43 protein-coding genes and 4 pseudogenes (1 of these 47 running past the window's edge) are annotated in these 45,578 nt (G+C 69.0%); 23 read left to right on the forward strand and 24 right to left on the reverse strand.

Annotation, left to right across the window (positions count from 1 at the left end; all coding sequences use genetic code 11):
* From ACFV6V_RS16280 to ACFV6V_RS16305, 6 genes are all read right to left on the reverse strand, one after another.
* On the reverse strand, positions 1–462 hold the beginning of the coding sequence (locus ACFV6V_RS16280; RefSeq protein ID WP_385564923.1) for an NAD(P)/FAD-dependent oxidoreductase. It extends 786 nt beyond the left edge of the window; 462 of the gene's 1,248 nt are visible here — the first part of the coding sequence; the start codon lies at positions 460–462; its stop codon lies off the left edge, out of view.
* Between the two features lie 403 nt (positions 463–865).
* Positions 866–1,249 carry an integration host factor, actinobacterial type gene (gene mihF, locus ACFV6V_RS16285; protein ID WP_385565037.1) on the reverse strand — a complete coding sequence of 128 codons (384 nt, stop codon included), beginning with the start codon at positions 1,247–1,249 and terminating at the stop codon, positions 866–868.
* A gap of 590 nt (positions 1,250–1,839) precedes the next feature.
* Entirely contained in the window at positions 1,840–2,154 is a 315-nt protein-coding gene (locus tag ACFV6V_RS16290; protein WP_385565040.1) for a SpoIIE family protein phosphatase, read from the reverse strand.
* A gap of 811 nt (positions 2,155–2,965) precedes the next feature.
* Positions 2,966–3,352 carry a hypothetical protein gene (locus ACFV6V_RS16295; RefSeq protein ID WP_385564925.1) on the reverse strand — a complete coding sequence of 129 codons (387 nt, stop codon included), beginning with the start codon at positions 3,350–3,352 and terminating at the stop codon, positions 2,966–2,968.
* Entirely contained in the window at positions 3,349–4,041 is a 693-nt protein-coding gene (locus ACFV6V_RS16300) for a hypothetical protein (RefSeq protein WP_385564928.1), read from the reverse strand. The genes ACFV6V_RS16295 and ACFV6V_RS16300 overlap by 4 nt, the downstream gene beginning before the upstream one ends.
* A complete protein-coding gene (locus tag ACFV6V_RS16305) occupies positions 4,032–4,625 on the reverse strand; it encodes an RNA polymerase sigma factor (protein WP_385564931.1) in 594 nt (197 codons plus the stop codon). The genes ACFV6V_RS16300 and ACFV6V_RS16305 overlap by 10 nt, the downstream gene beginning before the upstream one ends.
* Before the next feature lie 205 nt (positions 4,626–4,830).
* On the opposite strand from ACFV6V_RS16305, the gene ACFV6V_RS16310 reads away from it, so the two are divergent.
* From ACFV6V_RS16310 to ACFV6V_RS16340, 7 genes and pseudogenes are all read left to right on the forward strand, one after another.
* On the forward strand, positions 4,831–5,316 hold the full coding sequence (locus ACFV6V_RS16310) for an Asp23/Gls24 family envelope stress response protein (RefSeq protein ID WP_385564933.1): 486 nt from the start codon (positions 4,831–4,833) through the stop codon (positions 5,314–5,316).
* A 70-nt stretch (positions 5,317–5,386) separates the two neighbouring features.
* Positions 5,387–5,575 (forward strand): annotated as a pseudogene (locus ACFV6V_RS16315) (hypothetical protein); the annotation flags it as partial.
* Between the two features lie 89 nt (positions 5,576–5,664).
* Entirely contained in the window at positions 5,665–6,078 is a 414-nt protein-coding gene (locus ACFV6V_RS16320) for an Asp23/Gls24 family envelope stress response protein (protein WP_385564936.1), read from the forward strand.
* A 206-nt stretch (positions 6,079–6,284) separates the two neighbouring features.
* Positions 6,285–6,773 (forward strand): DUF6286 domain-containing protein, encoded by a 489-nt coding sequence (locus ACFV6V_RS16325; RefSeq protein WP_385564939.1) that lies wholly within the window; start codon positions 6,285–6,287, stop codon positions 6,771–6,773.
* 47 nt (positions 6,774–6,820) lie between these two features.
* Positions 6,821–7,429, forward strand: coding sequence for an alkaline shock response membrane anchor protein AmaP (locus ACFV6V_RS16330; protein WP_385564941.1), 609 nt, complete (start codon positions 6,821–6,823; stop codon positions 7,427–7,429).
* Positions 7,430–7,550: 121 nt separating this feature from the next.
* A pseudogene (locus ACFV6V_RS16335) lies at positions 7,551–7,787 on the forward strand (IS110 family transposase); the annotation flags it as partial.
* A gap of 28 nt (positions 7,788–7,815) precedes the next feature.
* Entirely contained in the window at positions 7,816–8,460 is a 645-nt protein-coding gene (locus ACFV6V_RS16340) for a hypothetical protein (protein ID WP_385564944.1), read from the forward strand.
* A gap of 258 nt (positions 8,461–8,718) precedes the next feature.
* Here ACFV6V_RS16340 and ACFV6V_RS16345 read toward each other — a convergent pair whose 3' ends face one another.
* From ACFV6V_RS16345 to ACFV6V_RS16355, 3 genes are all read right to left on the reverse strand, one after another.
* Positions 8,719–10,842, reverse strand: a complete 2,124-nt coding sequence (locus ACFV6V_RS16345; protein ID WP_385564946.1) for an MMPL family transporter — start codon at positions 10,840–10,842, stop codon at positions 8,719–8,721.
* A gap of 223 nt (positions 10,843–11,065) precedes the next feature.
* On the reverse strand, positions 11,066–11,545 hold the full coding sequence (locus ACFV6V_RS16350) for a MarR family winged helix-turn-helix transcriptional regulator (RefSeq protein WP_385564949.1): 480 nt from the start codon (positions 11,543–11,545) through the stop codon (positions 11,066–11,068).
* Between the two features lie 9 nt (positions 11,546–11,554).
* Positions 11,555–11,734 carry a hypothetical protein gene (locus ACFV6V_RS16355; RefSeq protein WP_385564951.1) on the reverse strand — a complete coding sequence of 60 codons (180 nt, stop codon included), beginning with the start codon at positions 11,732–11,734 and terminating at the stop codon, positions 11,555–11,557.
* 170 nt (positions 11,735–11,904) lie between these two features.
* Between ACFV6V_RS16355 and ACFV6V_RS16360 the strand changes: the two genes are divergently transcribed.
* From ACFV6V_RS16360 to ACFV6V_RS16370, 3 genes and pseudogenes are all read left to right on the forward strand, one after another.
* Positions 11,905–12,066: a hypothetical protein gene (locus ACFV6V_RS16360; RefSeq protein ID WP_385565052.1), complete on the forward strand. Its 162-nt coding sequence runs from the start codon at positions 11,905–11,907 to the stop codon at positions 12,064–12,066.
* Positions 12,042–12,164 (forward strand): annotated as a pseudogene (locus tag ACFV6V_RS16365) (IS5/IS1182 family transposase); the annotation flags it as partial. The gene ACFV6V_RS16360 and the pseudogene ACFV6V_RS16365, both read left to right, overlap by 25 nt.
* Before the next feature lie 71 nt (positions 12,165–12,235).
* Entirely contained in the window at positions 12,236–13,354 is a 1,119-nt protein-coding gene (locus tag ACFV6V_RS16370; RefSeq protein WP_385564954.1) for an AI-2E family transporter, read from the forward strand.
* 367 nt (positions 13,355–13,721) lie between these two features.
* Here the strand turns inward: ACFV6V_RS16370 and ACFV6V_RS16375 are convergent.
* Together ACFV6V_RS16375 and ACFV6V_RS16380 are read right to left on the reverse strand one after the other, a co-directional pair.
* Positions 13,722–13,988 (reverse strand): annotated as a pseudogene (locus tag ACFV6V_RS16375) (S1 RNA-binding domain-containing protein); the annotation flags it as partial.
* 120 nt (positions 13,989–14,108) lie between these two features.
* Complete coding sequence (locus ACFV6V_RS16380; protein WP_385564957.1) at positions 14,109–14,666, reverse strand: DUF3291 domain-containing protein; 558 nt, start codon at positions 14,664–14,666, stop codon at positions 14,109–14,111.
* A gap of 435 nt (positions 14,667–15,101) precedes the next feature.
* Here ACFV6V_RS16380 and ACFV6V_RS16385 point away from each other — a divergent pair, with 435 nt between their 5' ends.
* A complete protein-coding gene (locus ACFV6V_RS16385; protein ID WP_385564960.1) occupies positions 15,102–15,383 on the forward strand; it encodes a hypothetical protein in 282 nt (93 codons plus the stop codon).
* A gap of 32 nt (positions 15,384–15,415) precedes the next feature.
* Here the strand turns inward: ACFV6V_RS16385 and ACFV6V_RS16390 are convergent, their stop codons facing one another.
* The 8 genes from ACFV6V_RS16390 to ACFV6V_RS16425 form a co-directional block, all read right to left on the reverse strand.
* The gene (locus ACFV6V_RS16390) at positions 15,416–15,814 is read right to left on the reverse strand and encodes a hypothetical protein (RefSeq protein WP_385564962.1); all 399 of its coding nucleotides are present in this window, start codon (positions 15,812–15,814) and stop codon (positions 15,416–15,418) included.
* Positions 15,815–16,111: 297 nt separating this feature from the next.
* Positions 16,112–17,140 (reverse strand): aromatic acid exporter family protein, encoded by a 1,029-nt coding sequence (locus ACFV6V_RS16395; protein ID WP_385564965.1) that lies wholly within the window; start codon positions 17,138–17,140, stop codon positions 16,112–16,114.
* A gap of 1,086 nt (positions 17,141–18,226) precedes the next feature.
* On the reverse strand, positions 18,227–19,612 hold the full coding sequence (locus tag ACFV6V_RS16400; protein ID WP_385564968.1) for an FAD-binding oxidoreductase: 1,386 nt from the start codon (positions 19,610–19,612) through the stop codon (positions 18,227–18,229).
* 224 nt (positions 19,613–19,836) lie between these two features.
* Complete coding sequence (locus tag ACFV6V_RS16405) at positions 19,837–21,108, reverse strand: SWIM zinc finger family protein (protein WP_385564971.1); 1,272 nt, start codon at positions 21,106–21,108, stop codon at positions 19,837–19,839.
* A complete protein-coding gene (locus ACFV6V_RS16410; protein ID WP_385565043.1) occupies positions 21,105–24,071 on the reverse strand; it encodes a DEAD/DEAH box helicase in 2,967 nt (988 codons plus the stop codon). The genes ACFV6V_RS16405 and ACFV6V_RS16410 overlap by 4 nt, the downstream gene beginning before the upstream one ends.
* Before the next feature lie 29 nt (positions 24,072–24,100).
* Positions 24,101–24,769: a PadR family transcriptional regulator gene (locus ACFV6V_RS16415; protein WP_385564974.1), complete on the reverse strand. Its 669-nt coding sequence runs from the start codon at positions 24,767–24,769 to the stop codon at positions 24,101–24,103.
* Between the two features lie 243 nt (positions 24,770–25,012).
* The gene (locus ACFV6V_RS16420) at positions 25,013–25,225 is read right to left on the reverse strand and encodes a transposase family protein (protein ID WP_385564976.1); all 213 of its coding nucleotides are present in this window, start codon (positions 25,223–25,225) and stop codon (positions 25,013–25,015) included.
* A gap of 42 nt (positions 25,226–25,267) precedes the next feature.
* Positions 25,268–25,753: a hypothetical protein gene (locus ACFV6V_RS16425; protein WP_385564979.1), complete on the reverse strand. Its 486-nt coding sequence runs from the start codon at positions 25,751–25,753 to the stop codon at positions 25,268–25,270.
* A gap of 839 nt (positions 25,754–26,592) precedes the next feature.
* Here ACFV6V_RS16425 and ACFV6V_RS16430 point away from each other — a divergent pair.
* The 4 genes from ACFV6V_RS16430 (at position 26,593) to ACFV6V_RS16445 (ending at position 31,431) form a co-directional block, all read left to right on the forward strand.
* On the forward strand, positions 26,593–28,668 hold the full coding sequence (locus ACFV6V_RS16430) for a hypothetical protein (protein ID WP_385564982.1): 2,076 nt from the start codon (positions 26,593–26,595) through the stop codon (positions 28,666–28,668).
* Positions 28,665–29,144 (forward strand): hypothetical protein, encoded by a 480-nt coding sequence (locus ACFV6V_RS16435; protein WP_385564985.1) that lies wholly within the window; start codon positions 28,665–28,667, stop codon positions 29,142–29,144. The genes ACFV6V_RS16430 and ACFV6V_RS16435 overlap by 4 nt, the downstream gene beginning before the upstream one ends.
* 73 nt (positions 29,145–29,217) lie before the next feature.
* Positions 29,218–30,534 (forward strand): hypothetical protein, encoded by a 1,317-nt coding sequence (locus ACFV6V_RS16440; protein ID WP_385564986.1) that lies wholly within the window; start codon positions 29,218–29,220, stop codon positions 30,532–30,534.
* Between the two features lie 357 nt (positions 30,535–30,891).
* On the forward strand, positions 30,892–31,431 hold the full coding sequence (locus tag ACFV6V_RS16445; protein WP_385564989.1) for a hypothetical protein: 540 nt from the start codon (positions 30,892–30,894) through the stop codon (positions 31,429–31,431).
* A gap of 191 nt (positions 31,432–31,622) precedes the next feature.
* On the opposite strand, the gene ACFV6V_RS16450 is transcribed toward ACFV6V_RS16445, so the two are convergent.
* Positions 31,623–31,925: a hypothetical protein gene (locus tag ACFV6V_RS16450; protein ID WP_385564991.1), complete on the reverse strand. Its 303-nt coding sequence runs from the start codon at positions 31,923–31,925 to the stop codon at positions 31,623–31,625.
* Between the two features lie 317 nt (positions 31,926–32,242).
* On the reverse strand, positions 32,243–33,166 hold the full coding sequence (locus ACFV6V_RS16455) for a helix-turn-helix domain-containing protein (RefSeq protein WP_385565046.1): 924 nt from the start codon (positions 33,164–33,166) through the stop codon (positions 32,243–32,245).
* A 257-nt stretch (positions 33,167–33,423) separates the two neighbouring features.
* Between ACFV6V_RS16455 and ACFV6V_RS16460 the strand changes: the two genes are divergently transcribed.
* The 3 genes from ACFV6V_RS16460 (at position 33,424) to ACFV6V_RS16470 (ending at position 37,000) form a co-directional block, all read left to right on the forward strand.
* On the forward strand, positions 33,424–34,185 hold the full coding sequence (locus ACFV6V_RS16460; protein ID WP_385564994.1) for a nuclear transport factor 2 family protein: 762 nt from the start codon (positions 33,424–33,426) through the stop codon (positions 34,183–34,185).
* A gap of 249 nt (positions 34,186–34,434) precedes the next feature.
* Positions 34,435–35,196 (forward strand): dioxygenase, encoded by a 762-nt coding sequence (locus ACFV6V_RS16465; RefSeq protein ID WP_385565049.1) that lies wholly within the window; start codon positions 34,435–34,437, stop codon positions 35,194–35,196.
* Between the two features lie 988 nt (positions 35,197–36,184).
* Complete coding sequence (locus tag ACFV6V_RS16470; protein ID WP_385564996.1) at positions 36,185–37,000, forward strand: S1 family peptidase; 816 nt, start codon at positions 36,185–36,187, stop codon at positions 36,998–37,000.
* Positions 37,001–37,331: 331 nt separating this feature from the next.
* Here the strand turns inward: ACFV6V_RS16470 and ACFV6V_RS16475 are convergent, their stop codons facing one another.
* The 3 genes from ACFV6V_RS16475 to ACFV6V_RS16485 are packed head-to-tail and all read right to left on the reverse strand — an operon-like array spanning position 37,332 to position 40,316.
* Positions 37,332–37,937: a TetR/AcrR family transcriptional regulator gene (locus ACFV6V_RS16475; protein WP_385564998.1), complete on the reverse strand. Its 606-nt coding sequence runs from the start codon at positions 37,935–37,937 to the stop codon at positions 37,332–37,334.
* Complete coding sequence (locus tag ACFV6V_RS16480; RefSeq protein WP_385565001.1) at positions 37,930–38,799, reverse strand: fatty acid desaturase family protein; 870 nt, start codon at positions 38,797–38,799, stop codon at positions 37,930–37,932. Before ACFV6V_RS16480 ends, ACFV6V_RS16475 begins: the two co-directional genes overlap by 8 nt.
* Positions 38,796–40,316 carry a phytoene desaturase family protein gene (locus tag ACFV6V_RS16485; RefSeq protein ID WP_385565004.1) on the reverse strand — a complete coding sequence of 507 codons (1,521 nt, stop codon included), beginning with the start codon at positions 40,314–40,316 and terminating at the stop codon, positions 38,796–38,798. The genes ACFV6V_RS16480 and ACFV6V_RS16485 overlap by 4 nt, the downstream gene beginning before the upstream one ends.
* Positions 40,317–40,973: 657 nt before the next feature.
* Here ACFV6V_RS16485 and ACFV6V_RS16490 point away from each other — a divergent pair.
* From ACFV6V_RS16490 to ACFV6V_RS16510, 5 genes are all read left to right on the forward strand, one after another.
* Positions 40,974–41,435: a hypothetical protein gene (locus ACFV6V_RS16490; protein ID WP_385565006.1), complete on the forward strand. Its 462-nt coding sequence runs from the start codon at positions 40,974–40,976 to the stop codon at positions 41,433–41,435.
* A 596-nt stretch (positions 41,436–42,031) separates the two neighbouring features.
* Complete coding sequence (locus ACFV6V_RS16495) at positions 42,032–43,063, forward strand: beta-ketoacyl-ACP synthase 3 (RefSeq protein WP_385565009.1); 1,032 nt, start codon at positions 42,032–42,034, stop codon at positions 43,061–43,063.
* Positions 43,064–43,083: 20 nt separating this feature from the next.
* Positions 43,084–43,314, forward strand: coding sequence for an acyl carrier protein (locus ACFV6V_RS16500; protein WP_361290952.1), 231 nt, complete (start codon positions 43,084–43,086; stop codon positions 43,312–43,314).
* Positions 43,311–44,369, forward strand: coding sequence for an alpha/beta fold hydrolase (locus ACFV6V_RS16505; RefSeq protein ID WP_385565012.1), 1,059 nt, complete (start codon positions 43,311–43,313; stop codon positions 44,367–44,369). Before ACFV6V_RS16500 ends, ACFV6V_RS16505 begins: the two co-directional genes overlap by 4 nt.
* Positions 44,370–44,887: 518 nt before the next feature.
* The gene (locus ACFV6V_RS16510) at positions 44,888–45,484 is read left to right on the forward strand and encodes a hypothetical protein (protein ID WP_385565015.1); all 597 of its coding nucleotides are present in this window, start codon (positions 44,888–44,890) and stop codon (positions 45,482–45,484) included.
* The last annotated feature ends 94 nt before the right edge of the window (positions 45,485–45,578 follow it).

Here is a 45,578-nt window from a genome sequence, read left to right on the forward strand (position 1 = left end):
CAGGGCAGCCGCGGTGGACCGGTCCGGGAGTCCCTTGAGTGATGCCGCGGGCAGCACGGCATCCCGTGCGGCGAGCCCCGACAGCGCAACCAAGTCGCGGGCCGTCAGGACCCGGCCGGGCAGCAGGGCCCCAGCGGCACCCGGTCGTCTGGTCGGGTCAGCGAGGAGGACCGGCCCGGTCGGGGTGTGCGTGACGATGCCCGGAGTGAACGGCCGCAGGCGAAGACTTCGCAGGTCGAGACGCCTCTTCACCTGAGGATAGGAGGTGTTGAAAACCTGGAAGCCGCGGTCCAGCAGGAACCCGTCCCGTCGATCCGTGCGCATCCGGCCACCAGGTCCGTCGGAGGCCTCCAGCAGAGCCACCCGCCGTCCGGCACGGCACAGATCAGAGACACAGGCGAGGCCGGCCAGACCGGCGCCGATGACGACGGTGTCAGGTACTGGTTGGTGCAGGTGGGGCATAGATCTCCTCTTTCGGCACCAGCACCTTCGCCATGAGAGCCGGCGCCATCCCCCGGCTCGCCCGCCCGTCCAGCGGACCACGTTCCCCCGGCCGATGCGGGATGCCACGGCCGAACGAACCGGGGCACGATGTGCCACTGCGACACTCCAGGAGCGCGACGGTCTCGGCAAGCCCCCTCGGCCACGGCAGGCCGGCTGCCGCCCGACCGGCCCAGCCGGGCCCCGGCGTCAGAACGACCGGCTTGCGGTGACACCCCCTCGATTACAGGGCGCAAACAGGGGTGAGCCCGGGGCAGCTTGGGATCAGGCAGGGCGCCCACGACAGCCTGGGACTTCAGACCCTGGTCTGCGCCATCCCCCCCATCCGGTCCTGCCGGGGACCGCGGCGGCGCCAGGCCCGCCTTCAGGCGTGACTGATTTCGAGTAGACGCGCTTTCTGCCGACTGCCCAGACCGCCGATACGGCGGCGCTCTGGGATACCCAGGTCAGTCAAGAGCTTTCCAGCTCGCACCCTGCCTATACCCGGCAGTGCCTGGAGCAGGCTGCGTACAGGGGTTCGAACAACCACCGGGTCCTCACGCTCGATCACCTCTTTCAACGTGAGCGAACCGTCCTTGAGTCGAGCGAGGAGACTGCTGCGCTCCTTACGACGAGCCGCGGCCTTCTGCAGAGCATCTGCACGCTGGGACTCCGTGAGCTGTGGCACAGTCATACCTGTCCTGGCCTTCCTCTTGAGTGACTCTTCGCGCTGCGCGTACCCACGCACTCTGCCCACCACCGGGCTCATGTCAGGTCTGGCCTGAACCTTCCGGTCCCAGGGAGCGGACACGCGTGCAGGAGGCACTCGCCGAGGCGGCTTTGGTGCGGCGAATCGACTGGACACGACACGGGGTGCCGCGTGTTCCGGCAGCACGACGTCCGCGGGTGGTTTTGAGTACCGGTGTCGTCATGAACTCCCCCGCTCCTCCGCGCCCGGCGGGACCCACCGACTGAAGCGTGCGTGCATGTTCAGTAGCGAGGCACGGATGCGGGGCAAGGAGAGCAGGGGCAGGGAGCGGAGCATCGTCACCGACATTCTCGGACTGCTGCTCGCGGTCCTGGCCAGAGCGGCGGAAGTCCAGGCTCCGTGGCCGACGACAAATCGGCGGCTCGCTGAAACCATTGCGGCGAGTCATGGTTGGGGCACTTCGCAACGCGTTCCAGCGTGGTGGGGCCATCGATTCGAGGACCGGGGTGAGACCGCCCTTTGCGGGGGCGACGCTGCCGAGACTTGAACGCCACCGTCACCGGCTCGCTCTTCGCCACGGTGCCATTCGGGGCGGTGGCGATGTCCTTGGTCAGCGCTGACGAGGGGTGCAGGTCCACTCACCATTCGCATCAACCGGCGCGGTGCACAGTGGATCTGGCGGGACTGATCACGCGGGCCAACAGAATGGCGATGTCGTCGTTGCGGTGCGGTGCCCTCTGCACCCCGGCGAGCAGGTCGTCGGCCAAGTCCTCGAGGTCGGCTGTCGCGGCTCCTGCCAACCCTGCCAGCGACGCTTTGATGCCCATGCCGATGTCCCCCTCCGTGGCCTCCAACAGACCGTCTGTGGCGATCGCCGACACGCTCCCGGGGCGGATGTCCGTCAGCTGGGTCGGGTACCGACCCTGCGGGTCCACGCCGAGCGGGGGGCCGCTGAGGAGGTCCAGAAGGCGGGGGGCTCATCCGGGGCAACCAGAGCAGGTGACGGATGGCCCGCCGTACAGGCTTCCACTGTCCCTGTCGCTCCGCCCTCTGCTCCTGGTTTGACGATCGCTGCGCGCTACCAGGCCGCCACATCGGGCATGCGTATCGGCGGCGATTGGTACGACGCCATTTGCCTTCCTGATGGCGCCGTGGCCCTCGTGGTCCCACCTGCTGTATTCCCGGAGGCCTCTTCGGCTAAGAAGTGCGTGCTCTTGGATCCACTGGTAATGATGAGCCGTTGCCGACTTTGCGCCTCAGCTCACGATGCCAACAGGAGCAGCGCAAAAGCCTTTCGGAACTGTCTGCACCGGGCCTGAGGGCCTGGGGATGCGTTCCCGATCTTGCGAGCAGAGGGATCTGGAGGCGCCGCCCGCTCGCTCGATGGTCCTGAGCGCGGTAGGTCGATATCGGGCTCGAGGCCGATACGGCGGGTCGCCGGCGTGGTTCGTACATGGACGCCGCTGCCACCCAGCTCTGCAACGAGTACCTCGCCCGCTTCTCCCCGTACTTCCAGCACCACACCCACATGCTCGACTGCTCCATCCACCTGTCCCGGCCCTTCCCGGTGGGCTGCGGCCGCTGCGTGCTCCGGACGCCAGGGGCGAGTAGTAGTGCTGTGGCGGGGGGTCAGGACGGGTTCCGGGCCGTTCAAGATCGTCGCAGAACGCAGATCGTGCTGCGCGCGCCGTCGGTCGTGTTGTCGCAAACGTTGCAGATGCCGTATGGATTCACATCCTGGTAGCCCAGCCCGTCACTGGATCTGGGAGGCGGTGGTTACGGCTCACTGTGCGACGGGGCGGGATTGGTGGTGTGGGTGATGGTCACCAGAACGGTGACGGCTTCCGGCGAGCCGTTGCGGACCAGGTGGGCGGCGACTGCGGAGCGCACCTGTTGGCGTACGTCCCGGGCGGTGTCCAGTGCGCGTCGGTCTTCGTCGAGGATGCAGCGCACTTCCAGGTGCCAGCCGCGTGCATGGGGTGCGTGTTCGGCTCGGATGCCGGCCTCGGCGGGCCGGGCCACGATCCCCATGTGCTGTGGGGCGCGGGCGGCGGCATGGGCCAGCCGGTGGCTGAGGCTGGGCGTGAGTCCTGCCACGCCGCGTACCGCGAGGGCCGCGCGGGCGGCTGTTTCGTGGAGGTCCCCCGCTGCGATGAGGGTCATGAGAGCTCGCCTTCCCGGGAATCGGCCTCTTCGAAGGCTGTGGGCCGGGTCGGGTCCAGGACATCAACGATCGTGACGTCGATACTGCTGATGACCAGTCCGAGCGCCTGGTGCGCGCTGCGAAGCACGGCCCGGCGCACGTGCTCTGCGCGGTCGGGAAGAGGGCGGTCTGGGGCAGCGGCCAAGGTGAGGGCGATGTATACGGCCTGGCCGTCTGCGGTGGGGGTCATGCGCAGGCTGGCGACTCTCGTGCCGGTGACTGCATCGGCTGCCCGGCGCAGGACTTTCGCGGCTGCGGTCTCTGCTATCTGCAGGTCTCGCGCAGGGTCGTCCAGGGGAAGCATCCGACCGAGCCGGACCTCGGCGCGGACCACGCGCATCACCCTGTCAGCGAGGGTCCGGGGGTCGGGCCGCTCCTGTGCGCGAAGGGCACCGATGGCCACGTCCAGGGCAGCGAGGCCCTCGATGGCTTCTCGGCAGTGCAAGCAGGCGACCGTGTGCGGGTCTGCGGCGGGGGCGGCGTCTCTTGCTCGTTCCCAGACGCGGCTGAGGGGGCGCCCGCAGGGCAACAGCTGATCGCCGGTGAGCAGGGCGGCACCGGTGAAGGAGCTCTGGTCGGCCTCGCCGCTGGCTGCACGTCCTGGCTGCTGGTGTCCGGGGGCTTGCGCGTGCTGGTCGTCTAGCGCCATGGGGCCATCTCCTTCGTCAGAGAGCGCCGGGCTCGAAAGAGCCTGCCGCGTACGGTCTGTTCACTGGCGCCCACGACGTGTGCGATCTCGTCGTAGTGCAGCCCGTGCAGTTCCCGCAGTACCCAGCAGACGCGCTGGTCCGGGTTCAGCTTGTTCAGCGCCCGGGCCAGGGCTGCGGTGGCGGCTCCACTCTCGGCGGCACGTTCGGGCCCGGACGCCACATTGCCGTTTGCGGGCTCTGGGACGGCGTCCAGGGGCACTGCCGCGGTGCGACGGCGCATGATCTTCAGGCAGCGGTTGGTGACGATGCGATACATCCAGGTTCGGAACGCAGCGTCACCACGGAACTCCGGCAGTCGGCGCCATGCGCTGAGAAAGGCTTCCTGTACGGCGTCCTCGGCATCCGCGGTGTTGCCCAGGAGGTGATGGGCCAGCGCAAGCAGTGGGACGCTGTGTCGGCGGACCAGGACGGCGAAGGCCTCGTCGTCGCCTTCACCCGCCCGTACGGCCAGCAGCCAGTCCGGCCCAGCCGCCTGACGGTTGGGTGCCCGCAGGGCTGACGAGGAGCCGTCCTGTTCGTGCATCGGCCGTCTCTGTTCCTTGGGATCGCCTGCGGCTCCCGGAGTGCAGACGGGTCAGCGCAGAGAACGTGAGCCTTCGCTTCCCGGAGCGCCGCTTCTTTCACCTTAAGGGAGCATTCGCACTATTCGTGACGATTTTTAGCGAGATGGGTCCAATCCATGACGGGCATTGCGTGAGTGTCCACACGGAACTGAGGAGATCCTTCTCATGACGGACATGACCAGCCGCCCCGCAGGCCCCGAGGATCAGCAGGGCGAGGACGGACAGGCGCTGCAGCGCGGTAGGGGCTCCGATGTCCCGGCCGGCAGCCGCGGAAGGACCACCATCGCCGACAGCGTGGTGGAGAAGATCGCGGGGATAGCCGCCCGGGAAGTGCCGGGCATTCACAGTCTCGGTGCCGGAATGGCCCGAGCCCTGGGAGCTGTCCGCGATCGGGTCCCGACCGGGCGCCCCGGTGTCAGCCGCGGGGTGAGCGTCGAGGTCGGCGAACGCCAGGCTGCCGTCGACCTTGACGTCGTCGTGGAGTACGGCGTCTCCATTGTGGACGTGGCCGCCGAGGTCCGTACCGACGTGATCACCGCAGTGGAGCGCATGACCGGCCTGGAAGTCGTCGAGGTGAACATCGCCGTCGACGACGTTCACCTCCCCGACGAACAGGACGAGGAGCAGGAGAGCGAAGGCCGCGTGGCATGAACGCGCCCGCGGCCCCGGCACAAGGCTCCTCGCGGCGTGAATCAAGCGTCAGGAACTGGGTGAGTAGAAGATGAGAGCAGCAACACTGGGACTGGCGACAGGCATGACCCTGGGCTTCGCCGGCTACTTCGGCGGATTCGGAGCGTTCCTCGTCGTGGCCGGCCTGGGAGCCCTGGGGCTGATCGTCGGCTGCTTCGTACAAGGCGACCTCGTCGTAGGCGACTTCGTGCGCCGCCGAGAAGACGGCCAGAGTCCCCGGGCTGAGGGCCTGCACCCTCAGAGTGACGCCGGTCGCCAGGACGTCCGGCGCCCCAGCGGGCAGCCAGGGCCTCACCGGAGCCGGGTGCTATGACCACCCGGCCAACTCCTGCTGCCGAGGCCGGCCCCTTCCAGCAAGCGGGGACGAAAACCCAACGACTGCCACCGCCAGCCGAGCGCGGCGTCACCGAGATTCCCGACAAGGTCGTGGCCCGCATCGCAGCCAGAGCTGCCCGCGAAGCCTTGACCCGGCACGTGGGGCCGCCGTCCGCCCGCCCGCTGACCCTCCCGAGCGCCTCGGCCACGGTGCATGAGGGATCGGCACGGCTGAGCCTGTCCCTGGACCTGCCCTACCCTCTCGATATCGCCAGCGCCGCAGGCCGGATGCGGCAGGCCATCTCCGAGCGGGTTGCACATTTGACCGGTATGAACGTCAGCGAAGTCACGCTGACCGTGCGGCGGCTTGTCCCCGCCGACGACTCGGGCCGCAGGAGAGTCCGATGACCAGGCGAAGCGCCCGAATGACGCACGCGAGGAGCGCCACGAACAGCCGACAGGAGCCCGGCACCGTGGTTCCCGGTCCCCCGGCACCAGAGCACGGCCCACGCCCTGCGCCCCGTTCGAACAGCCTCGAGTGGAGCGCTCACGGGCGGAAACCCTCGCGACGACCATGGTCGGCACGCCGTATTCCTGCTGCGCTCGTCGCGCTGGTGTTGCTGTTCTCCGCCGGGATGTCACTGTTCGGCATCTCGCGGGTACAGGCCGGATACCCTGCGGCCCCGTGGCACGAGCACCTCTTCGACGAGCTGGCGACCCGTCCGCTGGACGATGCTTGGATGCTCATCGGCGCAATGGTCGCCGCTGCGCTCGGCCTCTGGCTGCTCGTGCTGGCTCTCACCCCCGGCATGCGGCGCCAGCTGCCCCTGCAGGTTGCTGCCGAGGGCGAACATACGCGTGTCGTGCTGGACCGCGACGGAGCGGCTCAGTTGCTGCGCGATTCCGCCATGCGGGTTCCCGGAGTGAGCCAGGCGAAGGTCCGGGTGTACCGGCATCGTGTCAAGGTTCGGGCGGACGTGCGCTTCCGCGACCCACGTGACGTCAAAGACGAGCTCCTCACCGCCATCAGGGACGAGCAACGCGACAAGCTCGCCTTGGCCCGCCTCCCGAAACTGGCCGTCCGCACTCGACGCCCGGCCTGATTCGCCGCGCAATCCCCTACGGAACGTGACACGGACGGAGCCCGGTCATGGAGACGCAAGCGAAGGTCAACCGGATTCTGCTCGCAGCGGCCGGAGTGGTGCTGCTGGGCGGCGGCCTCCTCGTACTCGCCGCCGGTCTCGACGTCTACCGCAGATGGAACCTCGACCCACCCGACGGCTGGCCACTGACCACCCCGCATGAGGTCCTCGTCGCCGCCGCCGACCGCATCGCGTGGTCGGGCCGGGGATGGTGGTTCTGGGCCGCCATCATCGCCGCTCTGGCCCTGCTCGCTCTGCTCGCCCTCTGGTGGCTGTTGGCACAGCTACACCGACACCGCCCCCGCCGCATGGCAGTGGGTGGGAGACCCCCCGTCGACGGCGTCGAGCTGCGCGACCGGGCGCTGAGCGACGCACTCGCAACCGATGCCGGCCACCTGCCCGGCGTCCACAAAGCCAAGGCACGGATGGCAGGCAGTACCGCCCACCCAGAGGCACGCATCACCCTCACCCTCACCCCCAGCAGCGCCCCCGGCCAGGTCGTGGAGCAGCTGTACAGCGGCCCCGTGGAACGAGTCCGCCGATCCACCGGCTGGGAACACCTCTCCACCCGGACTCGTCTGCAGGTCGCCCACCGCCGACCGCACCGCGTGGAGTAGGACGCTGTTCACTGAGCTGACGACAAGTGTTCCTCGTACGGAACGGCAAGCTGCCTGACGCTGAGGAACAGCACACAGCCGCGCGTCTAGCCGCTGATCGGCATCGACAGCCAAGGCACGTCACTGGCTGGCCGCAGTCGAACGCACCGGAGAGGCGATCTGGAGCAAGAAGGCCCACAACGATGAGTGCGCGATTCCGTCCGTGCCCGGGGAGATCCGCGACGGTCGGAGCATGTGCACTGCGCTCTGCCATCGTCGGAACACGTTCGCTCTGCTCCTGTCGTTGCTCGCCGCCCACGGTCAACGAGCCGTCTACGTTCCTGGCCGCACGGTCAACCCAATCTCAGGCGCTCACCCAGATGAGGCCAAGCCCGCCGACGCCCTCCTTGGAGAGCAAGCCCTACCTCGATCAGCGCTGGCAGGAAGGCTGCACCAACGCCTGGAAACTGTGGGAGGAGATCAAGGAACAGGGCTATCCACGCGGTTACGGCAGCGTCCGCGACTACGTCAGCGGGACTCTTCGCGGCAAGACCCAACCGGTCGGCCCCAGGCCGACATCGGCCCGCGCCGTCACGCGCTGGGTCCTCACCCACCCCGAGGCCCTACCGGAAGGCGACCGGCTCCCACTCAAAGTCGCCTTGACCAACTGCCCCGAACTGGCAGCACTCGCCGAGCACGTGCGCTCCTTCGCCCGCATACTCACCCACCTGCAAGGCGACCGACTACCCGAATGGATCGAAGCGGCCAACGCCAACTCCGAACTGCCCAGCCTCCACCACTTCGCTCAGCACCTCATCCGCGACCTCGACGCCGTCACCGCCGGTCTTTCCCACCAGTGGAACTCCGGCGTCGTGGAGGCCACGTCAACCGGATCAAGATGCTGTAGCGCCAGATGTTCGGTCGCGCGGGATTCGAACTCCTCCGCAAACGAGTTCTATTGGCGTGACCGAGCGTCACCGGACCACAGGCAGTGGACCAGAGCCCGCAGTCACGCGCATAACCAGCGGCCCGCAGATCGGACAGTTCCATGAGGAACTGCAGGACCGACACGGTCGCCAATTGCGCCGGGAAGAGTCCCGGCTTGCCGTCCCGCGCGTACCACTCGGCGGAGTCCTCGTCCCGCCATATTCGTCGAGATGGTGGCGGATGGCCATGGCGATGGTGTCCCGAGGGGTGCTGGCGCGGGCTCACGGTCAGCTCCGGCACCTCCGAGCCGGTACGTGGCTGAATGCACAACTCGATCTTCTCGCGCGGGTTGCGCTGCCGCCCTGCCCGCCTCTGAGCGCCGGTCATCCTCCGAGCGGTGCGGCCTCCGTCTCCCGCTCCTTCACGGACGGGCGGCTGAGCGGTCCGGGCCACCAGGCGCGCCGCCCCAGGTCACGGACGAGGGCGGGCACCAGGAGGGACCGTACGACCAGGGTGTCGAGGAGGACGCCGAAGGCGACGATGAACGCGATCTGGACCATGAAGGCCAGGGGGATCACTCCGAGCGCCGCGAACGTTGCGGCGAGTACGACGCCGGCCGAGGTGATAACCCCACCGGTGGCGGTGAGTCCGACCCGCAGGCCCTCGCGCACCCCTTGCCGCATGGACTCCTCGCGCACCCGGGACATCAGGAAGATGTTGTAGTCCACGCCCAAGGCGACGAGGAACACGAACCCGTACAACGGCACCGACGCGTCCGTGCCGGTGAAGCCGAGGACGTGCCCGAAGACGAGCGAGGCGATGCCGAGGGTGGCCGCGAAGTTCAGCGCGACGGTCGCGACCAGCAGCACCGGCAGGACCAGGGAGCGCAGCAGTGCGACGAGGATGAGCAGGATGATCGCCAGTACCACGGGGACGATGAGCATCCGGTCGCGCTCGGCGGTGCGCTGGGTGTCGTACTGCTGTGCGGTGTAGCCGCCGACGAGCGCGTTCGCGTCCGGCACGGCGTGGACGGCTGTGCGCAGCCGGGCGACGGTGTTCTTGGCTGCGTCGCTGTCGGCGGCGGCGCTCAGTGTGGCGTCGATTCGTACGCGTCCGTCGACGACGAGCGTGGAGGCGGGTGCGGGGCGGCCAGCAGCGTCGACGGGCGCAGCGGCGTCGACACCGTCGACCCGGGCCGCCACTTCGGCCACCCGCGAGGCGGCCGGTGCGTCGGCGATGATCACGGCGGGGTTGCCGGAGCCTGCGGGGAAGTGGCGTCCGAGGTTGGCCTGCGCGGCCACAGAAGGCGCGTCGTTGACGAAGATCTCGTCGAGCGGCACCCCGCGGGAGTTCAGGCTCGGGGCGAACGCGGCGCAGGCGAGCAGAGCCGCCAGGGTGGCTGCCCACACCTTGCGCGGGGCCCGGTCCACCAGTGCGGCAACCCGGCGCCAGATGCCGTGCGAGCCGTCCGCCGAGCCCGGGGCTTGGGGTCCGGCGGGCCAGTAGGCGGCGCGGCCGGTCAGCAGCAGCACCGCAGGGAGGAAGGTCAGTGTGCTGAGCACGGCGCAGCCGATGCCGATGGCTCCTACCGGGCCCAGTGCCCGGTTGTTCGACAGGTCGCTCACCAGCAGCGCGATCAGGCCGAGCGCCACGGTGGCGGCGCTGGCGACGATCGGGCCGAAGGAGCGGCGCAGGGCCGCCCGCATCGCGCCGTAGCGCTCGGCCCCGGGCCGGCCCAGCTCCTCGCGGTAGCGGGCGGAGAGCAGCAGGGCGTAGTCGGTGGCGGCTCCGATGACCAGGATCGAGAGGATGCCCTGGACCTGCCCGTCCACGCGTACGACGCCTGCGTCCGCGAGCCAGTAGACGATGGCGCAGGCCAGCCCCAGGGCGAACACCGCCCCCAAGATGATCACCAGGGGCAGGAGCACGCTGCGGTAGACCGCCAGGAGGATCAGCAGGACCGTGACCAGGGCGACCCCGAGCAGCAGTCCGTCGATGCCGGCGAACGCGCCCGTGAGGTCGGCCTGGGTCGCGGCGGGCCCGGCGATCCATACGGTGGTGCCGGGCACCGCCTGGGCGCGGTCGCGGAGTGTGTCGAGGGTGCCGGTCAGCTCTTCGCCGAGGTCGGGGCGGAGCTGGACGATGGCACGCAAGGCCTCGCCATCCTTGGCGGGCAGCGCGGGCGAAGGGGTTCCGACGAGGTGCGGGTCGCCCGCGAGACCGGCCATCGCTCGGGTCGCCCGCTTCTGGGCGTCGGCGGCGAGGGGGCCTCCGTCGTGTGCCGTCCACACAACGATGGCAGGCAACGTCTCCGCCTGCCGGAATGCCTCTCGTTCCTCGATGACCCGGGTGGATTCCGCGCTCCGGGGCAGGAACGCGGCTTGGTCGTTGGTGGATACCTCACCCTGTTTGCCAGCGTATGGGCCGAGGCCGCCGCCGATCGCAAGCCACGCGACGAGCAGGGCGAGGGGAAGCAGGAAGCGCCAAAGGGACGTACGGCTGGTCATCTAGGCTCCGAGATCTATCACGACAGTTAAGAATCTCAATGATTGAAATAAATTATGGCATGCGCTGTCCCCATTCCGTACGCGGGTAGCCAGGCAGGTTCCACGCACTCTTCGCGCGCAAGCGTTGTCTTGGATGCACCGGAGCTGTCGCCCGTCGGGCAGGCGCGCACCCTTCGTCGACATGGCACGTGGGCGGTCGGCCGGCGGTGGCTGACGGGGAAGGTCAGCGACCTGGCACGCGCAGTGCCCCCAACTCCTCGTTGAGCGCAGTGAGGAACCTCAGCGCGGTGGCCAGCTCCTGCTCGTCGAAGCGCTCGGTGGCACGGGAGGCGGCCTCCGCCAGCGGCAGGAAGTGCCGACGCGCAGTGGCCCGGGCCCCGGTCTCATAGTGCACGTGGACCACACGGCGGTCCGCGGTGTCGCGGGTCCTGCGGATGTGGCCGGCCTTTTCCAGGCGGTCGAGGCAGGCGGTGACCGCGCCCGAGGTCAGGCCCAGATGGTCGCGCAGCCGCCCCGGGGTGAGGGGCTCTGGGCTGTCCAGCACGGCAGCAAGGGCCTGCACGTCGGTCGGGTGCAGTCCCTGCGCGAGCGCGAAACCGTGGACCAGCCTGCTGATCTCCCCGTGCGTGCGTCGCAGCGCGACGGCGAAAGCCTGGAGGCTGCCCGGAGAGCTGGTTGTGTCTTGGTCATCGCTGCTGGCCACACGATCAGCCTATAGAAGCCTTCCCTGGTTACCGCGCGCGGTCATCGCCGGGAGGGCGTCGTGGACGGTGACGCGGTGGACGGGTTCCCAGCTCCTGGTGTCCGTGGCGTACACCTCTTCGAGGGCGGCGCGTACGTCCGCCTCGTCGGCGAGGCTAGGCGCGCCGAGGACCGCTTCGCCAGTGGCCACCGCTCTCCCCACGTCGTGCCAGGTGGCGGGCTGCGGTTCTTCAAGTCGCGCGGCCCGCCTGGGCCGGGGCGGGACGGTTTCGGTACACCGGCCGGAGAACCCGTTGCCGCTGGCAGAGGGACGACACCTGGCAGCGGATCTTCGCCGAACTGCAGGCCCAGGCCGACGCCATGGAGCTCATCACCTGGGACCTCAACATCGACTCCACCATCCGCCGGGCCCACCAGCATGCCGCCGGGGCGCGGAAAAAGGGGACCTTCAGAAGCAGCCGCCCGGCGGCATCGGTGTCGAGCCGGACGACCACGGGCTCGGACGCTCGCGCGGCGGCCTGACCACCAAGCTGCACTTGGCGGTTGAGCAGGGTCAGCGACCCATGTCCATCGTGATCACGGCCGGACAGCGAGGCGACTCCCCGCAGTTCGGACCCGTCCGTCACGCCCGACGGACCTGGGCTCGAAAGCATGAACGGAAGCATGAACGGTGTGCCAATAGGGTGATCCCATGTCCACCAGGTTGAGTTCTACGAGGGTCCGCGCCGCGCTCGGCGCGTCGGCACGCATGTCCGTCGAGTCGTTGCTGATCCTCGTGACAGTCGCGGTGGCCCTGTGGCTGCTGGGTCGGATGTGGTCGGTCGTCTGGCCGCTCATAGTGGGATTGCTCCTCACCACGCTGACCTGGCCGCTGACCCGTTTCCTGCGCAGGCGGGGATGGCCTCCCGCCTTGGCCGCTTCGGCCGTGACCGTGCTGTTCCTGCTGGTCACCGCAGGTGTCGTCGCGCTGATCGCTGTGCCGGTGGCGTCCCAGTCCGGCGAGCTGTCGGAGGGCGTGGTCCAGGGTATCCAGAAACTGCGCGAGTGGGCTGCGGGACCGCCGTTGAACATCGGGGACGACCAGATCACGGGCGCCTTCGACGCCGGGATCGCTCGTATCCAGGGCAGTGCCGGGAGTCTGGTCACCGCTGCCGTCACGGGAGTGGGCACCGTGGTCAACGGTGTGGTCACAGCCGTCCTGGCCCTCTTCCTGATGTTCTTCTTCCTCAAGGACGGCCCTCGTTTCCTGCCATGGCTCACTCGTCAGCTGCCTGGTTCGTTCGCGACCCACGTCCCGATCGTGGTAGCGCGCAGCTGGGACTCACTGGGAGCGTTCGTGCGCTCCCAGGCGATCGTGGGCCTGATCGACGCCGTCCTCATCGGCATCGGCCTGTGGGTGCTGGGAGTCCCGCTTGTGCTACCGCTTGCCGTACTGACTTTCGTATCCGCGTTCGTGCCGATCGTGGGTGCACTGTTCGCCGGCTTGGTCGCGGTACTCATCGCCTTGGTGTCGAACGGGCTGACGGACGCGTTCCTCGTGCTGGCGATCATCGTCGTAGTGCAGCAGCTTGAAGGCAATGTGTTGCAGCCAATGATCCAAAGTCGCGGCCTTGGCCTTCATGCTGCGGTGGTCCTGTTGGCGGTGACATTGGGCGGCAGTCTGGCCGGTATTGTGGGCAGTCTGCTCGCGGTGCCAGCGGCCGCGATGATAGCGGTGGTCTGGAACTACCTTCGTGAGCTGTTCACGGATCCGACACGCGATCCGGAATCCGGCGAGCCCCACGCCGTGGGTGTCGCTGACTCAGCGTAAGGCCCCGGTGGCCTGTCTCGGAGCCCGAAGGATGTTGCCAATCGTGTTGGCAACACTGACTTCAGCCGCGCTTGTCGCAGCGGTTGGCCGCCCGGGACTGCTTCAGGAGGTTGATCGCCCGTTCGACGGTGTTGCGTTTCCTGTACCGCTCCTCACCGAAGCCGGGTGGCCGTCCGCCGCGTGAGCCTTCGCACGGGCGGGAGGCCTGACTGTCGGCCTTCTCCGGGATCGTGTGGCAGATTCCCGCAGCCGCAGGCTGCTCCCGGATGAGGCCGTTACTGTAGGCCTTGTCGGCCGAGGCCGTCCGGCTTCTTGCGCGGCCTCCGGGGCCGGGCCCGGGCACGCAGATCTCCCCGGTACGCCGCTGAACATGCTGTCCGACCTGGACGACATCGGTGGGAGCATCGATGTGCCGCCAGGACAGTTCGGGGATGACGACGAACCCAACACCGGGCAGGGCGGGATGGTCAGGCCCGTCGTCCAGGGCCAAGAAGACCCCGAACCGTTCGATCGCCGCGACGGGGCCGGACAGGACCTCGCCACGGCGCAGTGACTCCAGGAACGCCCACAGTTCCAGGATCTCAGACGGCCAATCCCTATGCCCGCCACCCTGGCACGCGACGACGTGTGCCAGCCATGCCCGTAGACGGCGAAGCCCCGGGTACTGGCGGATCCGCCGTTGGCCCGGACGCATCTGCTCGATGTCTTTCGATCGAGGCGTTTGACAGTGAACCCAGTCGTTCAGGCTTCCTTGTCAGCGAACCTGGTCGCTCTTCGGTCCGATGCCTTTGGTCCTGGTCTGAGTTCCGTTCGGGGCGAATGAGTGGTGGAAGGTGAAGGCGTGCGTCGCGGAGCCGTGGTCGTGGAGGTGTTGCAGCCTGGAAACCCCGTCCTGCCAGGTGGGTATCACGCCGTCGGAGACCCACCAGCACACGCAATTCGGGTGTGCTGTCCTCTCGAACCAGTCGTGACGCCTGTTCAGCGCCTCACGGTGCAGACCGGTGTAGACTGCGTCGAAGGCAGAGCGCAGGTCGGTCCAGAGTGAGAGTGTCGCGGCCAGGGCGGTGGTTTCCACGGTACGGCCCTTGCCGTACCAGGTCGGTACGGCGAACTCTCCCCATGCGCCCCAGTCCGCCCCGAAGAGCATGCCCCGGTCACCGTCTACCGTTTCAGCACGCGCGAGGTATCCGGGGTGCTGACTGATCTTCCGGTAAACGGCCTCACCCCTGTCGTAGAACTCGCGCGTGAGAGGTGCGGGATCGGCGAGCGGTGACTTCAGGACGCCGAATGTGTACAGAGCAAGATGGGGCATGCGTCACTCCCTGGTTGGGGCTGCCTGGCGTGGACCCGGTTCGGTGGCTTGCGCATGGGGGCGAGGGTTTGTTGGGCATGACGAACTCATCCCTTCGCGGGTGGCTCAGCCTGAAGGAACTCCTGCGCGACCATGGGCGATCGCCGAAGACCAGGTGAAGGTAGCTGCCTCTGCGGGCCATGTCGAAGTTGCGTTTTCCCTGTCCAAATGGCCTCTCGCACCGGTCACTGCGGGAGCTGCGGCGGTGACGGGCGGGGCAGGCCGCGGGGCACCAGTGATCCTCTCCGTGTATCGGTTCGCCCGCCATGCCCGTCCGCACCCCCTGTCCGATAGCCCCGAGTGCCGCCGAACGCGTGCGGTTGAAGAAGATGGCCCACGGCCACATGACCGAGCACCGGCTGCGGGTGCGCGCACAGGTAGTGGTGCACGCCGTACGTGGACGCTCCAACGCATCGCCCGGGAGACGGGGCTGCACTTGGACACCGCGCGCCGCTGGCGTGGCCGGCGCGCCCAGGCGAGCCTGGGCACGCCTCCTGGCTCGACCAGGTCGAGATCTACTTCTCTGCCGTCCAGCGCAAGGCCCTCTCGCCCAACGGCTTCACCGACCTCACCGAGGTCAGGGACCGGCTTCGAGCCTTCGAAGACCGCTACCACGCCGGGCCCGGCCGGCACACCGCCGATCACCACGAGGAATCCTCTGTCGCACCGGCAGCGTGAACAACCTCCGAAGGATTTACGGCACCGACCATCTAGAGAAGCGCCATAGCCGCGACCGTGGCAATGCCGGCGAGGGGCGTGAAGACCACGAACCGTGAGCTCGGGCGATTGTCGGCGTCCACGAACGCGGCGACGAGCAGCAAGAGAGCCGCCGGAACGAACCAGAGCATGAGAAACATGGCGCCAAGGAACGACCAGATCAGCAGCGCCACCCCCATGACGTAACAGGTCCGGGCGTATGCCTTCCGATGGCTTCGCATCACGAGCGGGACAGCGGCCGTAGCGCCAGTTCCCACGAACCACCCGACGAGGTCGGAGCCGAACCAGATGCCGAGGGCCGCCGCCGCCACCGCTGCCGCCACCGCCCCGGCCAGGCCCCATGCCCATTGCCGTGCCGACACACTCTGACAACCGGCCATTCCGACCTCCATTTGAACACGTTCAATTGAACGGGTTCAAGACTACCGCAAGGCTCATCAACCCGAGTCCGGCCACAGGAGCAGCACCGCGCCGGGTGAGCCGCCGCAGAGAGGCGCGCAACCGCGGGTGACGGCACCGAAGGTGCGGGTGAGGTCATGCCGGTGCACTGCGGGGTGCCGACCCTGATGAAGTGCAGGTCGGCGAAGCGGATTCCGGGGTCGGTTCGCGGTATCTCCGAGAGCCCCGGCCTGGCCTTTGGGCAGGCTCCGACGGACGCGGTCGAGCTTGCGGCGGAGGGCGGGGGCGCGTCAGTCCCACGCACCGCTCGGCGCGAGGGTGTACAGCAGCTGCTGAGTCTGCGCCACGACGCCACCGAGCGAGGTGGCCTCCTCCTGGTCCTCGCTCCCGACCCAGGCCTTCAATTTGGCGTGAGCTTGCCAAGCCTCGGAAAGACTGACAGCGCGCTGCGATCGCGGGTCGTCACCCTCCGCCGCGACGCCCTGCCGTGGCAGCGGCGCTGAGGCGTCGGCGGCATGGCGCAGTACCTCGCCCAGCGGCTCCAGCGCGTCGGCCGGGGGCAGGCGCAGGGACGGTGCCTCGCCGACGGTGTCGGCGAGCAGGCGGGTCAGGGACATCAGGTGATGGACAACCGGCTCCCAGGCGGCATCCAGCTCGGACGGGGGCAGGGCCGGCCCCCGGCGGCGCAGCCGGTAGCCGGGGTTGAAACGGTAACTCTCCTTCGTCCAGCCGCGGGCATCACGCAGTTCGGCGAGGCTGCCGTCGAGCCTGCGCGCACGGTCGTGCCACCGTTCGGCGTCGGCCCGGTCATAGCCCCTCTCCACACCGGTCCCGACGGCGCGCAAAAGACTTGCCGCCTCCTGGGCGAGCCTGTCCAGGTGGGTGTGCACGTCCCGCACATGCACGGGCGGCAGGACCAGCGCGTTCACACTGATGCCGATAAGGGCGCCGATCAGGGTTTCGAGGAGTCGGTGACCCACGTCGGCGAAGGATGTGGAGCCATACGCGAGAACGAGGACGGCGGTGGTCGAGGCGTAAATCCCCTGCGTCCCGAAGCGGGTCCAGGTCCCCAGGAGGACGGTGACGGGCAGGACGATCACCATGGCCATGGTGGTGCTGCCGGTGAAGGCCGCCGCCATCGAGGCCACCACTGCGCCGAGTGCGATGACGGTGACTTGCTGCGCCGCGGACACCACGGAGCGGTAGACGGTGACCTGCACGAGAGCCACGGCCGCCCACGGCGCCATCAGCGTCACCGACCCGCCCCACCACCATCCCGTGACCGTCCAGGCCAGCACGGCTGCCCCCGCTGCCTTCATCGACTGGACCAAGACGTCCCGCTCGCGCCCCGGCTCCCGTAGGCTCCGGAGCGCCGAGCGCCATGTCGCTGGTGTCTCCCATGACATCCGGCGCCAGAACTGCATTACGCCACTTCCTGCTTCCCTCAGCGATCATGTTGCGGCCGTGCCCGGCCCTCTTCGAACAAGGGCACAGTCAGACGCGACTAGGGAAATTCCCTCACAAAATCGGATAAAACGTCACAGGGGGATCCTGTCGCACGGAACCCGCGCAGGAGGGCGCCTGAGGCCGGTGCAGGCGCCGACAGCCGAACAGACGACCGCGTGGCGGACGCCGTGAGCGGCCCTCGCGTCCACCGGGGTACTCGCGAACGACGCAGGCAGCCGCCCGTACGGGACGAACCCCGCGCGGGCGGTGATGGCTCACCTGACGGTTCGCCACCCCACGTCGTCTGCTCGCCGTCGAACCAGGCCCGAACGTGGACCGCGTACCGGCGCCAGCCGGGGCCGTGGGGCGCGGGGTCGAGCGACGCACACCCGCCGCCGCGCCCGACGGCCGCGCAGACGGGCAACGCATCACCGGCACGGCGGCGGGCGCCGCGTAACGGCTGCGCTCATCGGCACCGCATCCGGCCGGCGGCGCAGAAAGGTCAAGCGCAGCCACCAGAAGCAAGGCTCCAGTCGGGGGCGGACGCGGGTATGGAGAGCCCCGCCCGGCGCACCGGCGCGGGCAACATTCGGACGCATCCGGATGCTGAGCGCATGCGGTTCGTGCTCTTCATGACCATGCCGGGGCTGGTCTTCTCCTGACCCTGCTGGCTCTCGCCGACCGGTTGCTCTGTTGCGCTGCGGCCGGCCGGCCGGAGCGCTGCCATGGCGGAACAGCGCACGTCAGGGCCAGATATCAGTGACCGGATTCGAGCAGCTCCACGCCAGTGATACCGGACGACGAGGATGAAGGGGCTCAGTCGTCCGGATGCCCTCGCCCGAGCCCCCGCCATCCGCGCGACCGTGAAGATGGAGTCTCCCCGCCCGGTACATCCACAAGCCGTCGATGCGACCGGTTCCTTCGCCTTGGAACCTCCCGCACACGGCTCAGGGGGAGGCTCAGGCGGCTTGGACCGGCTCGACGTTCTGGTTGTGATGGAAGAAGTTGTCCGGGTCGTAGGCCCGCTTGACGTGCGCGAGCCGGTCGTAGTGGGTGCGGTAGGTGGCTCTGACCCGGTCCTGGCCCTCACCCTCGCCCATGAAGTTCACGTACGAACCGCCCATGGAGTGCGGGTGCATCTCCCCCCAGTAGTCGACGCACCAACGCTTGATGACCTCGGCGTTTGCCGGATCAGGGTCGATTCCGGCGAAGACGCCGGACCAGAGGGCGTCCCGGTAGCTCCACGCGGTCTCATCAGGGCCCACCTGGTGGGCAGCGGCGTCGATCGGATAGAGGTGCATCAGCGAAAGCGGGGTGGGGATGCTCTCGCCGTACTTGAGGTGCACGTCCAGGGCGGTGTCCGGGATGCGGTCGAAGAAGTCACCGCGCCAGTACCACTGGTATCCCGAGGGGATGAGCTCGTCGAACATGGTCTGCAGCGCGGGGTAGGGCATGGGCGTCGTGAAGTGGAAGGCCGGCGGCCCCGGGTCGCTCACCGTCTTGAGGGCCGCTTCGAACCGGTCCAGGTCACCGGTGTAGCACCACACGATGCCGCACGACTTCTTCCCGTGCAGGTCCTCGGGGAACGGCGGGGCGGGTGGGACGGCGAAGATGGTGAAGAAGCCGTACACGTCCTCGGGCGCCCCCGGGAGGAAGTCGCGGTACCACGTCAGCACCTCGCGGGTGCGGTCGACCGGCCACACGGTGACACCGACTCCGACGGTGTCCACGGGGTGCAGCCGGTAGGTGAACGACGTGACGATGCCGAAGTTCCCGCCGCCACCACGCAGCGCCCAGAACAGATCGGGGTGCTCCTCTTCGCTGGTCGTGACGAAGGTACCGTCCGCGAGCACGACATCCGCGGCCAGGAGGTTGTCCGCGGTCAGGCCGTACTTGCGAGTCAGGTAGCCATGGCCTCCCCCGAGGGTCAGCCCACCGACACCCGTCATCGAGATGATGCCGGTGGGCGTCCCGAGGCCGAAACCGTGACAGGCGTGGTCCAGGTCCCCGAGCTGGCTGCCGCCTCCGACCTGGGCGGTCCTCGCTGCGGGGTCGACCCGCACCGAGCGCATCAGCGTCAGGTCGAGGGTGAGCGCGTCGTTCACCAAACAGAGGCCCGGGCCGCTGTGGCCGCCGCCACGGACCGCCATCTCGAGGCCCTGCTCGCGGGCGAACCTGACCGTCTGCATGACGTCCGCTGCGTCCAGGCACTGCGCGAACGCGGCGGGGCGTCTGTCGATCATCGCGTTGTAGATAGCGCGGGTTTCGTCGTATGCATCGTCCTGCGGGCCGATCACTGGTCCGTGCAGAGCGTCGCGCAGTGAACCCAGAGTCGCGCCGTCCATGAGAACTCCTTGGCGGGCGCGCCGGTCTCCGCCCCCGGGGCATGCGACCGCACCGGCTGCCCTGTGGACGTATAGGGGTAGCGCGCCCGTCGGTCCCGCCCCGGGCGCCACGAGCCCGTCGGCGACCGCCACGACGCCGTAGGGCCGACAACTCCAGCCTGGCACCGGCCATCCCGCCGCGCAACGCAGCCGTGTATCCCGAACGACGTGGTCGCCACGGCGGTTCAGCCGTCGAGGAGCTCGGCGAGGGCCTCGGCCGGGTCGTGGTGCGGTGAGGCAGCCGGCCACCACCGACCGCCCTCCTGCCGGTACGGGTACCAGCGGCCGTCCCGGCCGTAGCGGAGCTGGAGCCCGCGGCCGGCCAGCGTCCAGCGGTTGTCCCGCACCTCCAGCTCGGGGAGCTCGTTCTGCTCCCAGCCCGCGGTGAGCGCGGTGCGGGCCCGGGCGGTGTCCTGTTTCGGCGGCGTCCAAGCCTCCTCCAGCACATCCAGCCCGGCGCTCCCGCCCAGCCGCCACGCCTCGGCCGCCCGGTCCAGCTGCTCCGGGCTGCCGCAGGCTTCCCGCAGACGGGCCAGGACCTGCGCATCGGGGCGGGTCGCCGCGATCCGTACGCAGTCCCGCCAGAGGCCAAGGGGCGCCGGCGGCTCGGCGGTGAAACCGTGGGTGTAGGCGAGCAGTTCACGGGCGCGCACGCCCGCGGTGGTGACCAGCTGCTCCAACGGGTCGGCTGCGGGCCCAGTGGACGTGTCCTGCATGACGGTCGGGCCGGGCAGCGGCGGCAGCTCGGGAAGCACCGCCGACGCACGGCCGAAGACCTCTTCGGCGGGAGTACCGTCCGGCAGCTGCGTCGCAGCGGCCGTCGCTTCTTCCTCCGCCTCAGCGGCGTCGTCCTCGTCCCCGAGGCCGCCGAAGATCGCCTGCATCAGCAGGACGGACCGGAGTTCCTCCTGCGCCGCCTGCACACCGCGCCCCCGCAGCAGGAGCAGGAGCATCGTGTCCTCGTCCAGCAGCCAAGACGCCTGGTAGCAGAGCGCGGCCGCGTGCTTGCAGGGGTGGTCGAGCGCGTCGCAGTCGCAGTCCGCCTCCAGGTCGCCGTAGCCGGGCAGCAGCCGGACCCTTGCGTCCTCGGCGGCCTCCAGCAGGTCGGGCGGCAGTTCACCGGCGAGCAGTTCATCGATGATGTCCGGCCGCTCTGCGGTCTTCTCCCAGAGCAGCTCCCAGTCGTCCTCGTCAAGCTCCTCCAGGGTGAGCACCGTCTTGAAGGGGGTGTCGCCTTCGTAGCCGGTGGTGGAGATGCGCCCGGGGCTGATCGTGATCGGTCCGAGCCGGCCGGTGCGCGCGTAGGCCCGGCCCTTCTTCAGGGCCTCCTCGTCCAGGGAGGTGTCCTCCAGCGCGTCCGCCCAGGCCTTGCCCCACCAGGACTGGCCGCGTGCCCGGCTGCCCCGGCGCGCGGCGAAGGCCGGGAAGCCCCGCGCGCCCGTCTCGTCCCCGCTCATCCCGTACTCCTCAGCTCGACCAGGTTGGCCAGCTCGTCGTTGGTCAGTTTCGTCAGTGCCTGCTCCCCGGAGCCCAGTACGGCGTCCGCGAGGCCCTTCTTCGCTTCGAGCAGGGCGGCAATGCGGTCCTCGACCGTGCCTTCGGCGATCATCCGGTGCACCTGGACGGCGCGTGTCTGCCCGATGCGGTAGGCACGGTCGGTGGCCTGGGCCTCCACCGCGGGATTCCACCAGCGGTCGTAGTGCACGACGTGGTCGGCGCGGGTGAGGTTGAGTCCGGTGCCGGCGGCCTTGAGGGAGAGCAGGAAGACGGGCACCTCCCCGTCCTGGAACCGACGGACCATCTCCTCGCGGCGTGGCACCGGGGTGCCGCCGTGGAGCAGCAGCGTGGGGACGCCGCGCTCGCGCAGGTGTGCCTCGAGCAGGCGTGCCATGGTGACGTACTGGGTGAAGACGAGGGCGGCTCCCCCCTCGGAGGTGATGGTGTCCAGCAGTTCGTCGAGCAGTTCCAGCTTCCCGGAACGGCCGGCCAGCCGGGTGCCTTCCGCCTCCTTGAGGAACTGCGCGGGATGGTTGCAGATCTGCTTCAGGCCGGTGAGCAGCTTGAGCACCAGACCGCTTCGGGCGATGCCCTCGGTGGCTTTGATCTGCGCCATGGTCTCGCGGACCTGGGTCTCGTACAGGGTCCGCTGCTCGGGGGTGAGGGAGACCGGACGGTCCGTCTCGGTCTTCGGCGGGAGCTCGGGGGCGATGCCCGGGTCCGACTTCTTGCGGCGGAGCAGGAACGGCCTGACCAGTTCGGCCAGTCGCTGTGCGGCGGAACCGTACTCTCCCTTCTCGCCCGGCGGTGGTCCGAATTCCGCGCGTTGCTTGTGTTCGGCTTCGATCGCGGCGATCCAGCGGCGGCGGAAGTGGCCGTGGCTGCCGAGGAGTCCGGGGGTGGTCCAGTCGAGGACGGCCCAGAGCTCGGAGAGGTTGTTCTCAACTGGGGTGCCGGTCAGGGCGATCTTGGCATCGGCGGGGATCAGCCGCAGCGACCTCGCGGTGCTGGAGTGCGGGTTCTTCACGTGTTGCGCCTCGTCGGCGACAACCATGCCCCAGCGGTGGGCACCGAGCCGCTCGGTGTCAAGGCGCATGGTGCCGTAGGTGGTCAGGACGAAGCCGGAGCCGACGCCGGCCAGGGTGCGGCCGGGTCCGTGGTAGCGGCGGACGGGCGTGTCGGGGGCGAACTTGCCGACCTCACGCTGCCAGTTGCCCAGAAGGGAGGCGGGGCAGACGACGAGGGTGGGGCCGACGCTGTGCGGGTGTTCCTGGCGCAGCAGGTGCAGCGAGATCAGCTGGACGGTCTTGCCCAGGCCCATGTCGTCGGCGAGGCAGCCGCCGAGGCCGAGCGAGGTGAGGCGGTCCATCCAGCGCAGGCCGCGCAGCTGGTAGTCGCGCAGGGTGGCCGCGAGCGCGGCGGGCTGCTCGACCGTTTCGGTGCCGCGGTCGGGTTCGGCCAGGCGTCGGCGCAGGGCGAGCAGCCACGTGCTCGGCGCGACCCGCACCTGCTTGCCGCCGGTCTCGGTGTACCCGGTGAGGGCGACGGCGAGCGCCTCGATGGCGGTGAGCGGCTTGAGGTCGCGGTCGCGGGCCTTGCGGGCGATATCCGCGCCGATGAGCACCCAGTGCCCGCGGAGCAGGGTCAGCGGCTGGTCTACGGCGGCGATCTCGGCCATCTCCTGCTCGGTGAGGGCCTCCCCGTCGAGGTCGAGCTGCCAGCGCAGGCCGACGGTGCCGTTGCCGCCGAAGAAGGAGCGCATGTCGGTGGGCGGGGTCAGCGCGCCGCCGATGACCACTCGGGTGGTGAGGGAAGGGACGGCGTCCTCGGGCCAGAGCACCTCGACGTCGTGGGCGGCGAGTCGGGCGGTGGTGTCGCCGAGCAGGTCCTGGACCTCGTGGGCGGCGAGTTCGAGGGCGGAGGGCACCGGCAGCAAGCGGGAAAGGGGCTGCCAGATGTCGGCGGCCCGTCGTACGGCGAGGACGGTGTCGGCCTGGGCCCGCGGTCCGAGCCCGGCTGCTTCAACCGAGGCGAACAGCTCGTCGGCGTCGACGCTGAGGGTCGGGTCGGCCCGGCTGGACACCTGGGGTACCAGGCGCAGGGCGGGCGCCTGGCCGTCACCGGCACCGGCACCGGCACCGGCACCGGGCACCAGGTCGACACGCAGGGCCAGTCGTACGCCCGAGTCGATACCGGCGGAGATCTCCTCGGCCCAGGCTCGCAGATGGGGGACGTACTGGGGTTCGTCGGCAGCGAAGGCCCGGCGGCCGGCCACGGCCGGGGCGGCGGCGGTGCGCGGCAGGGTGTCGGCGACCGCGTCGACGAAGGAGCGGAGCAGGGCGGCGGCGTCGCGCAGCAGCAGCGGGCCGCCAGGCGGGACGGGCAGGGGGACGGCGAGCGCCTCGGCCGGTGCCGCGGCGGCCAGTTCACGAATGCGCTGGACGTCCTCCGGGGCGAGCGGGCCGGCGCGCCAGGTGTCGTGGCCGGTGACGGAGACGCCGGGGAGCAGCCGTTCGCGGGCGGCGAGATGCAGGCCGAGAGCGGTCGCGGCGCCCCAGAACGCGGCGGAGGGGCTGGGAGAGACCTCTGCGGCGCCGTTCGCCGTCCGGTCGGCGTTCACTTCGGTGTGGAGCCGACGGGCCAGGGTAAGGGCGGGCAGGGCCTCGGCGACGGTCAGCCGCAGGACCGGGCAGCGGCTCACCGCGAGGGTGCCTCCGTCGGCGGTGACCAGGTCGGCTTCACCGGCTTCGCCGAAGGGCAACTGTGCGGCGGGGCCGGGGCCGGGGCCGGGCGGGGCGTCGGGTCCGGGCGGGGCGTCGGGGTACCGGAACGCGAGCTTTCCGGTACGCGCCGGATCGCCCGCCTCGAAGACCACCGCGCACTGCGCCAGCAGGCCGGCCTGCTCACGTGACATCCACACCATCTGTTCCGCCCCCTGGTTCGGCACTCCGGTCAACGTCCGCCGTCCACGGGGCGCTTGGTCACGCGGCTGCCTTCTGGATGCAGGTCGGTCGCGAACGGGTTCGGCTCATCGTCCGCAAGCACGCCCACGAAGGGTTCCCCCTCCCCGGCGAACGTGTAGGCGCCGCCTTCGATCCGCTCGATCAGACCACGCGTCCATTCCGCGCCGGCGTCGGCCGAGTGCACCCACAGGTTCATGATCTCGCCGATGTGCCCGAGCTGCTCGGGCCCGTCCGCCGGTGTGTAGTACTCAGTGACCGTGGACCGCCACTGCTCGAGCCCCGTGATCCTCTTCTTGAGAAGTGCAACGGCCTCATCCCGTGGCAGATCGACGATGAAGCCGATGCCGGCCGAGAGCACGTCGGCCTTCTGCTCGTGCGCGCTCAGCGCCTCGCGCAGCAGTGTGAAGTACTCCTCGGTCCCCTTGTCGTTCATCTCGTACTCGACGCGGGGCGGGCCGCCGACGGTGCTCGGTGCGACCTCGTGGGCGACGAGGAGTCCTTGCTTGGTCATGTGCTTGAGTGCGTGGTAGATCGAGCCCGGCTTGGCGTTGGACCACTCGTGGGCGCCCCAGTACTCCAGGTCGTTGCGTACCTGGTAGCCGTGTGCCCGTCCGTGCTGGCGGACCGCGCCGAGAACCAGCAGCCGGATCGCTGACATGCGCATCTCCCCTTCTAGATGATTTTGATCAGACCGGCCCGATCCAGGTTCACCCAGGCGCGATCCATGCAGCTTTCGCATGCTCATCAAATTTGTCTAGCTGCTTCTACGGTGCCCCACCTTGACAGCTCTAGTCAAATTTGATCAGCCGAGGAGGGGTTCTGTCTGACTGCACTCCGGCGATCATCGTCGAAGGTCTGCGGAAGAGGTACAGGCACAAGCAGGCCCTCGACGGCCTCGACCTCACGGTGCGACGAAACTCGCTCGGGTCGCGGGTGCCCGGGCCCCAGGGAGGGTGGGAGCACGCTCGGCCAGGACGTCGACGGTTTCGGTCACGTACCGGTCGGCGGTGGCGGTCGATACGCCGAACCTGAGCCCACCCGCTCCAGCGCCTCGTTCCTGTGGAGATGGACCAGCACGAGGAGGGCCTGCTGGAAACAGTTCAGCAGTGGCCAACCGTGAGCGCTGGGACCCGGCACAAGTCGCTGGTGCCAGCGCTCAGCCGTGTCGGGCCGCGAAGGCGGCGGTCGAGGTGTCGTCCAGGTCCACGCAGCATCCGTAGCCCCAGTAGACGTAGTAGTGAGGGGTCGCCAGTTGACGCCGACACGTCGTGCAAACCACCTGCTGGTGGGGGTTGGCGCGGATGACGGCCGTGTCCTTGAGGCTGAAGATCGCTCGGGTGGTCTCCAGCCCGTGCTCCTCGATTCCCTGCTTCACGAATTCAAACGCGCCGTATGTGTGACCGTTAGGGCATTTGATGCGGTTGGAGTAGGCCGAACCGCACGCCTCGGCTCCGAGCTCGGTTCTGATCCGGGCCATTTCCTCGTCCGACACCGGCTCGAGCCCCATGTGCTTCATCCGCTGCGGCGTCCAGTACCACGCGTTGACAGCCGAGAACTGGGCGCGGGTCAGATAGAAGGTGGCGGTCCTGCCGCTCTTCACAGTGGCTCTCACGGCGTCCACGACGATGCTGTCCTCGGCCATGATGACGGCCCTGCCGCCACCGACAACCGACTCGATAGCAGCAAGCGAGGACGGATCCATGGTGCATCACTCCGAAGCAGGCAACGGCCGGCGCGAAACCCGGCGCAGGTCTCTGTCGCTGTGATGCTCTGTCGGCCCGGTACCCGCTGCAACCGGGAACAGCCGTTTGGGTCCCTCGCGTCCCTGTGCTGCCCTCCCCCGCCTGACCGTGCACCCGTCGTCTCCGATGGTGTCGTCGGAGACGTAGTGCTGCCCAAGTGGCGGACCGGTCCTGGCGGGCGGCTCTCTCTGGCGGCCCCATGGCCTCAAGGCCTCTTGGCGATGGCTCGGGCTCTTACGCCTTCGGCCCCTGTGGCCACGTCAGCCTGCTGCTCCTCGGCATGGGCGAGGTACGCATCGGGAAGCATGGCCTCACACGCGCCGCGATCCGGGGAAGCGCGCACGGTACTCGCCGCCGCCGAGACTCATCGTGATCGGACCGGTCGGCCCCTGGAGGTGCGACGGATCCCAGGACGCGACGCCCCGAGCCCCCGCGCATTCCGTTCGCGGCGGTCTCGGTCAGGGTGCCGAATTCGGTCACCGAGGACTTCGCGACGCGGTTGACGCCCTGTTGCAGTTCGGTGCGGGCGCGCTCCTGCCTCATGACACGTTTCACGTGCTCGCCGCACTGCACAAACATGATCCTCGCCGTCGCGCCGTTGGTGACGCGGCTGCCTCGACGCCGGGCTGGAACGGCGACCAGAACGTGTGATGTGCCAGGGGATCACAAATGATGAGCATTGTTCTACTCTTCCGCCATGCCGAGGCCCCGCAGTGCCCTGAGCGTCTTATTAGCCTGCATGTTCGTGCTTGTCGGCGCCACGCCCGTGATGGCGCACGAAGAGCGTCCCGTGGACTTTCCGGACGGTTCGGGGAGCGTGCCCGCGTATCGGAGCGCGGAGCCCGATCTCATTGTGTGCAAGACCGACCGTGCTGACTTCGAGCGGCGGATCTCCGACTTCCCGGCGGAACTGAAGGACCGCAATATCCGGCTCTTCGACCGCTGCCAGAGCAACGGATTCCGGCATCTTCAGGAAGCGGTGAACGCCGTCGACAAGCCGGGCATGAACATCGCGATTCTGCCGGGACTGTATCTGGAGGAGCCGACCCAGTCGGCCCCCACAGGCGAGTGCACCCGGCTCAAGGCACCCACGTCGTCGTTCGGATACCAAGTGCTGTCGTACGAGCAGCAGGAGCGGTGCCCCAACAGCCAGAACCTGATCGCGATCCTCGGCAAGAGGGATCTGCAGATCGAGGGCACCGGCGCCAGCCGCAACGACGTCATCATCGACGGCAGGTACAAGAAGCTCAACGTCATCCGGGCGGACATGGCCGACGGCATCTACTTCAAGAACTTCACCGCGCAACGCTCGACGTTCAACTCGCTCTACATCCTGGCGGGCGACGGCTTCGTCATCGACGACGTGCTCACCCGCTGGAACGACGAGTACGGTTTCCTGACCTTCGCCAGCGATCACGGTTTGTACAAGGACTGCGAGTCCTACGGCAACGGCGACTCCGGCATCTATCCGGGCAGCGCCTCCGACGTCAACAGCGACCGAGGCTACGACGTCGAGCGCTACTCCATGGAGATCACGGGCTGCCGCAGCCACCACAACATGGTCGGCTACTCCGGCACCGCTGGTAACTCCGTCTGGGCCCACGACAACGAGTTCGACCACAACATGGCGGGAGCCGCCATGGACAGCGCCTTCCCCGGTCATCCCGGACTCCCGCAGGACCATTCGAAGTTCGAACGCAACCTGATCCACGACAACAACCAGGACTACTACCGCCACGTCCGCGAAGGCACCTGCGCCAAGCCGCCCGCCGAGCGGGGTTACGAGAAGGGCGTCGTCTGTCCTCAGATCCCAGTCCCGGTCGGATCCGGCGTCATCATCGCCGGCGGCAATTACAACCTCTTCCAGGACAACTGGATCTACGGCAACCAGCGCACCGCTTTCGTGCTGCACGCCGTGCCCGGGTTCATCCGCGGCGAGGAGGGCATGGAGAAGCAGTGGGACACCTCCCACCACAACCGTTTCATCGGCAACCACCTCGGCGTCGACCGGGAGGACAACTCCCGCCCCAACAGGACTTCCGTCTGGTGGGACGGCCAGGGCGAGGGCAACTGCTGGTCCGGCCTCGCGGGTCCGAGCAACCCGCGGACGCTGCCGGAGTGCGGCGACAAGCCGGGTGAGGTGTCAGGAGGCAGCGACCGCATCGCCGGCGAGCCGGTGAAGCTGGTACAGCTGCTGGTGTGCTCGGAATACGACGTGCGGGCGCGCAAGCTGCCGGCAGGGTGCGACTGGTACGGCGCGCGGGGCGTGGAGCGGATCGAGACTCAGATCGCGATCGCCGTGGCGGCCGTACTGGCACTGGTCGGCGGAGTGCTGTGGCGGCGGACGCTGCGCCACGATCGGTGGGGGGCGGCGGCCGCCGGGGTGGGGCTGGCCGGGCTGGTGGTCGATGTGTTCGGCTCGTCAAGGTCGTACGACCATACGGTGATCCCAGCCGTGTCGCTGTTGCTGCTCGGGCTCGGATGGGCCGGTATGGGCCTGCGGTTACTTCAGCGACGCAGGGTGTTCGGCTGGGTGACGGTGGGGCTGGGCGCGCTCACCGTGCTCGACGCCTGCGACAAGGCCGTCGTGATGGTGCCGTGGACTCCGTTCAGCCCAGCGTGGCTGCGGACCTTGGTGGGCGTGGCTTGGGTGGTCTGGGCGGTGATCGCTGCCGCCGGCCAGGCGGAGCAGGTGGGCGGCGCCACGAGCGAGAGCCGGTCCCAGGATCGGGCTACGGCGGCTACGGGCGATGACGACGTGCGCACCGAGGGCCCGGCGGAGCCCGGACCGGACACGAAGATGGCGGCGTCATGAGGAACCGAACCGCGTCCCCGCGCCTTGCCACCCTCGCCATCGGCACTGTCCTCGCGGTCACCCTGACTCAGGTCGGCTGCGCCCGGCCCACCACCCACCACAAGCCCGGGACCAGCCACGACACTGCAACGGCTCCCGTCGCGCCGGCAACCCAGCCGCCCGACGATTCCGGCAGTGACATGCAGAACCACGAAGACGAGGACGCTGGTCCGTCCACCAGAACCATCCGCATCAGTGTCACGGGCAACAAGGTCAGCCCCGCTCCCCGCCGCGTCGAAGTGGCCAAGGGCACCCGGGTGACCCTCGTCGTCACCAGCGACCAGGCCGACGAACTGCACGTTCATGGCTTCGACATAACCGCCGAGCTGACTCCGGAGCGCACCCAGAAGCTGTCCTTCGTGGCCGTCCGGACGGGCTTGTTCGCGGTCGAGACCCATGAGTCGGAGCTCGTCCTCATCCAGCTCGTCGTCCGCTGATGACACCGCTCACCGGCGCGACGTCTCGGCAGACCGCCGCGGCACCCGTCCCGCCCTTGCCCGGTACCCGCTCATGATCCACGACCTCGAAGTCGACCACGCTCTTGAGCTCGCCCACGGCATCGGCAGCCGCCAGGACCTGCCCATCTCAGCCTTCTACGCCTATGCCGGAGCCTTCACGGCCCTCTTCGTCTCGTTCCTCGCCTTGGGCCTGCTCTGGACCACCCCCAGGTTCTCTGGCGTCACCGCCGGGCGTCCGCTGCCTGCCGTCCTCCAACGCGCGGCGGACGGCGCGCCCTTGCGCCGCGTCCTGCAAGCCTTCGGCCTCGCCGCCACCGGCTTCGTCGCCGTCCACCTCCTCCTCGGCCCCGACGACCCCGACCGCAACCCTGCCCCCGGCACGGTCTACGTGTTGTTCTGGGTGGGCCTGGTGCCCGCCTCCCTTCTCTGCGGCCCCGTCTGGCGTCTGGTGAACCCCCTGCGCACTCTCCATGCCTACACCTGCCGTGCCCTCGATCGAGACCCTCGCTCCGGGCACCCCCTGCCGAAGGCCCTGGGCTATTGGCCCGCAGCCGTGGGCCTGTTCGTCTTTACCTGGCTGGAGCTCGCCTCACGGGAGCCTGCCTCCCTCGCCGCCTTGATCACGTTCTTCTTCCTCTACTCCGTCGCCCAGCTCGCCGGGGCAGCGGTGTACGGGGCACACTGGTTCGACCGCAGCGACGCCTTTGAGGTGTACTCCGCGCTTCTCGGGCACCTTTCCCCCCTGGGCCGCCGCCCGAACGACCACCTTCTCGTGTTGCGCAGCCCCTTCAACAGCCTGGACGGCGTCCCCGTCGCACCGGGTCTCGCCGCCACGCTGTGCGTCATGCTGGGCAGCACCGCCTACGACGGCTTCTCCAAGGCGCCGTGGTGGATCACCACACTGCAAACCTCTCCCCTGGGCCGGACCGGTGCCGCCACCCTTGGCCTGACCGCCACCTGCGTCATCGTGGCCCTGCTCTACACCTCCTGTGCTGCCGCCACACGCCTCATCTCGGGCCCGGGTCATGAGCGTCCCACCAACGCCTTCGCGCACTCCCTCCTCCCCATCGCCACCGGCTACCTCTTCGCCCACTACTTCTCACTCTTCATCATCGAATCCCCACGCACAGTCACCATCGCATGGGGCACTGACAATCCGCCCCCACCCGCAGATCTCCTCTCGACAGGTGCCGTGGCCTCCCTCCAGGTCACCGCGATCGTCCTCGGCCACGTCTTCGGCGTGATCGCCGCCCACGACCGATCCGTCCGCCTCTTCCCACCGTCTCGCGCTGTCGCCGGACAGCTCCCCCTGCTGGTGCTCATGATCTGCTACACCGTCGGAGGCCTGACACTGCTGCTGGAGGCATAGCGGCGAACGAACAGAGAGAAGCGCTGCCATCCACCCGATTTATTCAGCAGCGCGGGGCCGAACGCTTGAGTCAGATTCTCGACACCTGCTGATGTCGCGTCCTGAAAGCGGCTCAGCAGATGCCCGACTGCACGAGGACGAGTTCGGCGCTCGCCCTGGACCGGGTGCGCTGCGCTCCCGCGGACGGACATCGGGTGGGCGACGGCCGCGGACCTCCCTCCCCCCCGTCAGCCGTTCCCTGTGCGAGCGGCTGACGGGCCCCCGACGACCGCACGCCTCCGGGGCCTTACGACATCCGTAGCCAAGCCGCAGACCTCGGCCGGCGCTCCGTCAACACCACGGGCGTACGCTCCAAACATGGAGCTGACCGGCACGGTATGGGGCGCAAGCGCGGCAGAGCATCACGCGGACTGTCCCTGCGACGATTTCATGAGCATGCCCTACGAGCGCTGGACGCGAGCCGTCGACGTGGCAGCGCCGCCGGAGCTCGTCTTCCGCTGGCTTGTGCAGCTGCGTTCCGCACCCTACAGCTACGACTGGATCGACTTCCGCGGACGCAAGAGCCCGGACCAACTGCCAGAGAAGGCAGAGCCTCTCGAAACCGGACAGCCGTTCATGGTGTTCCGCATCGTCGCTTTCGAGACCGACCGCCATATCACCGGGGTGCTCCCGGACGGGCCGGCAAAGCGGCACGGACACATGGCAGTCACCTACCTCCTCGAACCGACACCCCACGGCAGCCGGCTGATCACAACCGTCGACATCGAAAAGCGAGCCAAGCCGCTGCACCGCATACAGCGCCGCCTGACAGCCTGGGGCGACCTGATCATGATGCGCAAACAGCTACTCACGATCAAAGAGCTCGCCGAACGCGACGCGGCCACCCCACCGGCGTAACAGTCATCCAACGTCGATGGCTCGCCATTGCAGCGTCGGGCTCGCCGCAGCGACCGCACATGGAACTCGGTTTCCGTGGCGCCGAGCTGCTGTTCCAGGTGCTGCCGGAGCGGGAGGATGCGCTCGCCAGGACTACCCCGGGTCGCTCAAGGCAGCCTGAGCAGTCGTCAGGCGGTACGCGCGCCGCGTCGTCAGGCGATGAACAGGCTCCTGCCGGGGGCCGGGCGCACAACCCGTCCCGGCATGACGGCGGCCGTCACCCGCCCGTCACAGAATGACCCAGACCACACAAAGGCCACCTCATCCGTGTAGTTGGCGACCTTCGAGGGCACGAAGTCACCCAGCGGGTGACAACCCGACGGAGCGATGTACCGCGCCCCGTCGATGATCAACACACCGTTGGCCGCGTGCGCCGTGCCCGGGGCCGTCAAGGCCAGCGCCAGCGCCGCCGCACACGCTCCGAGCACGCGCAACGCACGTCGTGTTCCACGCATAGCCTTCCACCTGTCTCTTCCGTCTCACCGCGAACAATGCCATCACCGACAGTAAGACTTTCCGTCACTCAAGGTGACACGACGTGCGGGGCGAACGAGGGATGCGCGGAGCGCTGCCCCGTCGGCCATCCGGAACGCACATCGGCCAAGCGGCCGCGTCCGGCCGCAAGCGGGGCCTGCCGAGGTGGCGCCGGTGCCGGACCACCGCAGCAGGTCCGGTCTCGGGGTTCTCCGCTGGCGGGTGGCAGATGTCCAGGCGGACCGCCGCTCCCCCCGGGCGATCGTGTCCTCTCGGGCGGGCTGCTGGGTCCCGGCGACTAGACGGCGCCGTCGTGTGTCGTGCCGGAGTGCCCGCGGACCGTGTCGCGGAAGGCGATCGGGGTCTGTCCGGTGCGCTGGTGGAAGTATTTGCTGAAGTGGGTGGCGCTGGGAAAGCCGAGCCGGCCGGCTATGCGGGTGGCAGTCTGGTCGCTGTGGGCCAGAAGGCGTTTGGCCTCGAGGATGACGCGGCGGTCGATGAACTCCTTGGCCCCGAGGCCTGCGGCGGCGAGGGTGGCCCGGGAGAGGGTGCGGGCCGAGTAGCCGAGGGCCCGGGCGTAGTCCTCCACCTGGCGTGTGCTGGTGAAATCCTTCTCGACGGCATCACGGAAGCGCAGGTAGGTGTGGTGGGGATCGGGTGCAGGGCTGCCCGCGGGTGCGGTCAGGTGGGCCAGGCGCAGCACCAGGACCGACAGCAGGTGGCGCAGGGCCGCCATGTGGATCTCCAGGGGCAGCTGCCCGAGCGCGTGGAACTCGGCAGTGAGGTGGTCGGCCGCTTGGAGCAGCGCCGTCGCGTCGTCGGGCAGCGGGCGGCGCAGGACCGGGGCATGAGGGTCGTCGATGCGGGCGGTACGGGCGGAGGCCGCGTCGATGAAGTCCTGCTGGAACAGGATCAGGGTGCCTTCGGCGTGAGTGAGGTCACCCCACTGCTGGACCTGGCCGGGGCGTACCCACAGCCAAGAGCCGGGTTCGAGGGCGTAGGCGGTGAAGTCCACCGTGTGCCGCAGGCTGCCGCCGGTGAGGGTGAGCAGGTGGTGGAAGTCCGGGCGCTGGGGGTTCGCGAGGCGCTCGGCCGGTGCGCGGGAGCGCAGGTCGGCGAGGGGCAGCACCTCGATGCCCGCAGGGGTTCCGGCAGGGGCGGTGAAGGAGATCTCCGCGATCTCAACGTTTCCCGGAGAGGCATTGTGTCGGTTTTTGGCCATCATTAGTCGCAAGTGTAATCAGAGTGCATGCCACTGTCCTCCTAGTTTGGAAGTGCGGCACCAGCCGGTGTCACGTGGATGTCGGAAAGAAGTAAGGGCGGAGGAGAGTGCGGCGTACTGCGGAGCAACCACCGCTCTTGGCGCTGCGGCTTCGCATGGCACTGCCGGATTCCGCCTGCGCATCGCCTCCGCCTCCCTGACCAGCACACTCGGCCGGCATCCGGCTCCCACCCCCTTCCCGCACAAGGAGAAGCACCATGAGCAACCCCAAGAACACCGTCCTGACCGCCGCCGCCGAGCTGTTCGGCGAAAAGGACCCGACCGCCGTGGACCGCTGGGTTTCCATCGGCTACACACAGCACAGCGCTCTGGCCGCCGACGGCCCCGAGGCCCTGCGCCAGCTGGTCGCCGGTCTGCCGGGAGACTTCCGCTACGAGGGCGCCCGCGTCCTCGCCGACAGGGATCTGGTGGTCCTGCATGGGACGTACTTCGGATTCGGCCCTGCCCCGATGGTCGGCTTCGACATCTTTCGCGTCGACGGCGACGGCAAGCTCGCCGAGCACTGGGACGCCTTGACTCCCGTCGTCACCGACACCGCCTCCGGCCGTACGCAGACGGACGGCCCCGCCGACGTCACCGAGGTCGAGAAGACCGAGGCCAACCGCGCACTGGTCGCGGAGTTCGCCGAGAAGGTCCTGGTCGGCGCCGACTACTCGGTACTCACCGACTACATCTCCACCGAGACCTACCGCCAGCACAACCCGGAGGCCGCTGACGGCTTGGACGGCTTCGGCGCGGCCGCCGCGACATGGGCCGAGCAGGGCAAGAACCTCGTCTACAAGAACGTCCACAAAGTCATCGCCGAGGGTGAGTTCGTGCTGGTGCAGTCCGAGGGCGAGTTCGGTGTCCCGGTGGCGTACTACGACCTGTTCCGCGTCGCCGAAGGAAAGATCGTCGAGCATTGGGACGTCATCGCTCCGGTCCCGGCTGACCTGCCGCACGGCAACGGCCTGTTCTGACGCCACCGCGCGACGGGGAGGAGCATGATGAAGGTACTCACCCGCGTCTGCCGGGGCTTCATCTTCCAGCCGAGCGAGAACGGGGGCACCATGTTCCGACCGCCGGCTGCCGCCGCACGGCAATCCCGTCGGCGGTAGCCGGTACTCGACCGCAATGCCGCGGTCGTTCGGACTGAGCGACCGCGGCGTGCAACGCTGTACTGAGACGTGAAGGAGGATGTTGTGTCCGCCGTGCCCGCACCGGAGCGCATGCCCGCGCTGTATCTCTCCCACGGCGCCCCGCCGCTCGCCGATGACGCTCTGTGGCCCGGCCAGCTCGCTGCCTGGTCGACCGACCTGCCGCGCCCCAAGGCGATCCTGATGGTCTCCGCGCACTGGGAGGAGGCCCCGCTCGCCCTCGGCGCCACCGAGACCGTGCCGCTCGTGTACGACTTCTGGGGCTTCCCCGAGCGCTACTACCAGGTGGCGTACACCGCCCCGGGCGCTCCAGGACTCGCCGAATCGGTGCGCAAGCTGCTGAGCGCGCCCGGCATCACCGTGCAGGAGGCACCCGACCGGGGCCTCGACCACGGCGCGTACGTGCCACTGGTCGAGATGTACCCCGGCGCAGACATCCCCGTTCTCCAGATCTCCATGCCGACGCTCGACCCGCAGAAGCTCATGGACATCGGGCGCCGGCTCGCCCCCCTGCGTGACGAGGGCGTCCTGATCGTCGGCTCGGGCTTCTTCACACACAACCTCGCCGCTCTGCGCCACGACGGGATCCCCTCCTGGTCGGCCGAGTTCGACGACTGGGGCCACCGTGCTCTGGACGCCGGCGATGTCGACGCCCTGCTCGACTTCACGCACAAGTCCCCGGCCGGAGCGCTGGCTCATCCGCGTACCGAGCACTTCGCGCCGCTGTTCGTGACCATGGGGGCCGCCGACGCATTCGGCGGACTGGACGCACAGCGGAGCGTGATCGACGGATTCTGGATGGGGTTGGCAAAGCGATCGGTTCAGTTCGGCTGATCACCCGATGCTGATGGAGCCCGCGATGAGCAGGGCCGTCTGCGTCCGGCTGCGTCGACCTCAGCTCGCAACCTCGGCACGGTCAGTATTCGCGAGGACCTCGCTGACGCCGACCAGTTCCTTCCACCACGGCGGGGGCGCCACCTGTGACCTCTCTGCATCTGTACTGATTGAGCTCACAGCATCCCCACCGCCTGAATCAGCCTCTGAGTGGCCACCCCCTGTGGCCCGTCGGCGATCCGCCGAACACGGCCTGCAAGCGCCGCAGCGAAGTCGAGCGCACGGTCAACGCTCCAAGGGCTCTGCCCCGTGCCAACTCATTGGGTGAGAAGGCGTACCTCTTCCCTGGCACGGTGACCGTCACAGCCATTCGTCTCCGGCTACGCTCACGACCCGCCGGACCGAACGAAGTGCGCCGGTGTTGTGCGGTGGCGATGGGAGCGAGCTGCACGTACAGCCGATGCCCCGCACCAGGAAACTGCGGGATTCCGTGACGGCGAAGGCCGTGGTGGTCGGCGTCCGGCGCGGAACTGCTCTGCCGGCTACACCCGAGCCCGATCGGACCGGAGTTCCATGGAACCGATCAGGGCTCAGGCCCCTCTTCTCAACGCAACTGTAGCCAACCAGACCACTGTTCTCGGATCGCCAAGATCGAGTTGTCTGCGAACCGCGCGGAGACGGGCCAGGATGATACGAGCGGCAGTGCATGATCGGGGTGCCGCCCGAGGGAGCGAACCGCGCCAGCGCAGACACCTGATGATCGCCAGGTGTCCGGCAGTCCTGTCGGCCGTGGTCAGCCTGGACGATGACCAGTCATCGTCCAGGACGTGTGCTCCAGGGATGGCAACGGCGGAGACCCTACGTCACACGCCACCACACGTCCGTCGTACAACTTCGCCCAGCCGGCCCATCCGTACCAAGCCACAACGGCGTATGGGCGATGCGACTCCATAACCCCCCTCATGTCATACAAGGACGGTCTCTCGTGATGATCAATGCCATAGGCAAACGCGCTGTCACGGCTCTGTCGACAACGGCGCTGGTCTCCGCCGCGCTGCTCAACACCGCGACTCCGGCCGCGGCCGTCCAGGGCGGCCAGCCTGCCCGGGCTGTGGACTACCCCTGGGCCGTCGCGGTCAAGCCTGTGCTGGTCCCGTTCGCGTTCTGCGGCGGCACTCTGATCGCTCCGACCAAAGTCCTCACGGCAGGGCACTGCGTGGACGCCTTCCTGAAGACCCCTGGACTTCTGCAGGTGGTCTCCGGCCGCGACAACATGTGGTCCTCAAAGGGCACCAAGGTGAGCGTGGCCCGCGTCTGGCGCGATCCGCGCTACGCCACCTTCACCTACAAGGGCGAGACCGGCTACCGGAACGACGTCGCCGTACTCACCCTCAAGTCGCCGATCAACGCCCCGACCCTGCCCATCGCGAGCCCGGATTCGAGCGACCTGTACGAACCCGGGCGGACCGCTCGGATCCTCGGCTGGGGCGCCACGTCCTCCGGAGCCCTCGACGGCGGAGTGCTGCGCACCGCGACGGTCCCGATGGCCGCCGACTCCTCATGCGCCAACGCCGACTCGTACGGCGACGCATACGACCCCGCCCAGTACACGTGCGCGGGAGACCTCACCCACGGAGGAGTGGACACCTGCGACTTCGACAGCGGCACCCCGCTCGTCGTCGACGGAGTCCTCGCCGGCATCACCTCCTGGGGCATCGGCTGCGGCAAGCCGGGCCTTCCCGGCCTCTACACCCGCGTCAGCACCTTCTCCTCGGAGATCACCGCTCAGCTGAACACTGACTAGTACCGCAGAAGCCGGCAGCCGTGGACGTCCAAGGACGACGGAGAACGGAAGAGTGCCGGCGGCTGCACCACCACGCTGCTGTGGCCCTCGGACATGGATGTGTTCGAGGGCACATCACGTGAGCAGAAGAGGTCGTTTCACGCCCCCCCCCACGGACGAGAGCGAACAGACACGCAAGAACGCGATCACGTACTCGTCGATCCTCCGCTCCTTCGGCGCCGCTGGCGTGGGGTGGTGCCAGAGCCAACAAGGCGCACCAACCAGCAACGGGATGGAAGTGGCCGATGGGACGCTCGAAGCGCTGAGCGATCGCACCGCACAGCCGGATGGCTCAGGGCGACTTTCGCGTCCGCCGGTTCAGACGGGGGATCCGGTCGAAGATCGCGGCGAGCCTGGCGGCCTGGTCGAAGTGGGCCTGTGAGCGGGAGCGGTCACCGTCGAGGTGGGTGAGGGTCTCCATGCCGAGGTAGAACGCCACTGCCGCGCTCGCCAGTACGGAAACGCGTACCACGGACGCAAGTGGCTTGCCGCGCAGTAGCCCGGTCAGCAGCTCCTCGGCCAGCTTCTCCCAGTTCCGGGTTTCGAGGACCAGTTGGGCGGAGAGCTTTGATTCGGGCCTGGCGCCGGCGTACAGCTCCTGCACGGCGGCGACGTGCCCGGTCTCGATGTCCTCGTCGTACAGCTCGCGGAGCCGTGCGACCGCGTGAACGGCCCGGTCCGTCCCGGACAGCTCGGCACGATAGCGCCGTATCCGGGACGCACTGGTCCGTGCCAGCGCGGCCACCAGCGCATCGTCGAGGTCCGAGAAGTGGTAGTAGATCACCCCGGGCGCAAAGCCTCCGGTCTGGGCGATCGCCCGGGCGGTGGTACCTCCGTGGCCATTGCGCACCAGGCAGGCGAGGGCGGCGTCCAGGACACGGTCACGGGTGTCAGACAACTCGCACCGGCCGGACCCCGTGCGCGGCGAAGTGGCCTTCGAGCCGGCGCGAGAGCTCCGGCAGGTGATGGCTGGGCACGCGCGGGTAGAGATGGTGTTCCAGGTGGTAGGTGAGCTCCAGGAAGACGGCGGGGATGATCCTCCCGCGCAGGGTGCGGGTCTGCGTCAACGGGGTATCTCCGTAGTCGTGGTGCGGCAGGTACACGGTCAGGAGGGGGTACACCCAACTCCCGACGATCGCCATCACCATATAGACCAACAGCCCTGGCGTGTGGGGCAGGACCAGCACTCCCCCGCCCAGCGCGGCGAACGGGACCATGGCTTCCGCGAGGAGCCAGCAGCGGTCCGGCCCACGCCGGTAGGACCAGAACCACAGGCGCACGAGGAACACGGGGCCGTAGGCAACGGCGCCGAGCAGCGACAGCTCGGCTGGATAGCCCTCCGGGTCGTCGGGGTGCGGAAAGATCCGGTGGTGCTGGGTGTGCGTGGACCGGTAGGCGTGCCCGCTCTCCAGCAGGACCAACCCCATGGCGAACAACGCCCAGTCGGTGGCGCGGGACGACAGGCCCAGAGTGCGGTGCACCACGTCGTGGGTGACGGTCACGACGGCGACGAAGATGCCGAAGACGATCACGGGCGTCAGCCACCACCAGCCCAACCACACGGCGCCCGCGAAGCACAGCACCCCGGCGCCGGGGCGGCAGAGGGCGACGAATCTCTGTCGGCGTGTGGTGACGAGGAGATCCTCGCCCAGATCCGCCAGAGACGGCAGGGACGGTGCCGGGGCCCCGGCCACCCGAGGCGGCAAAGCGGCCGCTGCGACCGGCGGTTCGGGTCCTGCGGCCGGATCGGGCGGGGTCATCGGGCTCGGCCTTTCTCCCTCAGGATGCCCTCGGCGACGATGCGGCTGCCCAGCACGCAGGCGACCGTGCCGAGGCCCGGCCAGGTCGAGTCGCCGACGAGCCACAGCCCGGGGCCACCGAGGTCGTGCGGAACGGCGTGCTGGTTGGTGTTGCGCAGATGCTGGCGCACTCCGCCGACCGCTCCGCCGGGGCGGAAGCCGAACCGTTCGTAGCTGCGGGGCGTCCCGGTCTGGGCGAACACGGCTCGCTCTCCGAGCCGTGGGTACACGTGTCGGGCCAGGGCCACCAGCCTTTCGCCGGTTTCCTTCTTGCGCTGCTCGTACGCGGTCCGGTCGAGGCCGCGCCAGGCGGCGAGCTCGGTGTGGGTGGAGATCATCACCGCCCGGTGCCCGGGCGGAGCGCTGAGCGTGTCGCCGGGTGCGGACACGGAGACGAACATGTTGTTGCCATCGCCCAGGGGGCGGTCGTACGCCTGCAGCACCTGGTGGTGCGTGAGGTCCTGGCCCGTCACCTCGGACTCGGGTACGCCGAGGAAGACCACGGCCGCACCGCCCAGGGCGTCCGCGTCCCGCTCCAGGTACGTCCGCAGTCTGCGGGCGACCGGAAGCCCCGCGCAGATCGTCGCCGCTGTGGCGGCGGGGACCGCGCAGACGAGACGGCGGGCGTGCACAACGCCTTGACGGGTGGTCAGTCGATAGGTGCCTGGGCCGCCTTCGACGCGCGTGACGCGGCGGCCCACCCGGAGCGTGCCACCGAGGGCCCGGTAGCGTTGCACGAGCACGCGCCAGAACCCGTGCATGCCACCGGTGTGCCGGCTGAGCCCTGCGCCCCGAATGGTCACCCCGAGCGCGGCGTTGATGAGGGGCGCGTCGTCGACACTGGTGTGCACCGTGTCCTCGACCAGCATGCCGAGCAGCCCGACCAGCGCGCGGTCGCCCCGCAGGGAGTGGTCCCGCAGGGCCTCTCCCAGGGTCCGGTTCAGGTGGCGGGCGAGCCGAATACCGGGCAGCCCGACCGCCCGCAGGTCGCGAAGGGCGTCGGCGGGGCCTCGCACCGGCAACCGTACGCCCTTCCGGCTGGCCCGCCAGAAGGTGTGTGCCAGCCGGTCGAGCAGCGCCCAGAACCGGCGGTGGTCCTCGCTGTCGCCGAGCTTGCGCAGCCGCTCGGCGTGCCACGCGGCATGGTCGCGGTGCAGCACGACCTCACGGTCCGGCAGAAAGACGCGGTAGCCGGGCAGTTCGTGCGCGTCCAGCGACGGAATGCCCACTGTCTCCAGCAGTTCGCCGCCGACACCGCCGGGGCCGAAGTCGACCAGGGTGGTCGCGCCCACGTCGAAGGAGAAGTCCCGCTTACGGTAGTACCCGGCGCAGCCGCCGGCGTGGCCGTGCGCCTCCAGTACGAGCGTGGACAGCCCGGCCGCTTGCAGCCGCAGTGCCGTCGCCATGCCTGCCATGCCGCCGCCGATCACCGCCACGTCGACATGCTCCTGAACGTTCTGAACACCTGTTCTGAACATTCGTTCAGACTGGGCCAGTTCATCCTGCGCGTCAAGAGCTCCGAAGCGTCAGAAGAGATCCTCAGGAGCTCCCCGCCTTGCCTGCACCCCACCACCGCTCGATCGACGACCATCAGCGGGGGCACCGCTTTGGAGGGGGCCGCGATGGATGGCAGAACGAGTCATGCAGGGGAAGTTGGCGGTTGAGGCCCGCAGCGTCGGGAGCTGCTGCGGCGGCGCCGGGGCGGACGAGGCCGGGATGCCATTCCTTGGCGCGGGCCTGGTCGCCGGCAAGGCCGTCGGGCGGATACCGTCGCGGCTCCACGCGGGCAATCGCGACATGTGGCGGGGCGTTCCGTGTTGACCACTTCGATACGTCCTGCTGAAGGGACTCTGAATCCGCTCGGGCATTGTCGGTTGGGTACCGGGAGCGGGCACCTGGCCCGCTTCACACCGCGCTCGGCCGCGGGGCAGGGCGCGCCCAAGGCGGTCCGTCCGTATCCCCCAGCCGGGATCAGCGGAAATTCACGAGAGGTTCCCACCATGCGAGTTGCCCATGCCGTCCGTCCGCCGGGCACGAGGGGTCTGATCGCGGCAGTCGCCGCCCTCACCGGAACGCTCCTGCTCGGGGCGTGCGGCGGTGGGGCTGAACCGGCCGGGGAAGAAGGCAGCACGGGCGTGGCGAGCGTGACGGGTTCCAAGAAGGGGACCGGGGACCATAAGGAGGCGTCGCCGGCGGCGCAGGTGGAGCGACCTCTCATCAGGCCCGACAGCTCCGATGAGGAGGAGGTCAGGCTCTGGGAGGTGTACTACGCCTGCATGGCGAAGCAGGGAGTCAAGGTGGCAAAGAACAAGGAGGGCAGCTACGCGGGCCTCATGGACGGCGACAAGGACCCGAAGTTCCCGGCAGGCCAGAAGAAGTGCGGGCAGCTCGAGCCCGAAAGGCTGTCATGGCGGTCCGCCCGGGTGGATCCGGATTTCCGGGACAAGGCGGACAAGTGGCTGAAGTGCCTCAGCTCGCACGGCGTCAAGGCGACGGTCGGCGACGACGGCATGCTCGCTTTCGACGACGGAAGCGATTTCGACAAGGCATTCGAGTGGGCTGACAAGTGCGAGGCTGAGGTGTTTCTCGCGAAGTAACGGCGGGCTCGCACCGTCGGACAACGACTGCCGTATGCCGCACCCTCACTACGAACGACTTGGAAGCGGACGTCCCGATCGAAGCCGCCCGCAAGACCACACTTGACAGTGAACCGCTCCGACCCCCGCACCGACCGAACGGCCGGGACCGCGCCGACAGCAGGCAATGGGGCTTCTGGTCCTCTGCGCCCCCGAAGGCCGGATCGACAGGAAACTGCCGCTCGACTACGGATGCGCACATGCATCCGTCAAGGCACCAACGCGCGGGGCTCCAGGCACCGGGTGCGGAGGCTCGGCAGCACGCGCCGATCCGAACCGTCCCAAGCACCCCAAGGACACACAGCGCCCGGGCTACGCCCGGCGGCCGACAGGCCCGCCCACCCCTTGCGGCCTCCCCTGCGGGACGGATCGGGTAGCCAGGTCCGCACCGTACGGCGGTAGGGGTGCGGGCAGGCCTCATCCCCCGGAAGTGTGGCCTGCACATGCCCCTGTAGGCCGTCCTTGCGCTCTCCGGCCCTGCCGACCGGTTGCGATCGACCGGCCGACTCACAGGGCAGTTTCGCCCCGCGGATGAATATGCCCCTATCCTCTGCCCCATGCATCCGGATTTGATCGATTTGACTGGTGTATCCAGGATCGCCGTTCTCACGGGGGTGGGTTCGTGGTTGCCTCCCACGCAGGTGCCGAATCGCGCCGTGGTGAGCGAGCGGCTAGACACGCTGGTGCGCGAACGGATCGGGATCCGCTCGCGGCATCGCGTCGACCCGGGGATGGCCACCGGTGACATGGCGGTCGAAGCGGGGATGCGGGCGCTGAAGTCCGCCGGCGTGGAGCAGGTTGACGCCCTGGTGCTGGCCACGACCACACCGGACCGCCCCGTACCCGCCACGGCGCCGGACGTGGCCTCACGTCTGGGCCTGGGGACGGTCGCGGCGTTCGACCTGGGCGCGGGGTGCTCCGGGTTCCTGTACGGCTGCGGCGTCGCCACTGGGCTCATCGCTTCGGGGACCGCACGCCGGGTGCTGGTCATCGCGGCCGACAGCATGACGACCATCACCAACCCGAAAGACCCTTCCACCGCCCCGCTCTTCGGGGACGGGGCCGGAGCGGTCGTCCTCGAATGCGGAGCACCCGGCACACCGGGCGCGCTGGGCCCGATGGTATGGGGCAGCGACGGGGAACTCGGCGATGCGATCGTGCTGCCCGCCGGCGGTTCGCGGCAGCGCTCAGCCGGCACCGAGACCGCCGCGTCCGACCACTTCGTGCACATGCGGGGTACCGATGTGTTCCGGCATGCCGTACGCCGCATGAGCCAGGCTGCGCGGGAGGCGGTGCGCGGCGCCGGGTGGAGTCTTGCGGAGGTCGACCGGTTCATCGCCCATCAGGGCAACGCGGCCATCACCGCGGCGGTGGCGGACACGCTTCGCTTCCCCCCGGACCGCATGCCCTCGAACATCGCGTCAGTGGGGAACACGGCTGCGGCGTCCATCCCACTACTGCTGGCCGACGCGGCCGCCTCGGGCACCGTACGCGGCGGGGACAAGGTCCTCCTCGTCGCGTTCGGAAGTGGCCTGACGTGGGCCGCCACCACCCTGACCTGGCCGACCGACTGCACCGCACTGCTGTGAGCCATCGAAACGGAACGCGCATGCCCCTAGACGTCATCCACATCCTCACCGAGCGTGCGGGCCTCCAGCCCGGACCGATCACGCTCACGGCCACCCTGGCCCAGGCCGGTGTCGACTCCATGGCCGTCACCGTGCTGTCCATGGTCCTCGAGGACGACTTCAACGTCCTGATCGGAGAGAAGGAGCTGCTCGCCGCACCGACCATCGCCGCCTTGTCCCAACTCGTCAACGAACGGGCGGCCCTGGTATGACGAGCGCGTCGCTCCTTGCGTGCAAGGCCTTCCCGTTCGCCGAGGCGGACGAGGAAATGCACGAGCTGTCGTGGCTCGGCACACGTTACGCGTGCCGAGTGCTGATCCCCCGCGGGACCCCGGCCAGTGAACCCCTCCTGATCATCGGCGGAGTCCTGCAGGACATGCACTCCTGGCCACGTCTGGAAAGACGCCTGGCGGGCCATCAGGCGATCGTCTTCGTGGAGCTACCGGGCGTCGGCAATTCCCAGTCCCTGCCCGACGAGTTCACCTGGGAAGATCTGACCGAGGCGGCGGTGCACGCCATGGACGCCCTGCGCATCCTTCGCTTCAACGTGATGGGCGGGTCGGCGGGCGCACCGATCGCCTATCGCGTGGCGCGGCAGCACCCCGACCGCACCACCCGCCTCGTCCTCATCGGAGCCACCCCCCGGCTGAGCCCTCGGGTTTCCGACCTGGTCAAAGCGGGACAGCGCCGCTTCGACCGGCTCTACCGTCCTGGGGTGCCGCCCGTCGACGACGCCACGCACGAGGAGTCCGCCCGACAGGTGGTCGAGCTGCTGATGAACACGACGGCAGCCGCCGAGGTCTCCCAGAGCCGCATGGTCTCCAGGATGCTGCACCGCCAACTGCTGGAATTCCCTCGCCAGGCCCTGCTCCGCTTCGCGGACTACCACCAGCGGCTGATCATCGACAGGGAACTCCTTCCCCCCGGAGGCATCCAGGGGGTGAAGGCGCTGGTCCTCACCGGCGAGCACGACCAGGCCAGCCCCCCGGACCAGGGCAGGGCGGTCGCCGCGACCATCACCGGCTCCACGTTCCTCCTCATGAAGAACGCCGACCATCTCGTCCACATCGAACGAGAGGCCGAGTTCGCCGACCTGATCTCCCGGTTCCTGACCGACGCCCCCCTCGACGCCCTGCCCTACTGCACGCTCCCCGAGCACCTTGCGGAGCCTGGCGGCACGGCACGCGCGCGCCGTCCACCAGCGGCGACGTGCGCGCCGCCAGGAAACCCGAGTGCGGAGCCGACCGTCGACGGGAGTGTGCGGTGAGTGCTTTCCGCCAGCCTGTGGAGGCACACACCGCGCGTTCACTCATGCGCTCCGTTCATGCGGCGCAGGCGCCGGGTGGCGGTCGCGTCATGCGTGGTGGGCGATGTATCCATTCCCTGGTGGCGTGTTCGCCTTCCCCCCGGCCGGCGGCCGGGGTTGCGATGGCTGCCAGGCCCCCTACGCCCACCGTGAGCCCGTGGATCCATTCATCGTGAAGCGCTGGGCCTACAAGCCCAAACGCTGAGCCGAGATGCCCCGCCTGGGCGGAGCCGACTGATGCGGCGGCATCCATGCCGTCCCAGTGGCGAATCCACGGCGGGACCGGGAACGCGCGTCGTCGGTGTCCCCACGTCACCGCGGCCCAGGCTCCGAATGGTTCGCGGTCGGCCACCCTCTCACCGGGCGCTGTCTCGCTCCTGGCAGACGTCTGCCAGGAGCGCCTGGCATGCGGCGTCCACGATCAGCGGCAAGAGCGCTCTTATTGGACGTTTAGAGGACGACCCGTAGGGTGGCGCCCTATGGCTACCGAGAGCACCAAGATCACCAAGGCCGGCGCTGACATCCCCGAGAAGGAGCGGGAAGCAACCACGGATCCTGTACAGCCCGAGGAGCCCTCCCTCGACGAGGGCGTAGCCGAGAACGGGGCGGACGTCGGCACCCACGACGCCGCCCATGACACCGACCCCCTGGACAACCCGGGCTCCACAACCCCCACCGGGAGTTTCGCGGCAGGTGCAGTCGCCGTCGTGAGCGCGGGGCTAGGGCTGTGTTCCCTCACCGGAACCCCCCTCAGCGACATGCTTCGCTCCCGTAAGGAGCTGATCGGCCAGATCGAGGCCAGCATCGGTGGTGGTGGCGACCGTATCGAAGCCTTCTACGGCACCCCATGGCATACCGCCGCACTCGTGAACGGCATCTTCGCCCTGGGCGCCGTTGTCATCGGCGGGGTACTGCTGGCCCTGCACACCGGGAGGACCGGCACGCGCCCGCAGGTGAAGGCCGTCGCCCTGGGCGGCGTCCTTCTCGGCACGATCGGACTGCTCATAGCCGGCGGAATGTACCTCGACCTGTTCGCGAGCGCCCCCGAGCTCCCCAGCTCCCCACCTGGCAACTGAGCACTCAGCTCCAGAACTGCGCCGGGCAGCCCAACCGGACGCCCGTGCAGACGGACCGGAGCTCCCGGGCCCGCAGGGTGACGGGAGCACGGGC

Source organism: Streptomyces sp. NPDC059828 (assembly GCF_042731955.1).
Lineage (GTDB): Bacteria > Actinomycetota > Actinomycetes > Streptomycetales > Streptomycetaceae > Streptomyces.

Coding starts and splice junctions, on each gene's coding strand:
- mihF (WP_385565037.1), bottom strand. CDS start 1,249: ATGAGCCCGGTGGTGGGCAGAGTGCGTGGGTACGCGCAGCGCGAAGAG.
- ACFV6V_RS16295 (WP_385564925.1), bottom strand. CDS start 3,352: ATGACCCTCATCGCAGCGGGGGACCTCCACGAAACAGCCGCCCGCGCG.
- ACFV6V_RS16300 (WP_385564928.1), bottom strand. CDS start 4,041: ATGGCGCTAGACGACCAGCACGCGCAAGCCCCCGGACACCAGCAGCCA.
- ACFV6V_RS16305 (WP_385564931.1), bottom strand. CDS start 4,625: ATGCACGAACAGGACGGCTCCTCGTCAGCCCTGCGGGCACCCAACCGT.
- ACFV6V_RS16310 (WP_385564933.1), top strand. CDS start 4,831: ATGACGGACATGACCAGCCGCCCCGCAGGCCCCGAGGATCAGCAGGGC.
- ACFV6V_RS16320 (WP_385564936.1), top strand. CDS start 5,665: ATGACCACCCGGCCAACTCCTGCTGCCGAGGCCGGCCCCTTCCAGCAA.
- ACFV6V_RS16330 (WP_385564941.1), top strand. CDS start 6,821: ATGGAGACGCAAGCGAAGGTCAACCGGATTCTGCTCGCAGCGGCCGGA.
- ACFV6V_RS16345 (WP_385564946.1), bottom strand. CDS start 10,842: ATGACCAGCCGTACGTCCCTTTGGCGCTTCCTGCTTCCCCTCGCCCTG.
- ACFV6V_RS16360 (WP_385565052.1), top strand. CDS start 11,905: ATGGAGCTCATCACCTGGGACCTCAACATCGACTCCACCATCCGCCGG.
- ACFV6V_RS16370 (WP_385564954.1), top strand. CDS start 12,236: ATGTCCACCAGGTTGAGTTCTACGAGGGTCCGCGCCGCGCTCGGCGCG.
- ACFV6V_RS16380 (WP_385564957.1), bottom strand. CDS start 14,666: ATGCCCCATCTTGCTCTGTACACATTCGGCGTCCTGAAGTCACCGCTC.
- ACFV6V_RS16390 (WP_385564962.1), bottom strand. CDS start 15,814: ATGGAGGTCGGAATGGCCGGTTGTCAGAGTGTGTCGGCACGGCAATGG.
- ACFV6V_RS16395 (WP_385564965.1), bottom strand. CDS start 17,140: ATGAAGGCAGCGGGGGCAGCCGTGCTGGCCTGGACGGTCACGGGATGG.
- ACFV6V_RS16400 (WP_385564968.1), bottom strand. CDS start 19,612: ATGGACGGCGCGACTCTGGGTTCACTGCGCGACGCTCTGCACGGACCA.
- ACFV6V_RS16405 (WP_385564971.1), bottom strand. CDS start 21,108: ATGAGCGGGGACGAGACGGGCGCGCGGGGCTTCCCGGCCTTCGCCGCG.
- ACFV6V_RS16410 (WP_385565043.1), bottom strand. CDS start 24,071: ATGGTGTGGATGTCACGTGAGCAGGCCGGCCTGCTGGCGCAGTGCGCG.
- ACFV6V_RS16415 (WP_385564974.1), bottom strand. CDS start 24,769: ATGTCAGCGATCCGGCTGCTGGTTCTCGGCGCGGTCCGCCAGCACGGA.
- ACFV6V_RS16425 (WP_385564979.1), bottom strand. CDS start 25,753: ATGGCCGAGGACAGCATCGTCGTGGACGCCGTGAGAGCCACTGTGAAG.
- ACFV6V_RS16430 (WP_385564982.1), top strand. CDS start 26,593: ATGTTCGTGCTTGTCGGCGCCACGCCCGTGATGGCGCACGAAGAGCGT.
- ACFV6V_RS16435 (WP_385564985.1), top strand. CDS start 28,665: ATGAGGAACCGAACCGCGTCCCCGCGCCTTGCCACCCTCGCCATCGGC.
- ACFV6V_RS16440 (WP_385564986.1), top strand. CDS start 29,218: ATGATCCACGACCTCGAAGTCGACCACGCTCTTGAGCTCGCCCACGGC.
- ACFV6V_RS16445 (WP_385564989.1), top strand. CDS start 30,892: ATGGAGCTGACCGGCACGGTATGGGGCGCAAGCGCGGCAGAGCATCAC.
- ACFV6V_RS16450 (WP_385564991.1), bottom strand. CDS start 31,925: ATGCGTGGAACACGACGTGCGTTGCGCGTGCTCGGAGCGTGTGCGGCG.
- ACFV6V_RS16455 (WP_385565046.1), bottom strand. CDS start 33,166: ATGGCCAAAAACCGACACAATGCCTCTCCGGGAAACGTTGAGATCGCG.
- ACFV6V_RS16460 (WP_385564994.1), top strand. CDS start 33,424: ATGAGCAACCCCAAGAACACCGTCCTGACCGCCGCCGCCGAGCTGTTC.
- ACFV6V_RS16465 (WP_385565049.1), top strand. CDS start 34,435: ATGCCCGCGCTGTATCTCTCCCACGGCGCCCCGCCGCTCGCCGATGAC.
- ACFV6V_RS16470 (WP_385564996.1), top strand. CDS start 36,185: ATGATCAATGCCATAGGCAAACGCGCTGTCACGGCTCTGTCGACAACG.
- ACFV6V_RS16480 (WP_385565001.1), bottom strand. CDS start 38,799: ATGACCCCGCCCGATCCGGCCGCAGGACCCGAACCGCCGGTCGCAGCG.
- ACFV6V_RS16485 (WP_385565004.1), bottom strand. CDS start 40,316: ATGTTCAGAACAGGTGTTCAGAACGTTCAGGAGCATGTCGACGTGGCG.
- ACFV6V_RS16495 (WP_385565009.1), top strand. CDS start 42,032: ATGCATCCGGATTTGATCGATTTGACTGGTGTATCCAGGATCGCCGTT.
- ACFV6V_RS16500 (WP_361290952.1), top strand. CDS start 43,084: ATGCCCCTAGACGTCATCCACATCCTCACCGAGCGTGCGGGCCTCCAG.
- ACFV6V_RS16505 (WP_385565012.1), top strand. CDS start 43,311: ATGACGAGCGCGTCGCTCCTTGCGTGCAAGGCCTTCCCGTTCGCCGAG.
- ACFV6V_RS16510 (WP_385565015.1), top strand. CDS start 44,888: ATGGCTACCGAGAGCACCAAGATCACCAAGGCCGGCGCTGACATCCCC.